The organism is Pseudomonas sp. KBN10P06128 (genome assembly GCF_037574945.1).
In the GTDB taxonomy this organism is placed as follows: domain Bacteria; phylum Pseudomonadota; class Gammaproteobacteria; order Pseudomonadales; family Pseudomonadaceae; genus Pseudomonas; species Pseudomonas aeruginosa.
This window is the reverse complement of the sequence record NZ_JBBELR010000001.1, coordinates 3892823-3947973: the sequence shown is the minus strand read 5'-3', so window position 1 is coordinate 3947973 and position 55151 is coordinate 3892823. Positions and strand designations below refer to the sequence as shown.

Sequence of the window (55151 nt, the reverse complement as noted above, 5' to 3'; positions counted from 1 at the left end):
CCGCTGGTGATCCACTACAACGCTGACAACGGCGCTGCGGTGCGCCTCGGCGACGTGGCCAAGGTCAGCGACTCGGTGGAGGACGTGCGCAACGCCGGCTTTTCCGACGACCTGCCGGCGGTGCTGCTGATCGTCACCCGCCAGCCCGGCGCCAACATCATCGAGGCCACCGACGCCATCCACGCGCAACTGCCGGTGTTGCAGGAACTGCTCGGGCCGCAGGTCAAGCTGAACGTGATGGATGATCGCAGCCCGTCGATCCGCGCGTCGCTGGAAGAGGCCGAGCTGACCCTGCTGATCTCGGTGGCGCTGGTGATCCTGGTGGTCTTCCTGTTCCTGCGCAACGGCCGCGCCACGCTGATCCCCAGCCTGGCGGTGCCGGTCTCGCTGATCGGCACCTTCGCGGTCATGTACCTGTGCGACTTCAGCCTGAACAACCTGTCGCTGATGGCGCTGATCATCGCCACCGGCTTCGTGGTGGACGACGCCATCGTGGTGGTGGAGAACATCGCCCGACGCATCGAGGAGGGCGATCCGCCGATCCAGGCGGCGATCACCGGCGCCCGCCAGGTCGGTTTCACCGTGCTGTCGATGACGCTCTCGCTGGTCGCGGTGTTCATCCCGCTGCTGCTCATGGGCGGGCTCACCGGGCGGCTGTTCCGCGAGTTCGCGGTGACTCTCTCGGCGGCGATCCTGGTGTCCCTGGTGGTATCCCTGACCCTCACGCCGATGCTCTGCGCGCGTCTGCTGCGTCCGCTGAAACGGCCCGAAGGCGCTTCCCTGGCGCGGCGCAGCGATCGCTTCTTCGCCGCCTTCATGCTGCGCTACCGCGCCAGCCTGGGCTGGGCGCTGGAGCACTCGCGGCTGATGGTGGTGATCATGCTGGCCTGCATCGCCATGAACCTCTGGTTGTTCGTGGTGGTGCCCAAGGGCTTTCTCCCGCAGCAGGACTCCGGGCGCCTGCGCGGCTACGCGGTGGCCGACCAGAGCATCTCGTTCCAGTCCCTGAGCGCGAAGATGGGCGAGTACCGCAAGATCCTCTCTTCCGATCCGGCGGTGGAAAACGTGGTCGGCTTCATCGGCGGCGGCCGCTGGCAGTCGAGCAACACCGGTTCGTTCTTCGTCACCCTCAAGCCGATCGGCGAACGCGACCCGGTGGAGAAGGTCCTCACCCGGCTGCGCGAGCGGATCGCCAAGGTGCCCGGCGCGGCGCTCTATCTCAACGCTGGCCAGGACGTGCGCCTGGGCGGCCGCGACAGCAACGCGCAGTACGAATTCACCCTGCGCAGCGACGACCTGACCCTGCTCCGCGAATGGGCGCCGAAGGTCGAGGCGGCGATGCGCAAGCTGCCGCAGCTGGTGGACGTCAACAGCGACTCCCAGGACAAGGGCGTGCAGACCCGCCTGGTGATCGACCGCGACCGTGCGGCGACCCTGGGGATCAACGTGGAAATGGTCGACGCGGTGCTCAACGATTCCTTCGGCCAGCGCCAGGTGTCGACCATCTTCAACCCGCTGAACCAGTACCGGGTGGTGATGGAGGTCGACCAGCAGTACCAGCAGAGCCCGGAGATCCTCCGCCAGGTCCAGGTGATCGGCAACGACGGCCAGCGCGTGCCGCTGTCCGCGTTCAGCCACTACGAACCGAGCCGGGCACCGCTGGAGGTCAACCACCAGGGCCAGTTCGCCGCCACCACGCTGTCCTTCAACCTGGCGCCGGGCGCGCAGATCGGCCCGACCCGCGAGGCCATCATGCAGGCCCTGGAGCCGCTGCACATCCCGGTGGACGTGCAGACCAGCTTCGAGGGCAACGCCGGCGCGGTGCAGGACACGCAGAACCAGATGCCCTGGCTGATCCTCCTGGCGCTGCTGGCGGTGTACATCGTCCTCGGCATCCTCTACGAGAGCTACGTGCACCCGCTGACCATCCTCTCGACCCTGCCTTCGGCCGGGGTCGGCGCGCTGCTCGCGCTGATCCTCTGCCGCAGCGAGCTGAGCCTGATCGCGCTGATCGGCATCATCCTGCTGATCGGCATCGTCAAGAAGAACGCGATCATGATGATCGACTTCGCCCTGGAGGCCGAGCGCAACCACGGCCTGAGCCCGCGCGAGGCGATCCTCGAGGCCTGCATGATGCGCTTCCGGCCGATCATGATGACCACCCTGGCCGCCTTGCTCGGCGCCTTGCCGCTGATCTTCGGCATCGGCGGCGACGCCGCGCTGCGCCGGCCGCTGGGCATCACCATCGTCGGCGGGCTGATCGGCAGCCAGTTGCTGACCCTGTACACCACCCCGGTGGTCTACCTCTATCTCGACCGCCTGCGCCACTGGGTCAACCAGAAACGCGGCGTACGCACGGACGGTGCGCTGGAGACACCCCTATGAAACACACCCCCTCGTTGCTCGCCCTGGCCCTGGTCGCCGCCCTCGGCGGCTGCGCCATCGGCCCCGACTACCAGCGACCGGACCTGGCGGTGCCCGCCGAATTCAAGGAAGCCGAAGGCTGGCGCCGCGCCGAGCCGCGCGACGTGTTCCAGCGCGGCGCCTGGTGGGAGCTGTACGGCGACCAGACCCTGAACGACCTGCAGATGCACCTGGAACGTTCCAACCAGACCCTGGCCCAGTCGGTGGCGCAGTTCCGCCAGGCCGAGGCGCTGGTGCGCGGCGCGCGAGCCGCGTTCTTCCCGTCGATCACCGGCAACGTGGGCAAGACCCGTAGCGGCCAGGGCGGCGGCGATAGCACCGTGTTGCTGCCGGGAGGCTCGACGGTGAGCAGCGGCGGCTCTGGCGCGATCAGTACCAGCTACTCGACCAACCTCAGTGTCAGCTGGGAGGTCGACCTCTGGGGCAAGCTGCGCCGGCAACTGGAGGCCAACCAGGCGAGCCTGCATGCCAGCGCCGCCGACCTCGCCGCGGTGCGCCTCAGCCAGCAGTCGCAACTGGCGCAGAACTACCTGCAACTGCGGGTGATGGACGAACAGATCCGCCTGCTCAACGACACGGTGACGGCCTACGAGCGTTCGCTGAAGGTGGCCGAGAACAAATACCGCGCCGGCATCGTCACCAGGGCCGACGTGGCCCAGGCCCGCACCCAGCTGAAAAGCACCCAGGCCCAGGCCATCGACCTGAAGTACCAGCGTGCCCAGCTGGAGCACGCCATCGCCGTGCTGGTCGGCCTGCCGCCGGCGCAATTCAACCTGCCGCCGGTGGCGAGCGTGCCGAAGCTGCCGGACCTGCCGGCAGTGGTGCCGTCGCAATTGCTCGAACGACGGCCGGACATCGCCTCGGCGGAACGCAAGGTGATTTCCGCCAATGCCCAGATCGGCGTGGCCAAGGCCGCCTATTTTCCCGACCTCACCCTGAGCGCCGCCGGCGGCTACCGCAGCGGCAGCCTGAGCAACTGGATCAGCACGCCGAACCGCTTCTGGTCGATCGGCCCGCAGTTCGCCATGACCCTGTTCGACGGCGGCCTGATCGGCTCCCAGGTGGACCAGGCCGAGGCGACCTACGACCAGACCGTGGCGACCTACCGGCAGACCGTGCTCGACGGTTTCCGCGAGGTGGAGGACTACCTGGTGCAATTGAGCGTCCTCGACGAGGAGAGCGGGGTGCAGCGCGAAGCCCTGGAGTCGGCCCGCGAGGCACTGCGCCTGGCCGAGAACCAGTACAAGGCCGGCACCGTCGACTACACCGACGTGGTCACCAACCAGGCCACCGCGCTGAGCAACGAACGCACCGTGCTGACCCTGCTCGGCAGCCGCCTGACCGCCAGCGTCCAGTTGATCGCGGCAATGGGCGGCGGCTGGGACAGCGCCGACATCGAGCGGACCGACGAGCGGCTCGGCCGGGTCGAAGAGGGCCTGCCGCCTTCGCCCTGAGTTCTTCTCGCTGCCTGTTCCTGACGAATGCCTTTCCCCGCTATTGCGCTTGCATGACACACCGCCGTCCGCGTCTCGGCTAGAGTACGGCGGCGGATGTGGAGGTGAATACGTGTCGGGGAAGTTTCCGGAAATGCCCTCGCGCCGAGGCTACTGGCTCGGCTGGTTGTGCCGCCTGGCCATGCTTGGCGGCGTCGCCGCGATGTTCTGGGCGCTGCTGCAATGCTTCGTCCTGCTGCACGGCGATCCGCCGCTCCAGCGCGCCCCGCTGCGGACGCCCTGGACCCTGCTGGCGCTCGGCCTGGCGCTGTTCCTCGCCGGTTTCTGCGGCGAGTACCGGCTGTGGCGGCGCCGCGCCGGTTGCTGAAACCGGCGTCAGGCAGCGCCCGTCGAAGGGAACAGCAGGCGCAGGTGGGTCTTCTGCTGCGGTACGCTTTCCGCTTCGGCGCGGCCGCCGTGGTAGGCCATGATCGATTGCACGATGGCCAGTCCCAGGCCGGTGCCGGCCTGGGCTCCAGTCTGGCGTCCGGCGCGGCGGTAGAAGCGCTCGAACAGGTGCGGCAGGTACTCCGGCGGGATGCCCGGGCCGTCGTTGCTGACCCTCACCTCGGTGTGCCCCGCGCGCTCCCCGATCCGCACGTCGATGCGCCCGCCTTGCGGGGTGTGGCGCACGGCGTTGGACACCAGGTTGGAAATGGCGCGCTGGATCATCAGGTTGTCGCCGTGGGCGAAGCCGCTGCCGGACAGGCGCAGTTCGACGCCCTTGTCCTCGGCGACCATCTCGTACAGGTCGATGACCTTGGCCGCCTGCTCGTGCAGGGCGACGCAGCCGAACTGGGCCTGGATCGCCGGGTTGTCCACCTGCACCAGGAACAGCATGTCGGTGACGATCCGCGACAGCCGCTCCAGTTCCTCGGCATTGGACTCCAGGGCTTCGCGGTATGCCGCGCTGTCGCGATGCTGGCTGAGCAGCACCTGGTTGCGCACCAGCAGGTTGCAGATCGGCGCGCGCAGTTCGTGGGCCAGGTCGTCGGAGAACTGCGAGAGCTGGCGTACGCCATCCTCGAGGCGGCCGAGCATGTGGTTGAAGCTGCGGGCCAGGCTGTCCAGCTCGCGCGGCAGGTTCTGCTCGGGGATGCGGTAGGAGAGATCCTGCGGGCTGACCTGGGCGGCCACCCGGCGGAAGCGGTTCAACGGTTCGAGGCCGGCACGCACCACCCACCAGGCGGCCAGGGCGATCAATGGCAGGAGGAAGGGCAGGGCCAGCAGGGTGGCGCGGAGGAAACCGTCGAGCAGGCGCTCGTCGGCGTTGCGCTCGCTGCTCAGCAACACCTGTACCGGGGTGCCGTTCTTCATGCGCATGGAAGCGCCGATGCTCAGCAGGCGCTGGTCGTTGCCGGTGCTCCAGCTCTGGAACACCGGCTGGCGGGCGTCCGCCTGCAAGCGGGCGAGAAGCGCGCGGTTGGCCGCGACGCTGGCCGCGGCCTGGTCGCCGAAGCTCATCAGCGGCTGGCCGCTGCGGCTGTCGAGAATGCTCAGGTGCAGGCCGCTGTGGGCCACCAGTTGGTCCTGCAGGGCATGCGCCTGTACGGCCGGGTCGCTGCGCAGGTCGAGATCGTCTTCCAGGCTGTGGCGGATCTGCTCCAGCTTCAATTGCAGGTTTTCCCGCTCGCGGGCTTCCAGCTCGCGGCCGAGGTTCCAGTGCGCCATCGCGCCGAGCGCCAGGGCCAGCAGCGCGCCGAGGGCGCCGACCAGCAGGGCCAGGCGCAGCGACAGTCGGCCTGGTGGCGTCATCGGCGCGCTTCCAGGACGTAGCCGACGCCGCGAATGGTATGGATCAGCTTGAGGTCGAAGCCGTCGTCGATCTTCGCCCGCAGGCGGCAGATGGCGACTTCCACCACGTTGGAGTCGTTGTCGAAGTTCATGTCCCAGATCAGCGAGATGATCTGCGTCCGGGTGATGACGTCGCCGTTGCGCCGCATCAGCAGGTGCAGCAGGGCGAACTCCTTGGTCGTCAGGTTGATCCGCACCCGGCCGCGGAAGGCCCGGTGGCGGCTGGCGTCCAGCTCCAGGTCGGCGACCCGCAGGACGTCCTGCATCGGTGCCTGGTCGTGGCGGCGCAGCAGCGAGCGGACCCGCGCCAGCAGTTCGGGGAACTGGAACGGCTTGACCATGAAGTCGTCGGCGCCGAGATCGAGGCCGCGCACCTTGTCGGTCAGCCTGCCATGCCCGGTGAGCATCATCACCCGCGCGCTGCTGCGTTCGCGCAGGCGGCGGAGCAGGTCCCAGCCGTCGATGCCGGGCAGGTTGACGTCGAGGATCACCAGTTCGTAAGGGTGTTGCAAGGCCATGTGCAGGCCGTCGATACCATCGTTGGCGCGGTCGACGATGTAGCCGCTTTCGGTCAGGCCCTGGTGCAGGTAGTCGGCAGTCTTGACTTCATCTTCGATAATAAGGATGCGCATGTTCGCCCCTATATAAAGTATGGATTCATTTGCAAGTAAATGTTTAAGTGCATTGCTATAAAGTTACATTGCGGGCGTTGCCTGGATAGAGTCCTGGAAATGTAATTTCATATCGTTGCGCTGCTTCGATGATAATTATCGAATGACCGGGTAGTTCTCCCGGGAGTCCGCCTGAAAACTTTGGAAATGTCCGCGGCGCAAGCACCGCTGGGCGTGAGGGGCAATGCCTTTTGTAAGCGCATGTTGCTTTTGTCCCTATGTTTCATCCAACTATTGCCAGTCTCTTCGAAGGTTGCCGAAGTGTAACCGCTAATTGTCCGTGGAGAATATTCATTACCGACTTGTAATTCTTCCGTCACCTTGCCGATAAGCCCCGCTACCTAACATCTGCCGCATCCCGGAAGTGCAACTTCGAATATCGCCGGCGAGATATCGCCGATGAACGGTTGCGTGGTTCCGGGCCGGTAATGGATCGCCGTCGCCGACGACGATCAGCAGACGAGGAGCGGAACATGCCGATACTTCGGCCACTGGCCAGCGCGGGGAAACGCGCCTGCTGGCTACTGATGGGACTCTGCCTGGGCCTGCCGGCCCTGGCGAACGAGGCGCCGGTGAGTTTCAACGGCACTTCGATCAGCCTCGAGCAGGCGTTGGAGCGGGCCCTGCGGAGCAACCCCGAGCTGGCGGCGGTGGGGCGCGAGACCGAGATCGCCAGCGGCGCGCGGCAGCAGGCCGGGCTGATCCCCAACCCGGATCTGTCCTGGAGCGTCGAGGACACCCGCCAGGGCAATCGCCAGACCAGCGTCAGCATCGCCCAGCCGCTGGAGCTGGGCGGCAAGCGCGGCGCGCGGGTGGAGGTGGCGAAACGCGGCAGCGAGATCGCCTGGACCCAACTGGAAGTCCGTCGCGCCGAACTGCGCGCCCAGGTCCGTGGCGCCTACTACGCGGCGCTGACCGCGCAGGAGCGGGTGCGCCTGGCGAAGACCTCCCTGGACCTGGCCAGGCGCGCGCTGCAGGCCGCCGACCGACGGGTCAAGGCCGGCAGCATCTCTTCGGTGGAACGGGTCCGCGCCCAGGTCCTGGCGGACAACGCCCAGCTCGACCTGAGCCAGGCGGAGCTGGAGCAGCAGCGCACCTATGTGCAGCTGTCGAGCACCTGGGACGAGCCGCAGCCAGGCTTCGCCAGGGTCGGCGGTGCGCTCGACGCGGTGCCGGCGAGCATCACCCGTGGCGCCTTGCTGCGCCATCTCGACGAGTCGCCGACCTTGCGCCTGGCGGCCCAGGAGGTAGCGCGCGGCGAGGCCCAGGTCGACCTGGAGAAGCGCCAGCGCATCCCCAACCTGACGGTCAGCATCGGCAGCAAGTACGACCAGACCGCCCGCGACGGACGTGGCGAACGGGTCAACCTGATCGGCCTGTCGATGCCGCTGCCGCTGTTCGACCGCAACCAGGGCAACATCTACGCCGCCCAGAGCCGCGTCGACCAGGCCCGCGACCTGCAGCGCGCGACCCTGCTGCGCCTGCGCAGCGAAGCGGTACAGGCCTACGACCAGTTGCGCACCTCGGAACAGGAGCTGGCGCTGGTCCGTCGCGACCTGCTGCCCGGCGCACAGAGCGCGCTGGACTCGATGACCCGCGGCTTCGAGATGGGCAAGTTCAACTTCCTCGACGTGCTCGATGCCCAGCGCACCCTGGTCGGCGTCCGTGCCCAGTACGTGCGCGCGCTGGACGCCGCGGCACAGGCGCGGGTGAGCATGGAGCGCCTGCTCGGCGAAGACATCGGCCACCTCGGCCAGTGAGATTTCCGGGGCGGGCCGCCGGCGCGCCCCCCGAACGGTTCGGGAGAACAGAATGGGCAAGAAGACGATTATCGCGGTGACCGCACTGGCACTGCTCGGCCTGGGCGGCGGCGCCTACCTGGAGCTGGGCGGCAAGGCGCCGGCCGGCGCCGGCGAAGCGGCCGCCGAGGGCGAGGGCAGCGGACCGCGCGGCGGCATGTTGTTGCGCCAGGGCGACCTGACCCTGGAACTGCTGGTGCCGGAGGACGGCAGCCCGCTCAAGGCCTGGGTCGAGCGCGGCGGCAAGGCGCTGGCGCCGCAGGAGGTGGTCCTCGGCGCCGACGTCGAGCGTGCCACCGGCGAGGTCGAGGACCTGCTGTTCAAGGCCAGCGGCGATGGCCTGGTGGCCAATGCCGGGATCGCCGAGCCGCATGCCTTCACCGCGCGCCTCAAGCTGATGGCCGGCAAACAGGGCTACGACTTCGCCTTCACCCGCGAGGAGGGCAAGCTGGAGCTGGATGCCGAGCAGATCGAGGCCGCCGGCATCACCCTCGATACGGCGCGGACGATCAGCCTGGCCCAGGTGGTCTCGCTGCCCGGCGAGATCCGCTTCAACGAGGACCGCACCGCGCATATCGTCCCGCGCCTGCCGGGGATCGTCGACAGCGTGCCGGCCAATCTTGGCCAGGCGGTGAAGCAGGGCGAGCTGCTGGCGGTGATCAGCAGCCCGCAGTTGTCCGACCAGCGCAGCGAATTCGCCGCCGCCCAGCGCCGCCTGAGCCTGGCGCAGAGCACCTACAAGCGCGAGCAGCAGCTGTGGAAGGAGGGCATTTCCGCCGAGCAGGAATTCCTGCTCGCCCGCCAGGGTTTGCAGGAAGCCGAGATCGCGCTGAACAACGCGCGGGCGAAGATCGCCGCGCTCGGCGGCAATCCCAGCCTGCAGGGCGGCAACCGCTACGAGCTGCGCGCGCCGTTCGCCGGGGTGCTGGTGGAAAAGCACCTGACCCAGGGCGAGCCGGTGGACGGCACCGCCAACGTCTTCACCCTGTCCGACCTGTCCTCGGTCTGGGCCACCTTCAACGTGCCCGCGCAACTGCTCGGCCAGGTCCGCGTCGGCAGTAAGGTCAAGGTGCTCGCCCAGGCGCTGGATAGCGAGGTGGAGGGCACCGTGTCCTACATCGGCGACCTGCTCGGCGAGCAGACCCGCGCGGCCACCGCCCGGGTCACCCTGAGCAACCCCGAGAGCACCTGGCGCCCGGGCCTGTTCGTTTCCGTGCAGGTGGCCGAGGCGACCCGCAAGGAAGTCCTGACGGTCGCCGACGGCGCGGTGCAGAACGTCGACGGCGAGGACGTGGTGTTCGTCCGCGTGGCCGACGGCTTCGTGGTCCAGCCGGTCAAGCTGGGCATCAGCGACGGCCAGCGCGTCGAGGTCCTCGAGGGCCTGCGCGCCGGCAGCCAGGTCGCCGCCAGCGGCAGCTTCATCCTCAAATCCGAACTGGGCAAGGGCTCGGCGGAACACGGTCACTGAGTCCCGCTCCAGGAGTCTTCGCATGTTCGAACGCATCATCCAATTCGCCATCGAGCAACGCTGGCTGGTCCTGCTGGCGGTGCTGGGGATGGCCGGGGTCGGCATCGGCAGCTACCAGAGGCTGTCCATCGACGCGGTCCCGGACATCACCAACGTCCAGGTGCAGATCAATACCGCCGCCCCCGGCTACTCGCCGCTGGAAGTGGAGCAGCGGATCACCTACCCGGTGGAGACCGTCATGGCCGGCCTGCCGGGTTTGCAGGAAACCCGTTCGCTGTCGCGGCCGGGGATTTCCCAGGTGACGGTGATCTTCGAGGAAGGCACCGACATCTACTTCGCCCGCCAGCAGGTCAACGAACGCCTGAGCACGGCGCGCGAGCAACTGCCGGAAGACATCTCGCCGACCCTCGGGCCGATCTCCACCGGTCTCGGCGAGATCTACCTGTGGACGGTAGAGGCCGAGGAGGGCGCGACCAAGGAGGACGGCAGCGCCTACACGCCCACCGACCTGCGCACCATCCAGGACTGGATCATCCGTCCGCAGTTGCGCAACGTGAAGGGCGTGGCCGAGATCAACACCATCGGCGGCTACGCCAAGCAATTCCTCATCGCCCCGGATCCGAAGAAGCTCGCGGCCTACAAGCTGACCCTCGGCGACCTGCAGAACGCCGTGCTGCGCAACAACGAGAACGTCGGCGCCGGCTACATCGAGCGGCGCGGCGAGCAGTTGCTGATCCGCGCGCCGGGCCAGGTCAAGGACATGGACGATATCCGCGGAATCATCGTTTCCAACGTCGACGGCGTGCCGATCCGTATCCGCGACGTCGCCGAGGTCGGCCTGGGCAAGGAGCTGCGCACCGGCGCGGCCACCGAGAACGGCCGCGAAGTGGTGCTCGGCACGGTGTTCATGCTGATCGGCGAGAACAGCCGGGAAGTGGCCCAGGCGGTCGGCCAGCGCCTGGAGGAGATCAACCGGACCCTGCCCAAGGGGGTCAAGGCGATCACCGTCTACGACCGCACCACCCTGGTGGACAAGGCCGTGGCCACGGTGAAGAAGAACCTGGTGGAAGGCGCGGCGCTGGTGATCGCGGTGCTCTTCCTGTTCCTCGGCAATATCCGCGCGGCGCTGATCACCGCCACCATCATCCCGCTGTCGATGCTGTTCACCTTCACCGGGATGGTCGGCAACAGGGTCAGTGCCAACCTGATGAGCCTCGGCGCGCTGGACTTCGGCATCATCGTCGACGGCGCCGTGGTGATCGTCGAGAACGCCATCCGCCGCCTGGCCCACGCCCAGGCCCACCACGGCCGCCAGCTGACCCGCGCGGAACGTTTCCACGAGGTCTTCGCCGCGTCCAGGGAGGCGCGCCGGGCGCTGATCTTCGGCCAGATCATCATCATGGTGGTGTACCTGCCGATCTTCGCCCTCACCGGGGTCGAGGGGAAGATGTTCCACCCGATGGCGTTCACCGTGGTCACCGCGCTGCTTGGCGCGATGATCCTCTCGGTGACCTTCGTCCCGGCGGCGATCGCGCTGTTCATCACCGGCAAGGTCAAGGAGGAGGAGAACTTCGTCATGCGCCGCGCGCGTCTGGCCTACGAACCGGCGCTGCGCTGGGTGCTCGGACACCGCGCGCTGGTGGTCGGCGGCGCCCTCGGCGCGATCCTGCTCACCGCGCTGGTGGCCTCGCGGATGGGCAGCGAGTTCATTCCCAGCCTCAGCGAGGGCGACTTCGCCATGCAGGGCCTGCGGGTGCCGGGCACCAGCCTGACCCAGTCGGTCGAGATGCAGCAGACCCTGGAGAAGAAGCTGATGGGCAAGTTCCCGGAGATCGAGCGGGTCTTCGCCCGCACCGGGACCGCCGAGATCGCCTCCGACCTGATGCCGCCGAACGCCTCCGACAGCTACGTGATGCTCAAGCCGCAGAGCCAGTGGCCGGACCCGAAGAAGTCGCGGGAGGCGCTGCTGGAAGAATTGCAGGCCGCGGCCCTTGAGGTGCCGGGCAGCGTCTACGAGTTCTCCCAGCCGATCCAGTTGCGCTTCAACGAACTGATCTCCGGGGTGCGCAGCGACGTCGCGGTGAAGGTCTTCGGCGACGACATGCAGGTGCTCAACGACACCGCGGAGAAGATCTCCAAGGTGCTGCAAAGCATCGACGGCGCCTCCGAGGTGAAGGTCGAGCAGACCACCGGCCTGCCGGTGCTGACGGTGGACATCGACCGCGACAAGGCGGCACGCTTCGGCCTCAATGTCGGCGACATCCAGGACACCGTGGCCATCGCTCTCGGCGGACGCAATGCCGGTACCCTGTTCGAGGGCGACCGCCGCTTCGACATCGTCATCCGCCTGCCGGAACCCCTGCGCGCCGACCTGCCGGCACTGTCCAACCTGCTGATCCCGCTGCCGCCGAACAACCTGGCGCGGATCGACTTCATCCCGCTGTCGGACGTGGCGCGCCTCGACCTCTCGCCGGGACCGAACCAGATCAGCCGGGAGAACGGCAAGCGGCGCATCGTGGTCAGCGCCAACGTGCGCGGTCGCGACATCGGCTCGTTCGTGCTGGAAGCGCAACAGAAGCTGCAGGACGGGGTGAAGATCCCGGCCGGCTACTGGACCACCTGGGGCGGCCAGTTCGAACAGTTGCAGTCCGCCGCCAAGCGCTTGCAGGTAGTGGTGCCGGTGGCGCTGCTGCTGGTGTTCACCTTGCTCTTCGCCATGTTCAACAACGTCAAGGACGGCCTGCTGGTGTTCACCGGCATCCCCTTCGCCCTCACCGGCGGGGTGCTGGCCCTGTGGCTGCGCGGGATACCGCTGTCGATCTCGGCGGCGGTGGGTTTCATCGCCCTGTCCGGGGTGGCGGTGCTCAACGGCCTGGTGATGATCTCCTTCATCCGCAACCTGTTGCAGGAAGGACGCAGCCTCGACCAGGCGGTGTGGGAGGGCGCCATCACTCGCCTGCGTCCGGTGCTGATGACCGCCCTGGTGGCGTCCCTCGGTTTCGTGCCGATGGCCCTGGCCACCGGCACCGGCGCCGAGGTGCAGCGGCCGCTGGCGACGGTGGTGATCGGCGGCATCCTGTCCTCGACCATGCTGACCCTGCTGGTGCTGCCGGTGCTCTATCGCTGGACCCACGGGCGCGACGCCGGACCGCGCGAGGAGACGCCGGCGGCCGGCTGAAGCGGGCGCGCAAGCGGGCCGGCAGGGGAAACCCTGGCGGCCCTTTTTCGTTGGCCGTTGGACGGATTCCGTTCGATTACCGCACGCGATTGCCGGCCCGGATTGTCGCCGGCGGAGGGCTTGCGTAGTGTGGGTGGACGTTCCGCGCCCGGCGCTTGGCGCCGCGCGACGATAACAACAACGATAGCAGCCTGAGTGTCCTGCCCATGAATGCCTCCTTGCTCAGCGAGCGCAGCCGGGTGTTCGAACGTGCCGACCCCTATGCGGTGTCCGGCTACGTCAACCGGCACGTCGGTACGCACTGCATACGCCTGCCGGCCGCCGGCAGGCCGCAAGCCAGCCTCGACCACCGCACCTTCGCCAGCCTCGACCTGTGCCGGATCAGCTACGGCGCGGCGGTACGGGTCACCTCGCCGGCGCTGGAAAGCATCTTCCACCTGCAGATCCTCCTGCGCGGCCACTGCCTGTGGCGCGGCGGCGGGCAGGAACACGCCCTGGCGCCGGGCGAGCTGTTGCTGATCAACCCGGACGATCCGGTCGACCTGACCTATTCGGCGGACTGCGAGAAATTCATCGTCAAGCTGCCCTGCGCGCTGCTCGAAGCGATCTGCGCCGAGCAGCGCTGGAGCCATCCGGCGCGCGGCGTGCGCTTCCTCGAACATCGCTATCGCCTGGACCAGTTGGAAGGCTTCGTCGGCCTGCTCGCCCTGGTCTGCCGCGAGGCGGAGTCCGGCGAGCGGCTGGCGCGGGTCGACAGCCACTTCGAGCAGATCCTCGGCAGCAAGCTGCTGACCCTGCTGAAGACCAACGTCAGCCGCGAGGACCCCGGCGATGCGCAGGTCGTCTTCGCCCGCCTCGATGCCTACATCCGCCGCCATCTGCAGAGCGAGATCGAGGTCGCGGCGCTGGCCGAGCAGGCGCACATGAGCACTCGCTCGCTGTACGCGCTGTTCGAGCGCCAGCTTGGCGAGAGCCCTCGGCAATACATTCGCCGGCTGCGCCTGGAGCGCATCCGCGCCTGCCTGGAAGACCCCGGCTGCCGGGTACGCAACCTCACCGAACTGGCCCTGGACTTCGGTTTCGCCCACCTCGGCCGCTTCGCCGAGCAATATCGCCGGCAGTTCGGCGAGCTGCCTTCGGAAACCCTGCGCCGGCGCGCCTAGCGCCGACCGCCACGGCGTGCAGGAATCGGCCAGCGATCCGCAGGCAACGGATATCCCCAGCAGCACGCGCTACCTAACCTGACCGGGCCTGAACAATAACAACGGAGGCCCCGGCCATGTCCCTGGGTAGCGATTACTTGCGTTCTCTGCTCGAGGAAGACCCCGAGCGCGGCGTCTACCGCTGCAAGCGGGAGATATTCACCGACCCACGCCTGTTCGAGCTGGAGATGAAGCACATCTTCGAGGGCAACTGGGTCTATCTCGCCCACGAAAGCCAGGTTGCCGGAATCAACGACTACCTGACCACCCAGATCGGCCGCCAGTCGATCGTCATCGCGCGCAACCGCGACGGCCAGCTCAACGCCTTCATCAACGCCTGCAGCCACCGTGGCGCGATGCTCTGCCGGCACAAGAGCGGCAATCGCAGCAGCTATACCTGTCCGTTCCACGGCTGGACCTTCAACAACTCCGGCAAGCTGCTCAAGGTCAAGGACCCGGCCGAGGCCGGCTACCCGCAGGGCTTCAACTGCGAGGGCTCGCACGACCTGACCCGGGTGGCGCGCTTCGAGTCCTACCGTGGCTTCCTGTTCGGCAGCCTCAACCCCGATGTCAGGCCGCTGGCCGAGCACCTGGGCGAGTCGGCGAAGATCATCGACATGATCGTCGACCAGTCGCCGGAAGGCCTCGAAGTGCTGCGCGGCTCTTCCAGCTATGTCTACGAAGGCAACTGGAAGCTTACCGCCGAGAACGGCGCCGACGGCTACCACGTCAGTTCGGTGCACTGGAACTACGCGGCGACCCAGAGCCAGCGCCAGCAGCGCGACGCTGCGGACCAGCCGCGGACCATGAGCGCCGCCGGCTGGGCCCGGCAGGGCGGCGGCTTCTACTCGTTCGAGCATGGCCACATGCTGCTCTGGAGTCGCTGGGCCAACCCCGAGGACCGGCCGGCCTTCGAGCGCCGCGCCGAGCTTGCCCGCGACTTCGGCGAGGCCCGCGCCGACTGGATGATCGAGAACTCGCGCAACCTCTGCCTGTACCCCAACGTCTACCTGATGGACCAGTTCAGCTCGCAGATCCGCATCGCCCGGCCGCTGTCGGTGGACCGCACGGAAATCACCATCTACTGCATCGCGCCGAAAGGCGAGAGCGCCGAGGCGCGCGCCCGGCGCATCCGCCAGTACGAGGACTTCTTCAACGTCAGCGGCATGGCCACCCCGGACGACCTGGAGGAGTTCCGTTCCTGCCAGCAGGGCTACCAGGGCAGCGTGGTCGGCTGGAACGACCTGTCGCGCGGCGCCGAACACTGGATAGAGGGCGCCGACGCGGCGGCCGCGGCCATCGACCTGCGGCCGCGCCTGAGCGGCGTGCGCACCGAGGACGAAGGGCTGTTCGTATTGCAGCATCGCTACTGGCAGGAGGCGCTGCTCGCCGCCCTGGAGCGCGAACGGACGCAGCGCGTGGCGCTGCGGGAGGTGGCGTCATGAGCCTGGGCTACGACGCCCTGCGCGATTTCCTCTACCGCGAGGCGCGCTATCTCGACGACAAGGATTGGGACGCCTGGCTGGCGTTGTACGCCGCGGACGCCAGTTTCTGGATGCCGTCCTGGGACGACCGCGACCACCTCACCGAGGACCCGCAGCGGGAAATCTCGCTGATCTGGTACGGCAACCGCGGCGGCCTGGAGGACCGGGTATTCCGCATCCGCACCGAGCGCTCCAGCGCGACCCTGCCGGACACCCGCACCTCGCACAACCTGAGCAACATCGAACTGCTCGGTGAGGACGACGGCATCTGCCGCGCGCGCTGCAACTGGCACACCCTGAGCTATCGCTACAAGACCGTGGATAGCTACTTCGGCACCACCTTCTACGACCTCGACGTACGCGGCGAGAGTCCGCTGATCAAGGCCAAGAAAGTGATCCTGAAGAACGACTACGTTCGCCAGCTGATCGACATCTACCACGTCTGACGCCCGCGCCGGCGGGCTGTCGAGGGACATGCCATGAACCATCGGATCGCACTCAACTTCGAAGACGGGGTGACCCGCTTCATCCATGCCGCGCCCGGCGAGACCGTGGCCGACGCGGCCTACCGCCAGGGCATCAACATCCCCCTGGACTGCCGCGACGGCGCCTGCGGCACCTGCAAGTGCCTGGCCGAGGCCGGGCGCTATGCGCTGGGCCAGGACTACATCGACGATGCCCTCAGCGCCGAGGAAGCCGCCCGCGGCTACGTGCTGACCTGCCAGATGCGCGCCGAAAGCGACTGCGTGCTGCGCGTGCCGGCGTCCTCGACCCTGTGCAGGACCGGCCAGGCGCGCTACGAGGCGCGCATCAGCGAAGTCCGGCAACTGTCGCCGAGCACCATCGGCCTGTCGCTGCGCGGCGAGGCGCTGGCCAGCCTGGCGTTCCTGCCCGGGCAGTACGTCAACCTCCAGGTGCCCGGCAGCGAGCAGCGCCGCGCCTACTCCTTCAGCTCGCTGGCGAAGGACGGCGAGGTCAGCTTCCTGATCCGCAACGTCCCCGGTGGGCTGATGAGCGGCTTCCTCAGTGGCACGGCCAGGGCCGGCGACAGCCTGGCGATGGACGGCCCGCTGGGCAGTTTCTACCTGCGCGAGATTCACCGGCCACTGCTGATGCTGGCCGGCGGCACCGGCCTGGCGCCGTTCACCGCGATGCTCGAACGGATCGCCGAGCAGGGCAGCGCGCACCCGCTGCACCTGGTCTACGGGGTGACCCACGACGTCGACCTGGTCGGGCTCGAGCGCCTGGAGGCGTTCGCCGAACGGATTCCCGGCTTCACCTGGAGCGCCTGCGTGGCCAGCGCCGACAGCGACTATCCGCGCAAGGGCTACGTGACCGAGCACATCGCCGCGCAGCACCTGTACGAGGGCGACGTCGACATCTACCTGTGCGGGCCGCCGCCGATGGTCGAGGCGGTCGAGCGCTACCTGCGCGAGCAGGGCGTGCGCCCGGCGAATTTCTACTACGAAAAGTTCGCCGCCAGCGCGGCCTGAACCCGAGCGAGCCAAGGAGATTCCCATGAACGACAGATTCCGCGACAAGGTCGCCCTGGTCAGCGGCGCCGCCCAGGGCATCGGCCTGGGCGTGGCCCGGCGCCTGCTGGAGGAAGGCGCGCGGGTGGTGGCGGTGGACCGCTCCGAGCTGGTCCACGAATTGGCCGGCGACGCCTGCCTGTGCCTGACCGCCGACCTGGAGCGCTACGCCGAATGCCAGCGGGCACTGGAGCGGACCCTGGAGCGTTTCGGCCGGCTGGACATCCTGGTCAACAACGTCGGCGGCACCCTCTGGGCGAAGCCCTACCAGCACTACGCCGAGGACGAGATCGAGGCCGAGCTGCGGCGTTCGCTGCTGCCCACCTTGTGGTGTTGCCGCGCGGCGCTGCCGGCGATGCTGGGGCAGGGTAGCGGGGCGATCGTCAACGTCTCGTCGGTTGCCACCCGCGGGGTCAACCGGGTGCCCTATGGCGCCGCCAAGGGCGGGGTGAACGCGCTGACCGCCTGCCTGGCGTTCGAGACCGCCGACCAGGGCATCCGCGTCAACGCGGTGGCGCCGGGCGGCACCGACGCGCCGCCGCGAAGGATTCCGCGCAACGCCGCGGCGCAGAGCGAGGAGGAGCGGCGCTGGTATCGACAGATCGTCGAGCAGACCCTCGACAGCAGCCTGATGAAGCGCTACGGCAGCATCGACGAGCAGGTCGCGGCGATCCTTTTCCTCGCCTCCGACGAGGCGTCCTACATCACCGGCGTGACCCTGCCGGTAGCTGGCGGCGACCTCGGCTGAGCGCATCAGTCGCCGCTTTCGGTGAACTTCTCCAGGTACAGCCGCAGATGCTCCAGGGAGCGCCCGCGCAGCCACTGGCGGACCGCCTCGACCATCGGCGGCGGCCCGCACAGGTAGAGGTCGAAAGCTTCGTCGCGCAGGCGGGCGGCGTCGAAATGCTCGTGCAGGTAGCCGCGCCGGCCGTCCCAGTCGGCGTCCGCCTCGCTGAGCACCGGGACGAAGCGGAAGCCGGGAAGCCGCTCGGCGTAGCCGGCGATCCGCTGCAATTCGCAGAGATCGGCGGCGCGGCGTACCCCGTAGTAGAGATGCACCGGCCGCTCGCAGCCGCGCTCGGCCAGTTCGTCGAGCATGCCGAGGAACGCCGACAGGCCGGTGCCGCCGGCCACCAGCAGCAACGGGCGCTCGACCTGGCGCAGGTAGAAGGTGCCCAGCGGCGCCTCGAAGCGGATCTCGTCGCCGACCCGGCACCCTTGGCGCAGGTAGTCGCTCATGGCGCCGCCCGGGAGCAGGCGGATGAGGAACTGCAGGTGGTTCTGCGGATTCGGCCGGTTGGCGAAGGAGTAGGCGCGCCGGCAGTCGCTGCCGGGTACTTGCAGCCGCGCGTACTGGCCGGGCAGGAAGTCCAACTGGCGGCCCGCGGCGCCGGCGTCGAGGCGGAGCAGCGCGGTGTCCTCGGAGAGCAGGCGCAGTTCGCGCACCACGCCGCTGTGCGCCTGGGCCGCGGCGGCGTGGCAGAGGGTCGAGGCGAAGTCGAAGTAGAAGGCCGCGTCGGAGCGCACCCGGGTCTGGCAGGCGAGCACCTTGCGCTGCTCCAGGTCGGCGGCGGAGAGGGTGTCCTCGTCGGCGTAGTCCAGGCTGTAGCTGCCCGCCTCGCAGCGGCCCATGCAGGTGCCGCAGACCCCTTCGCGGCAGTCCAGCGGCAGGTTGATGCCGTGGCGCAGGGCGGCGTCGAGGAGCAGGTCGTCGTGGCCGACGGGCAGGAACAGGGTCTTGCCGTCGGCGAAGCTGAGGGCGACTTTGTGATTCATCGTGACGGGCCCCGCCGTTCAGAGGTGGTAGAAGTCGAGGACCGAGTCGATCCGGTCGTTGAGCAGGACGATGTGCTTGCGCGCGATCAGCCAGGCCTCGCCATGGGGTTTCAGGCGGTAGGTGGCATGGCCGAAGAAGCTGCCGGTCTGGTCCAGGCGCTGGAACAGGGTCTGCCAGTTGACCCGCACTCGCAGCAGGCCTTCGCCTTCCTCGGCGATGCGCACATTGCCGATCTGGTGCAGGGTGCGCGGCATCGGCACGGTGGACGCGGCCTTGCCGGTGCGGATACGGAACACCCGGTCTTCCAGGCCGGCACGGCTGGGGTAGTAGATCAGCGACATCTCGCGCTTCGGATCGCGGGTGTAGCGCTGCTCGGACTCCCACTGCGGCAGGTGGAACTCGCACTGTTCGTCGAACTGCGCGAGGTAGCCGTCCCAGTCCTGGGCATCGCAGAGTTCGGCGTGGCGGTAGAGGAACTGTTCGACGCGGCACTGCAGTCCGGCGTTCATGGGGTCACCTCCTTCGCGCGCAGGGCCAGGCGCTCCAGGCCGTCGAGGAGGAAGCGCCGCCAATGCGCGTGCTGGTTGACGTAGAGGCCTTCATGGGTGATCTCGGTGCCGGTCAGCAGCGGCGCGATACCCAGCGCCTGGCTGTTCGGCGTCGCGCCTTCGAGCCACTTGCCGTGGCCGCGGGAGATGTCGCTCCAGCGCTCCAGGCGGGCCTGGAAGCCACGCTGGGCTTCGCGGAACTCCACCAGGTCGTCGGGCGTGCCCATCCCGGAGACGTTGAAGAAGTCCTCGAACTGGCGGATCCGGTTCTCCCGGTCGGCGTCCGACTCGCCCTTGACGCCGATGCACTGGCTGACGATCTCGGTACGGTTCCAGGCCAGCGGGCGGACGATGCGCAGCTGCGAGCTGATCTGGTCGATGACGAACAGGCTGGGGTAGAGATTGAGGTTGCGCAGGCGATGCATCATCCACTCGGCGCGGGCCTGGCCGTATTCCGCCACCAGCCGCGGCATCACGCTGGCGTAGCCGGGGCGTACGGCGGGGTTGGGCATCTCGCTGAAGAGCACGCTGTGGCCGTTGGCGAAGGAGAACCAGCCGTCGTCGGTGGCCGCGTCGCCGGCGCCGAGCTTGCTGTAGTCGAGGGTGGCGGCCGCGCCGCCGCGCTCGGCCTCGACCTGCTGGCGGTGCTGCACGGTGGCTACGTAGTTGTAGTGCACGGTACTGACGTGATAGCCGTCCAGGCCATTCTCGTTCTGCAGCTTCCAGTTGCCTTCGTAGGTGTAGGTGGAGGTGCCGGGCAGCACTTCCAGCTCGCCGCTGGGAGACTGCGCCACCAGCATGTCGAGGAACACCCGGGCGTCGCCGAGGAAGTCCACCAGGTCGTCCTCGCCGGCGACGTCCAGGCTGACGAAGACGAAGCCCCTGTAGCTCTGGATGCGCGCTTTCTTCAGGCCACGGGTGGCCTTGTCGAAGCCTTCCGGGTATTCGCCCGGCGCCTTGACCTTCACCAGCCGGCCGTCGTTCTTGTAGCACCAGGCATGGAACGGACAGGTGAAGGTCGACTGGTTGCCCTTGCCGACCCGCACCAGGGTCGCGCCGCGATGCTGGCAGGCGTTGACCAGCGCGTGCAACTGGCCGTTGCCGTCGCGGGTGACGATCAGCGGCTGGCGTCCGGCGCGCAGGGTGACGAAGTCGTGGGGCCTGGCCAGTTCGCTTTCGTGGCAGGCGTAGATCCAGTTCTTTTCGAAGATCAGCTCCATCTCCAGGTCGAACAGCTCCGGTTCGGTGAACATGTCCCGGGCGATGCGGAAGATGCCTTCCTCGGGACGGAAGTCGAGGCAGCCGCCGACATAGTCGCGCCACTGTTCGAGGCTTCTGCGGTTAGCGTTCATGCGTTCTCACCCTTGTGCGTTGTCGTTATGGGTGACCCATTCAACGGCCGCGAGCGGGGGCGGGCTATCCGCTTAGTCGACGATGCGCATCCCGAAAATGTGCGGCCGCCGAGGAGCGGCCGAGGGCCTCGCGGAGGGCTCGTTCCGGGTTCGAGCGGCGCTTGCGGCGGACGCTTTGTCCGGAAAGTCGGCGAACGCTATCCGGATAGTGGAGGATGCGGGGAGTCGGCCTTGCGCCGGCACATGCCTTGCATTTTGCTGAAAACAGAGCGCCAGCAGAGCGCACCCCCAGCCTTGCCGTGTCGAGTGCCGAACCATGATGAGGAGCCATCCCGTCGCCGATCGTGGCGATCTCCATGCCGACCACCTGGACCTGGCCGCCGCCCGTTCCTGGATGTCGAAGGTCTGCGGGCCGCACCGGCTCGAAGCGGCGAGCCCGGGACTGGTGCAGTTCCAGCACCACGGCAACGTGCTGAAGTCGATGTGCACCACCCTCGGCTACATCGGCTACGGCACCGACGTCACCATCACCGTCGAGGATGCCGCGGCGTTCAACGCCTACAGCCTGAGCCTGCCGCTCAGCGGCGAGCAGGAGCTGTGCCGGGGCGGGCTGCGCCTGCTCTCCGACGTCCGCCGCGGGGTGATCATCGCGCCCAACGAGCGCCAGGAGCTGAGCATCGCCGGGGACTGCCGCAAGTTGCAGGTGGTGATCGGCCGCACGGCGATGCGCAAGGTCCTGGAGGAGATGTTGCAGCGGCCGATCGATACGCCCTTGCGCTTCGATCCGGAAATGGATGCCCTGGACGGCGCCTCCGCGTCCTGGTGGCGCACCGTGCGGCACATCAGCGAGGAGATGGCGCGCAGCGAACTCTACGCCCAGGCGTTTTTCAGCAGCGACCTGGAGCGCGCGCTGATCAAGGGACTGATCCTGGCCCAGCCGAACAACTACAGCGAGGCCCTGCAGCAGGGCCTTGGCGGGCGCCCGCCGCACTACCTGCTGCGTGCCCGCGAGTTTCTCCAGGCCAACGCCCGCGAGACCCTGAGCCTGGAGGACGTGGAACGCGCCGCCGGAGTCTCGCGGTTCAAGCTGTTCGAGGGCTTCCGTCGCTACTTCGGGGTGTCGCCGATGAGCTACCTGAAGCACTACCGACTCGCCGCGGTGCGCGAGGAGATCCTCGCCAGCGGCGGCGCCCGCAGCATCTCGACGATCGCCCTGGGCTGGGGCTTCAGCCACCTCGGACGCTTCTCCGTGGACTACCGCAAGCGCTTCGAGGAAACCCCGAGCATGACCCAGCGCCGCGCCGCGCGGCGCTCCTGAGAGGGCACTCAGGCGTCCTCGCGGCCGATCAGCGCCAGGCAGCGCCGCAGGTGCGGAGAGCCGTCGCCCTGGCGCCGGCTGACGATGATCGGCGAGGTCAGGGAGGCGTCGGCCAGGGCCTGGTAGGCGACGTCGTCGCGGTGCTGCAACTGCACCGAGGCCGGCACCAGGGTCGCGCCGAGTCCGGCGGCGACCAGGCCGATGGCGGTCTGCATTTCGTTGGCCCATTGCGTCACGCGCAGGCTCAGGCCGTGAGTGGCGAACAGCGCCAGCACATGGTCGGCGTAGCTCGGTCGCGGCTGGCCGGGGTAGAGCACGAACGGTTCGCGCGACAGGCGCTCCAGGCTCAGCGGCTGGCCGAGCAACGGGTGCCCGGCGGGCAGGGCGGCGACCAGCGGCTCTTCGCTGAGCACGCTCTGGCGGATCGCCGGGTCGTCGATGCGGATGCGTCCGAAACCGATGTCGATGCGCCCGCTCTTCAGCGCCTCGACCTGTTGCAGGGTGGTCATCTCCAGCAGGCCCAGCTCCAGCTCCGGGTCGCCGCGCAGGTGGCGGATCAGCTCCGGCAGCACGCCATACAGCGCCGAGGGCACGAAGCCGATGCCGAACCACTGGCGCTGGCCCTGGCCGATCCGCCGGGTGCTGTCGCAGATGCTCTCCAGTTGGTCCAGGAGCGTCGCGCTCTGTTCGTGGAAGAAGCGCCCGGCTTCGGTCAGGCGCAGCGGCCGGCCGCGCTCCAGCAGGGCCACCCCGAGCATTTCCTCGAGTTGCTGGATCTGCCGGCTCAGCGGTGGCTGGGCGATGTGCAGTTGCTCGGCGGCGCGGGTGAAGTTGAGGGTCCGGGCCAGCGCCTGGAAGTAGCGCAGGTGACGAAGCTCCATGATACCTCCAGGGTATGGTTCGAGAGGAAGATGATATTGGACCCCAGTGAAGAAGGCGATGGATGCTTGGCCGAAACGACGGCGAAACCCGCTCGGTATCGAGCGAGCCTTGAGCGGCGAACCGTCGAAAACCCGACCGCAACCCTGGTGGACCCCCGAGAATGAGCCAAGCCGTGATCCAAAGCCTCGAGTCGATCATCGTCGACCTGCCGACCATCCGCCCGCACAAGCTGGCCATGCACACCATGAACCGGCAGACCCTGGTGATCCTCCGCCTGCGTTGCAGCGACGGCATCGAGGGCCTCGGCGAAGCCACCACCATCGGTGGCCTGGCCTACGGCAGCGAGAGCCCGGAGAGCATCAAGAGCAATCTCGACGCGCATTTCGCCCCGTTGCTGCTGGGCCAGCCGGCGGACAACGTGAATGCCGCGATGCAGCGCCTGGACCGGCATATCAGGGGCAACACCTTCGCCCGCTCGGCGGTCGAGACCGCCTTGCTCGACGCCCATGGCAAGCGCCTCGGCCTGGCCGTCAGCGAACTGCTCGGCGGCCGCCTGCACGACAGCCTGGAGGTGGCCTGGACCCTGGCCAGCGGCGACACCGGCCGCGACATCGAGGAAGCCGAGCGGATGCTCGACCTGCGCCGCCACCGGCACTTCAAGCTGAAGATCGGCGCCGGTGAGGTGGATGCCGACGTGGCCCACGCGATCGCCATCAAGCGCGCCCTCGGCGAGCGCGCCAGCGTGCGGGTGGACGTCAACCAGGCCTGGGACGAAGGCGTTGCCCAGCGTGCCTGCACGACGCTCGGCGACAACGGCATCGCCCTGATCGAACAGCCCATCGCCCGCCACAACCGCGTCGGCCTGGCGCGCCTGAGCAGCCGCGGCGGCGCGCCGATCATGGCCGACGAGGCCATCGAGAGCGTCGAGGATGCCTTCCACCTGGCTCGCGAGGGCGCCGCCCCGGTGTTCGCCCTGAAGATCGCCAAGAACGGCGGACCGCGCGCGGTGCTGCGTAGCGCGGCGATCGCCGAAGCGGCCGGGATCGGCCTGTACGGCGGGACCATGCTCGAGGGCGGCATCGGCACCCTGGCCGCCGCCCACGCCTTCGTCACCCTCGACCGCCTGGCCTGGCACAGCGAACTGTTCGGCCCGTTGCTGCTGACCGAGGACATCCTCCTCGAGTCGCCGCGCTACCAGGATTTCCACTTGCACGTGCCGCGTGCGCCGGGTCTCGGCCTGGCGCTCGACGAAGAGCGCCTGGCGCGCTTCCGCCGGCGCTGAAGCCATTCCGCAGACAGAGGAGAAACGACCGATGCTGTTCCACGTGAAGATGACCGTGAAGTTGCCCGTCGACATGGACCCGCAACAGGCCGAGCGGCTCAAGGCCGAGGAGAAGGAAATGGCCCAGCGCCTCCAGCGCGAGGGCAGCTGGCGGCACCTCTGGCGGATCGCCGGGCACTACGCCAACTACAGCCTGTTCGACCTGCCCAGCGTCGAGGCGCTGCACGACACCCTGACCCGGCTGCCGCTGTTTCCCTACATGGACATCGAGATCGACGGGCTTTGCCGGCATCCCTCGTCGATCCATGCCGACGACCGCTGAGATTCCCTTCCCACGCCCGACAACAACAAGCAGAGGCAAACGCCATGACCGTGAAGATTTCCCAGACTGCCGACGTCCAGCGCTTCTTCGAAGAGGCCAGCGGCCAGCTCAACGAACGCGGCGATCCGCGCACCAAGGCCCTGGTGCGGCGCATCCTCGACGACACGGCGAAGTTGATCGAAGAGATGCAGGTCACGCCCGACGAATTCTGGAAAGCGGTGGACTACCTGAACCGCCTGGGCAGCCGCCAGGAGGCCGGCCTGCTGGCCGCCGGGCTGGGCCTGGAGCATTACCTGGACCTGCTGCTCGACGCCCAGGACGCCGAGGCCGGCCTCACCGGCGGCACGCCGCGCACCATCGAAGGGCCGCTGTACGTCGCCGGCGCGCCGCTGAGCGACGGCGAGGCACGGATGGACGACGGCCGCGACGCCGGCACCGTGATGTTCCTCCAGGGCCGCGTCAGCGGTCCCGACGGCCAGCCGCTGGCCGGAGCCATCGTCGACGTCTGGCACGCCAATACCCAAGGCACCTATTCCTACTTCGACAGCAGCCAGTCCGAATACAACCTGCGCCGGCGCATCCGCACCGACGCCGACGGCCGCTACCGTGCGCGCAGCATCGTGCCCTCCGGCTACGGTTGCCCGAGCGACGGCCCGACCCAGGAACTGCTCGACCGCCTCGGCCGCCACGGCCAGCGGCCGGCGCACATCCACTTCTTCGTCTCGGCGCCCGGCCATCGCCACCTGACCACCCAGATCAACCTGGCGGGCGACCGCTACCTGTGGGACGACTTCGCCTACGCCACCCGCGATGGGCTGATCGGCGACCTGCGCTTCAACGACGATCCCGCCGCGGCCCGCGACCGCGGCGTGGAGGGCGGACGCTTCGCTGAACTGGATTTCGACTTCCAGCTCCAGGCCAGCCCGGCGCCCGCCGCCGAGCGCCGCAGCCAGCGGCCGCGGGCATTGCAGGAGTAAGGCGGGAAACGGGGAGGGCGGCTGGTCGCTGGCGACCATGCCGCCTTCTTCCGCCAGGCGCGACGGCGGATAAAAAAAGGCGCCATGACTGGCGCCTCAGGACTTGTCCAAAGGAGCAACCCAAAAAGGACAAGTGTATTGCTCGGTGAATGGCTGCTCAGCCGTTGCCGTTCTTGCGCTCGGCGCATTTGCTGCGGTCGGTCTTCTGCGCTTGCGCTTCCAGTTGTTGCTTCTGCAGGCGCTTTTCGCGCAGTTCTTTCTGCGCGGCGCGGAATTCGGCGTTGTACTGCCAGGAGCGTTCGCTGCCGTCCTGGGCCTGGGCAGTGGCCGCGCCGGTCGCCAGCAGGGCGGCCAGCAGCATCGGGATGATCTTCATGGCAAACCTCTCGGGTTGGCTTGTCGCCGGGGCGAGGTATTCGTCCCGTTTGAGCAAAGAGTAAGAGCGGACGGATTACCCGAGGGTGAGTGGAAAATTACGTTTCCGATAACTTCGGCGATGCTCCGTTGCATGGCGGAGGAGTCTGCGCGAAGCGCATTAAGTGCGAGTTAAGATTGCGGAAAAGTAATCCCCGCCTCATGTCTGCGTCATTTCCCCGGTTCCAGAATCAGCCCCACGGTCAATGCCGGTTGCGGCAGGACTGCGCGGGGGCGCGATCGACCAGAAGTTCACGCACAGCCAGCGCCGCAAGGCATGGCCGCAGAAGAAAAACAGACATGAACCGATCTGGAGCAATCGCCATGCAAGGGGATGGAAAGAAACGACTGTGGACGCTTCCACTGCTGCTGGGCGCCGGACTGATGGCCTCGGCCGTCGCCGAGGAGAACGCCGAGCGGAGCAAGGAAGGTTTCATCGAGGGCAGCGAGGTCAACCTGCTGCTGCGCAACTTCTACTTCAACCGCGACTTCCGCAAGGGCCAATCGAGCCCGGCGGGCGGCGGCTATACCGAGGAATGGGTGCAGGGCTTCATGGCCAACTTCTCCTCGGGCTTCACCCAGGGCACGCTGGGCGTCGGCATCGACGCCTTCGCCCAGCTCGGCGTGCGCCTGGACAGCGGCGGCGGGCGTTCCGGCGCCGGCGGTAGCGTCGACCTGCTGCCCTATGACGACCAGGGGCGGCCGCAGGACGACTATTCGCGAGCCGGCGGCGCGGTCAAGCTGCGCTGGTACGGCACCGTGCTGCGGGTCGGCGACGTGTTCCCGGAAACCCCGGTGATCCAGTACGGCAACAGCCGGCTGTTCCCCTCCAGCTTCCGCGGCTTCACCCTGGTCAACGACAGCCTGGCGAAGGGCCTGACCCTGCAGGCAGGCAAGCTGAACTCGATGACCCAGCCGAACAGCACCAGCGGCAGCGACGACTTCTACAGCTTCTACACCGGCCGGCGCATCGACTCGCCGTGGGTCGCCTACGCCGGCGGCGACTACCAGGCCACCGAGCACTGGAGCGTCAGCCTCTACGGCAGCCGCCAGAAGGACGCCTGGGACCAGTACTACGCCGGCACCAGCTTCAACTATCCGCTGGACGACAAGCTGTCCCTGCTCGGCGGCGCCAACTACTACAAGGTCAAGGACCAGGGCAGGCAGGTGATGGGCGAACTCGACAACGACATCTGGAGCGTGCGCGGCGGCTTCGCCTACGGCCCGCACCAGGTGCTGCTGTCGTACCAGCGCAACAACGGCGACGACGACTTCGACTACCTGCGCCAGACCGACTCCATCTACCTGGACAACTCGATCCAGTACAGCGACTTCAACTCGCCCAAGGAACGCTCGCTGATGCTCCGCTACGACCTCGACATGGCCGCCTTCGGCGTGCCGGGGCTGAGCTTCATGACCCGCTATGGCAAGGGCTGGGACGCCGATTATTCGAATGCCAACAGCGTCTACATGCGCACCGACGCCAACGGCAACCCGCTGACCAACCAGGGCCGCTGGGAACGCGACGTGGAGGTCAAGTACGTGGTGCAGGGCGGCGCGGCCAAGGACCTGGCGTTCCGCGTGCGCCAGGCCACGGTGCGCTCCGACAGCTTCGAGTCGGACCTCGACGAAGTCCGCCTGATCGTCGAATACCCGCTGCAAATCCTCTGAAGGCGCGCCGCCGCCCCATCCGGGGCGGCGCTCTGCGACAGCCCGTTGCTGGCGGCTGCGCGGCGGCGCTGCTACTTTCCTCTGGGTAGGCGGGCCGAAGGGCGGTTCCTGGCCGGGCATGGCTTCGACCTGCCGGTGGGCGCCGCGACCCGAACCTCGGCCACGCCATTCCACCCATGCCGCCCGGGCACCGGCGTGCCCGTGGCAGCCCAGGCTACGGGCGCCGCGTAGCCAGCCAAGCGGGAGTCGACATGGCCTCGTGGACCTTGGTGGACGCCAGCGCGATCGCTGTCCGCCATCCCTACACCTTCTACAAACCGGACGCGGAGACCATCGACCGGGTCGCCGCCGGGGAAAGCGTCAAGCTGATCTTCGCCTTCGATACCGACAACCCCGATGCGCCGCGCGCCGAGCGGCTCTGGGTGACGGTCGAGGGCATCGAGGCGGATGGCGCCTTCAGCGGCCGCCTGGACAACTATCCGCAATACATCCGCGACCTGTCGCTGGGCGAGCGCATCGTCTTCGAGGCGCGACACATCATCAACACCGAGCACGACCCGCGGGAAACGCCGATCTCGCGCTATGCCCGGCGCTGCTTCGTGACGCGCCGGGTGATAGACGAGGGGAAGGCGGTCGGCTACCTCTACCGCGAGGCGCCGGAAGAGGAAAACGACAGCGGCTGGCGGCTGATGGCCGGCGACGAGTCGGACGACTACATGAATACCGCCGGGACCACCGCCTACGTCAGCCTGGGCTCGGTGCTGAACGCCGACGACAGCATCCTGCCGCTGCTCGACGCGCCGCCGGGACGGGCGTTCGAGCGGCTGGCCGACGGTTCCTTCATCGAGGTGCAGGGACCGGAGGGTTGAGCCTCAGCCTGGCAGCTCGGCGAGGAAGCGCTCCAGGCGCTCGGCCAGGGCCAGGTAGTCGTCGGGACTGCGGTTGCTGCCCATCTTTCCCGACCTGACCCGCCTGGCCTCGCTGCGCTCGCGCTCGGCGCGGCTGGCGAGGGCCAGGCGCAGGGCGCTGGCCCGCGACGGCGACTCCTCCAGCAGCGGTCGCGCCATGATCCGCGCGGCGTCGGCGTCGCCGTATTGCAGGGCGAGGAGCACCGTATTCGGGTCGGAGATCGCGCCGAGCCGCAACAGGCGTTCGGCCAGGAGCGCATCGAGGTGCGCGGCGCCAATCTGCAGGCTGTCCTGGTGCACCGCGACGCCCTGGTCGAGCAGCCATCTGGCGGCCTCCAGGCGCCCGCGGGCGAGGCAGGCCTCCAGCACGCCGCCGCGTCCGCGCAAGGTTTCGGCGAAGTCGCAGCCGGCATCGCGCAGGCGTTGCAGCAGGTCGATATCGCCGTCTTGCGCAGCTTCGGCCAGGGCCAGTTGACGCAGCCTTGGCTCGGCGGCCAGGCTGCCGTCGGCGAGGGCCGGCCGCCAGTCGAGGATGCGCTGGCGCAGCAGGACTTCCAGGCGGCCCTTCAGCGCCTTGCCGGGCTCCCCGGCGGCCTCCAGGGCGTCCAGCGCTTCCAGCAGCTCGTCGGCCACGCCGCAGGCGTTCTCGGCGTCGAACGGGTCCTGTTCGAAGGACAGCAGGCGGAACAGCCCGCCGACGTCGTCGGCCAGGCGCGTCACCGAATCCTGGTGCAGGCGTCCGGCCCAGGCCGGCGGCAGGCCGTGGCTCCAGGCGATTACCGTGCCATACTCGGGGCCGGGTTCGACGCAGACGTAGAGCCGCTCCAGGTACTCGAAGCCACCGAACGGCAGGTAGGCCAGCTTGCCGTTCCAGTCGCGGCCTTCTTCTGCCGCGGCTTCCGCCGCCAGCTCGCGCTCGTGTTCGATCCAGCCCCAGAGGTCGTGGTAGCCGTCGCTGTCCGGATAGAACAGTTCGCTGAAAGAGAACGGGTGGCGGTGGCCGTCGTAGTCGACTTCCAGGTCATAGCCGAGGCGCCCGCCGAAACAGGTGCGCCAGAGGCGCAGCAGGTCTTCTGGAATCGGTCCGGCCAGGCCTTCGGCAAGACGCTGGACGTGTTCGGCGGACACCGGCGGTTGGGCGTCGTATACCACGCAGCCGTCGAACACGGCCAGGCGATGGGCCAGCAGGAGTTGGCGTTCGGCGGGGGAGAGTTCCATTCTCTGTGGTCCTGTCGATTCGGGGCGGCCACTCTAGCACGGCGAGGGTGCGCGTTCCGCAACGCCTTGGCTATCATGCGCGGCTTTCCATCCGCCCTGGCCGGAGTCCGTCGAACCATGCACACCTTGCAGCAACTGCGCAGCGGCGAACTGGCCGGCGCCACGCGCCTGGACCTGTCCTGCGGCCTGCGCGAGTTCCCCCGGGAAATCTTCGAACTGGCCGACTCACTGGAGGTGCTCAACCTCAGCGGCAACGCCCTGGACAGCCTGCCGGACGACCTCGGCCGGCTGCATCGTCTCAAGGTGCTGTTCTGTTCCGCCAACGACTTCGCCGAATTGCCGGCGGCGGTGGGCGACTGTCCGGCGCTGAGCATGGTCGGCTTCAAGTCCAACCGCATCGAGCGGGTGCCGGCCGCGGCCCTGCCGCCGGCGTTGCGCTGGCTGATCCTCACCGACAACCGCATCGCCACGCTGCCCGAGGAACTGGGCCGCCGGCCGTTGCAGAAGCTGATGTTGGCCGGCAACCGCCTGGAGGCCTTGCCCGAGAGCATGGCCGCTTGCGAAGGCCTGGAACTGCTGCGGATCGCCGCCAACCGTTTCCAGCGCCTGCCGGCCTGGCTGGCGACGCTGCCGCGCCTGGCCTGGCTGGCTTACGCCGGCAACCCGTTGTGCCGCCTGCCGGCGCTGGCCGACAGCGGCATCGCCGCGCTGGACTGGAGCGAGCTGAGCCTGGAAGGGCTGATCGGCGAAGGAGCCTCCGGGGTCATCCATCGCGCCGGCTGGCACCAGCCGGACGGCTCGACGCGCACGGTGGCACTGAAGCTGTTCAAGGGCGAAGTGACCAGCGATGGCACCCCCGCCAGCGAGATGGCCGCCTGCCTGGCGGCGGGGCGCCATGCGCAATTGATCGAGGTGCTCGGCCGGCTCGCCGGGCATCCGCAAGGGCGCGACGGGCTGGTGCTGGAGCTGCTCGACGACGCCTATCGCAACCTGGCGGGGCCGCCGAGCCTGGAGTCCTGTACCCGCGACGTCTATCCGCCGGGACTGCGCTTCGAGCTGGCCACGGCGCTGCGCCTGGCGGCCTCGCTCGCCGGGTTGATGGCCCATCTGCATGGACGCGGCATCAGCCATGGCGACTTCTATGCGCATAACATCCTCTGGCGCGAGGAGGGTGCCTGCCTGCTGGGCGATTTCGGCGCCGCGTCCTTCCTCCCGGACGACGCCGTGCTCGCCGGCGCCCTGCGGCGCCTGGAAGTGCGTGCCTTCGCCTGCCTGCTGGAAGAGTTGCTCGAGCGCAGCGAGGCGCTGCCGGGGCAGGCCTCGCTACGTGCGGCGCTGGTCGAGTTGCAGCGACGTTGCGCGCTGCCACGGGTGAGCGAGCGGCCGGACTTCGGCGAGATCCAGGCGATCTTGCGCGACCTTGCCGCTCGCAGCCAGGCGTTTCCTCAAGTTCGATGAATTTGCCCGAGATTGACCGCAGGCTGATAAATATCAACGCAGTTCTAGCGGGCTTGGAGCTAGACTGACAAGTATGTCAGGAACGCGGCCAACGAGGGTAAACATGGATTCCTACGGCGTCACTTTCGCAATCATCGTGCTGGGCATGCTCTTCATCGGCACGGGTTTCACCAAGCGCGACACGCCGTTCGGCCTGTTCCTCATGTGGGTCGGGGTGATCTGCATGCTGGCCATCATCAGCTACCGCATCTATATCGCCACCCATTACTGAAGCGCCACCCGCGCCTGCAATGGCGGGCGCGGAGGTCCGCCGCTCAGTCGCGCGTCTCGCCCATGGCCCGGGCATAGCCGGACGGGGCGAAGCGCAGGGTCACCAGCAACATCGCCACCACGCTCGCCGCGAGCAGCAGCCAGGAGGCCTGGAAGCTGCCGGTGGCGTCGCGCAGCCAGCCGGTCAGGTAGGGCACGATGCCGGTGATGATGAAGCCGATGCCTTGCACGAAGGCCGCCAGGCTTCCCGCCGCACGCGGCTCGTGGAGGTGGTCGAGGGTCAGGGTCAGGCTGAGGGCGAAGCAGGCGCCCAGGCCGTAGCCGATCAGCGCCACCCACAGTGCCGCGTGCTGCAGCGGCATCAGCAGCAGGCCGCAGAAGCCGCCGAGCTGGACCAGCAGCGCGGCCAGCAGCCAGGGCCGGCGGTCGAGGCTGCGGCGAATCAGCAGCGGCACGCTGAGCGCGGCGAGCACCTGGAAGATGGTCATGATCCCGACCAGCCCGCCGCTGTCCTGGGCGCTCCAGCCGAGCTGGCGGTAGTACACCGGCAACCAGGCCACCATGCTGGTGTAGCCGCCGTTGATCAACCCGAAATACACCGCCAGCAGCCAGCCACGGCGATTGCCGAAGAAGTGCCGGACCGGCCCCTCGCCAGCGCTCGGCAGCACCTCCCTTGGCCGCGCGAACATCCACAGCAGCAGCGCCAGCAGGGCCGGTACGGCCCAGGCGCCGAGGCCGGCCTGCCAGTTGGAGAAGTGTTCGGCGATCCGCGGGCTGAGCACCGCCGCGGTTCCGCCGCCGGCCATCAGCGAGGCCGAGTAGAGGCCCATCGCCGCCGGGACCCGCCTCGGGAACCAGCGCTTGACCACGCCCGGTACCAGCGCCTGGATGATCGCCACGCCGCTGCCGGCCAGCGCGGCGCTGGCGATCAGCGCCAGCCCGCTATCCAGTTCCAGGCGCCAGAGGCAGGCCGCGGCGATGGCCAGCAGTCCGCAGACGATGCCGCGGTGCTCGGCCAGCCAGCGCCCGAGCCAGGGCAGGAACAGCGCCACCAGGCCCATGCAGAGCACCGGCAACACCGTCAGCAGCGACGCGCCCTGGAAGCCGAGACCGGTGCCGGCGGTGATTTCCTCGAGCAGCGGGCCGATGCCGGTGAGGATCGGTCGCAGGTTGATGCCGAGGCAGAAGATCACCAGCAGGCCGACCCAACTGACCTCCGCCGCGCCGACGCCGGTGGCGGCCTGGCCGCCGGAAGGGATTCGCGCGCTCATGCCTGGCGTTGCCGCCATTGCCGGTACAGACCCTCTTCGCCGGCAGGACGCAGGGCGCGTAGCGGCAGGCTCTGCCGCTGTGGCGGGCGCGCCATCTCGGCGTAGAGCGTGGCCGTGGACAGGCCGAACGGTTCGCCGTCCTCGTTGGAATAGGCGAACCAGGCCGCCTGGATGCCGCAGAGATGCATGGCGGCCAGACACATCGGGCAGGGATGGCCGCTGGCGTAGATCACACAACCGTCCAGACGCGGGCTGCCGAGCGCCTGACTGGCCTGGCGGATCGCCTGCAGTTCGGCGTGGGCGCTGGGATCGTGGGTCTCGTGGATCTGGTTGACGCCGCGGGCCAGGACCCGCCCGTCGCGCACCAGCACGGCGCCGAACGGGCGGCCGCCGGCCTCGACGTTGGCGCGGGCGAGGGCGATGGCCTCGCGCATGAAGGTTTCATCGGACATGTCTTTCTCCTTCGCTTTCATTGGGCGCCGGCGGCCAGCAGCAGCCGCTCGATCCCGCCCTGGCCGCGCTGGCGGGCGTGGGCCAGCGGGCTGACGCCGTCGGCATCGGCCAGGTTGACGTCGGCGCCGGCGTCGATCAGCAGGCGCACGATCTCCTGGTGGCGCGGACCGCCGTCACTCAGCAGGATCGCCTCGAGCAGCCCGGTCCAGCCGAGCTTGTTGACATGGTTGGGATCGGCCCCGGCTTGCAGCAGCGTCTTCACCACTTCCACATGGCCGCGTTCGCAGGCCGGGATCAGCGCGGTGCCGCCATAGCGGTTGGTACTCTTCAGGTCGGCGCCGTGGAGCAGGGTCAGGCGCAGGATTTCCAGGCGGCCCTCGGCGCCGGCCAGCAGATACGGGCTGTCGAGCCGGCTGTTCTGCCGGTTGACGTCGGCGCCGGCCTCGATCAACTGGCGCGCCACCGCCAGGTGGTCGTTGGCGGTGGCCAGCAGCAGCGGGGTGCTACCGTCGGCGCTGGGCGCGTCGACCTCGACCTTGCGTTCGAGCAGGCTGGCGACCTGCGCGGTATCGCCGCGACGCGCGGCTTCGAGCAATGCTCCGGCGTCGCTCGCGCCGGCGCCTCCGCTGAATGCTGCGCAGACCAGCATGGCTCCGCTCCTGCATAGATTGGCCAGGGACATGTCGATGGGCTCCGATAGGCGTTGGCGAAAAGTATGGCGTCGATGTCATGTATGCTGAAATTAAATGATGTAATGCCTTTCAGTGGGAGTGTGCATGCTCGATCTGGTCCTGCTCCGTACCTTCGTCAGCGTTGTCGACACCGGCAACTTCACCCGCGCCGGCGAACACCTGCACCTGACCCAGTCCACCGTCAGCCAGCAGGTCATCCGCCTCGAACAGAACCTCGGTTGCCGCCTGCTCGACCGCAGCCAGCGGCAGGTCTTGCCGACCGAGGAAGGCGAGCGCCTGCTTGGCTACGCGCGGCGCCTGCTGCGGCTCTCGGACGAGGCCAGCGAGGCCCTCAGCCCGGCCCATGGCGACGGTGTGCTGCGCCTTGGCGTGCCGGAAGACCTCGCCGGCGAAGTGCTGATGCCGGTGCTGACGCGCTTCACCGAAGAGCGTCCGCGACTGCGCCTGGAGGTCGAGAGCGGTCTCAGCCATCACCTGCTGCGCCTCTATCGCAGCGGCGAGCTGGACCTGCTGCTGGTCAAGCAGTGGGGGGCCGACAGCGACTGCCATGCACGCTGGGCCGAGCCGCTGGGCTGGTTCGGCAGCGCCGCGCGGCCGTTCGGCGAGGGTTCGCCGGAGGAGCCGGTGCCGCTGGTGGTGTTCCCGGTCGGCGCGCTGTATCGCCAGGAGATGATCCATGCCCTGGAGAGCATCGGGCGTCGCTGGCGCATCGGCTATTCCAGCGCCAGCCTGGCCAGCCTGGTGGCCGCGGTCGGCGCCGGACTGGGGGTCAGCCTGCTGCCGCTGGGCTGCGTCGGGCCCGAGCATCGCCTGCTTGGCGCGCAGGCCGGCTTCCCGCCCATCGCTGGCCTGGAGCTGGCGCTCTACGCGCGGCCCGAGCTGGACAGCGCCGGGCGCACCCTCCGCGACCGCCTGCGCGACCTCTGCGATGCACGCCTGGAAGGGTTGCAGGGCGAGCGCTGAGCACTGTCTCCGGGCTATGATCCGGCTCCCTCAGCGAATGGACACGGAAGCCCGCCACATGTCCCGACCCACCCTGCAAGTCGACCTGCTGGTCGAGTCCTTCAACTACAAGGCCTGGTCCGACCGCCGCACCCTCGATGCCATCGCCCGGATCGACGCCGAGGCGTTCCCGGCCTCGCTGGCCTTCGCCTTGCAACAGCTCAATCACATGGCGATCGTCGAGGAACTGTTCAGGGCGCGCCTGCTGGGCGAGCCGGCGCCCCACCAACAGACCAACAGCGAGGTGGTGCCTGGCTACGACGTCCTGCGTCGCCGGCTGGAGGATTCGGCCGCCTGGTTCGCCGGCTATGTCGCCGAGCTGCCGCTGGAGCGTCGCGGCGAATGGCTGCGCTTCCGCTTCGCCGATGGCCGCGACGGCGGCATGACGCGCCAGGAGATCCTCTTCCATATCGTCAACCATGGCACCTACCATCGCGGCGCCATCGGTCATGCCCTCGACCTGGCGGGCGCGCCCCGGCCGGCGGATACCTACACCCTGTATATCCACTCCGCGCAGCCGGAGCGGCGGGAATAGCCCGCGGCAATGGCCGCCGAGCCTCTACGCCATCGCCGAGAAACGACGTGGGGCTCGACCGAGCGTCCGCCCCGCGCTGCGCATAAAAAAGCCCCGCGACCAGGAGCTGCAATCGCGGGGCTGGAGTGGCCGATTTCCATCGGCCGGGGATAGCCGGTTCAGGCGCTGGGTTGCCAGCCACCGCCGAGGGAGCGGTAGATCGCCACGATGCCGCGGTACAGCTCGACCTCGGCCTGGGCCTGGGCATCTTCGGCGGAGAGTTGCTCGCGTTCGGCGTCCAGCAGCACCAGGAAATCGGTGGTGCCTTCGCGGTAGCGGATCGCCGCCTGTTGCGCGGCGGCGCGGCTGGCTTCCGACTGGCGGACCAGCGAGACCAGGCGCTCCTGGCGCTTGCCATAGTCGCTGAAGGCATTCGCCGATTCTTCCAGGGCCAGCAGCACCTGCTGTTCGTAGCTGGCCAGCGCGGCGTCGGCGTCGGCCTTGGCGCCGCGCAGGCGGGCACGCACGCTGCCGAGGTCGAAGGCGGCCCAGCTGATGCTCGGGCCGACGCTCCAGGCGCGGGCGGCGCTTGAGCCGATCTGCGAGCCCCGCCCGGCGGTGAAGCCGAGGAAGCCGCTGAGGCTGACCCGCGGGAACAGGTCGGCGGTGGCCACGCCGACGTCGGCGGTGCTGGCGGCCAGGCGCCGTTCGGCGGCGCGGATGTCCGGTCGGCGGCGCAGCAGCTCGCCGGGATCGCCGATCGGCAGGGCCTTGGTGATCGCCGGCAGGTCGCGCGGCGAAAGGTCCACTGTCAACTCTTCCGGCCGTTGGCCGAGGAGGGTGGCGATACGGTGCCTGGCGCGCTCGGCTTCCGCCTGCAGTTGCGGCACGCTGGCGGCGGTGGCCGCCAGGCGCGCATCGGCGCGCAGTACGTCGAGTTCGGCACCGACCCCGGCGTCGCGCAGTTGCTCGGTGAGCTGGCGCGACTCCTTCTGGTTCTCCAGGTTGCTCAGGGCAATCTTCTCGCGCAGTTGCGCGCCGCGCAGCTGGCCGTAGGCGTCCACCAGCTCGGCGATCAGGCTGACCTGCAGTTGCTGCAGGTCGGCCTCGGCCGCTTCGCTGAGGGCGTCGCTGGACTCCAGCTGACGGCGGATGCGCCCGAACAGATCAAGCTCCCAGGCGCTATCCAGGCCAAGGTCGTAGCGCTCGCTGTTGACCCGGTCCTCGGTCACTCCCGGTTGCTGGCCCTTGCCGATGTCGGCGCTGGCGCGGCTGGTGACCACCGGGAAGCGATCGTTGGCCACGTCGTCGCGCAGGGCGCGGGCGGCGCGCAGGCGGGCGAAGGCCACGCGCAGGTCGCGGTTGCCGCTCAGCGACTGCTCGACCAGTTGGTTCAGAGTCGGATCGTCGAACTGTTTCCACCACAGGCTTTCGAAGCGGCTGCGGTCGTAGGGCTTGCTCGCCGTGGCGTCGATCTTCGCCGCCGCGGTGTCGGGGGTCCGGTAGTCCGGACCCACCGTGCAGGCGCTGAGCGCCAGCAGACTGAACAGACCCAGGGCGGGCGCGAGCCCGCTCCGGATCGACTGCGCGTGAATCATGCATGCACCTCTGGCAGGCCTTTGTCGTTGGCGGCGCGGCGCGCTTCGCGGTTCTCCACGAAGCGGCGGATGAGGACGTAGAACACCGGCGTCAGCAGCAGGCCGAAGAAGGTCACCCCGATCATCCCGGAGAACACCGCCACGCCCATCGCATGGCGCATCTCGGCGCCGGCGCCGGTGGAGATCACCAGCGGCACCACGCCCATGATGAAGGCGATGGACGTCATCAGGATCGGCCGCAGGCGCAGGCGGCAGGCTTCCAGCACCGCGGCGACGCGGTCCATGCCTTCCTCCTGCTTGTCCTTGGCGAACTCGACGATCAGGATCGCGTTCTTGCACGCCAGCCCCACCAGAACGATCAGGCCGATCTGGGTAAAGATGTTGTTGTCGCTGCCGGCCAGGATCACCCCGGTGATCGCCGACAGCAGGGTCATCGGCACGATCAGGATCACCGCCAGCGGCAGGCTCCAGCTCTCGTACTGGGCGGCCAGCACGAGGAAGGCCAGCAGCACGCAGAGCGGGAAGACGAACAGCGCGGTATTGCCGGCGAGAATCTGCTGGTAGGTCAGCTCGGTCCACTCGTAGGTCATGCCGTTGGGCAGTTCCTCCTTCAGCAGCTTCTCGATCGCCGCCTGCGCCTGGCCGGAGCTGTAGCCCGCGGCCGGGGCGCCGTTGAGTTCGGCGGTGATGAAGCCGTTGTAGTGCATCACACGGTCCGGACCGGAGGTGTCGCTGACCTTGATGAAGGACGCCAGCGGGACCATCTCGCCGAGGTTGTTGCGCACCTTCAGCTGGCCGATCTGCTCGGGTTCGAGGCGGAACTGCTGCTCGGCCTGGACGTTGACCTGATAGGTACGGCCGAAGCGGTTGAAGTCGTTCGCGTACAGCGAGCCGAGGTAGACCTGCAGGGTGTCGAAGATGTCGCTGATCGCCACGCCGTGGGTCTTGGCCTTCTCGCGGTCGATGTCGGCGTCGATCTGCGGCACGTTGACCTGGTAGCTGGAGAACACCGAGCTGGGTTCCAGCTCAGGCAGCGCACGGGCCTTGGTGATGATGTTCTGGGTCTGCTTGAACAGCTCCTCGTAGCCCTGGTTGCCACGGTCCTCGATCTGCAGGCGGAAGCCGCCGATGGTCCCCAGCCCCTGTACCGGCGGCGGCGGGAAGATCGCGATGTAGGCGTCCTGGATGTCGGCGTACTTGGCGTTCAGCGCGGCGGCGATGGCACCGGCCGACTGGCTCGGGTCCTTGCGCTCGTCGAACGGCTTCAGCGGGGTGAACACGATGCCGCTGTTCGGGCTGTTGGTGAAGCCGTTGATCGACAGGCCGGGGAAGGCCACCGAGTCCGCCACGCCGGGCTGCGCCAGGGCGATCTCGGACATCTGCTTGATCACCGCCTCGGTACGGTCCAGGCTGGCCGCGTCGGGCAACTGGGCGAAGGCCACCAGGTACTGCTTGTCCTGCTGCGGGACGAAACCGGTCGGGGTGCTGGAGAAGCCGAAGTAGGTCAGCACCATCAGCCCGCCGTAGACCAGCAGGGCGATCGAGCTGCCGCGCAGGACCCGGTTCACCGTGCCGACGTAGCCATGGCTGGCGCGGTCGAAGAAACGGTTGAACGGACGGAACAGCCAACTGCCGAGGAGCTTGTCGAGGAACACCGAGAAGCGGTCCTTCGGCTCGTGGTGGCCCTTGAGCAGGACCGCCGCCAGCGCTGGCGACAGGGTCAGCGAGTTGAACGCCGAGATCACCGTGGAGATCGCGATGGTCAGGGCGAACTGGCGGTAGAACTGCCCGGTAAGGCCGGAGATGAACGCGGTCGGGATGAACACCGCGCAGAGCACCAGCGCCGTGGCAATGATCGGCCCGGTCACCTCGCGCATGGCACGCTTGGTGGCTTCCACCGGCTTGAGGCCGAGGCCGATGTTGCGCTCGACGTTCTCCACCACCACGATGGCGTCGTCCACCACGATGCCGATGGCCAGCACCAGGCCGAACAGCGACAGCGCGTTGAGCGAGAAGCCGAGCATGTGCATCACCGCGAAGGTGCCGATCAGCGACACCGGCACCGCGGCCAGCGGGATGATCGAGGCGCGCCAGGTCTGCAGGAACAGGATCACCACCAGCACCACCAGCACCAGGGCTTCGAACAGGGTGTGCACCACCGCCTCGATGGAGCCGCGGACGAAGATGGTCGGGTCGTAGACGATGGAGTAGTCCATGCCTTGCGGGAAGCTGTGCTTCAGCTCGGCCATCTTCTCCCGCACCAGGTTGGAGATCTCGATGGCGTTCGAGCCGGGACGCTGGAAGATCGGGATCGCCACCGCCGGCTTGTTGTTCAGCAGCGAGCGCAGGGCGTACTGGTTGGAGCCCAGCTCGACCCGGGCGATGTCGCGCAGACGGGTGATCTCGCCGTTGGCGCCGGCGCGGATGATGATGTTCTCGAACTCTTCCTCGGTGACCAGGCGACCCTGGGTGTTGATCGACAACTGGAAGCTGGTATCGCTCGGCGCCGGCGGCGCGCCCAGGGTGCCGGCGGCGACCTGGCGGTTCTGCTCGCGGATGGCGTTGACCACGTCGGTGGCGGTGAGGTTGCGCGAGGCGACCTTGTTCGGGTCCAGCCAGACGCGCAGCGAATAGTCGCCGAGGCCGAACAACTGGACGTCGCCGACGCCGTCGAGGCGGGCCAGTTCGTCCTTCACGTTGAGCACCGCGTAGTTCGACAGGTAGAGCATGTCGTAGCGGTTATCCGGCGAGGTCAGGTGCACGACCATGGTCAGGTCGGGCGAGGCCTTGTCGACGGTGATGCCGAGCCGGGTCACTTCTTCCGGGAGCTTCGGCTCGGTCCGGGTGACGCGGTTCTGCACCTGCACCTGGGCGTTGTCCAGGTCGGTGCCGAGGGCGAAGGTGATGGTCAGGGTCAGCTTGCCGTCGGAGGTCGACTGGGAGGACATGTAGAGCATGTTCTCCACCCCGGTGATCGCCTGTTCCAGGGGAGAGGCGACGGTCTCGCCGATGACTTTCGGGTTGGCGCCGGGGAAGTTGGCGCGGACCACGACGGTCGGCGGCACCACTTCCGGGTATTCGCTGATGGGTAGCTGGAACAGGGAGATGGCGCCGCCAATCAGGATCAGCAGCGACAGCACCGCGGCGAAGATCGGCCGCTGGATGAAGAATTGGGAGAAATTCATCGGTTCTTCCTATCGCCGCGCTCAGCCGCGCGGCTCGTTGCGAGTGGCGTTGTCCTTGGACGCCGCCACCTTCGGTGGTTCGCTGTCGCCGACCGACTGCCGCAGGCGCGCGAGGGTGGCCAGGGTGTCGGCGCTGGCCATCTCGACCTTCTGCGGATCCACCCGCATGCCCGGGCGGACCCGCTGCAGGCCATTCACGACGATCCGGTCGCCCTTGCTCAGGCCGCTGCGGACGATGCGCAGGCCCTCCAGCTTCGGTCCCATCTCGACGGTGCGGTAGACGGTCTTGTTGTCGCCATCCAGGACCAGCACGAACTTCTTGCCCAGGTCGGTGCCGACCGCTTCGTCCTTGATCAGGGTGGCGGCGTAGGTCTTGCTGCCGACCAGCTTCAGGCGCACGTAGAGGCCCGGGGTGAACTCGCCCTTGGCGTTGTCGAACACGGCGCGGCCGCGGATGGTGCCGGTACGCGGGTTGACCTGGTTGTCGAGGAAGTCCAGCCGGCCCAGGTGCGGGTTGCCGTCCTCGCTGCTCAGGCCGAGGTACACCGGGCTCTCGCTGCGCGTGTCGCGACCGGCCTGGCGGGCCAGCTCGACGTACTTGAGGAACACGCGCTCGTCGGCGTCGAAGTAGGCGTAGACCTTGTCGGTGCTGACCAGGGTGGTGAGCAGGGTCTCCCCGGAGTTGACCAGGTTGCCGGCGGTGACCTCGGCGCGGCTGACGCGACCGTCGATCGGCGCGGTGATCCGGGTGAAGCTCAGGTTCAGGCGTGCCGCGTCCAGTTGCGCCTGGGTCGCGGCGACCGCCGCCTTGGCTTCCTGGGCGGCGGTGGTGCGGGCGTCGGCGAGTTCCGCGGAGATCGCGTTGCTGGCGCGCAGGCGTTCGCCGCGCTGGGCTTCGTTGACGCTCCGCGCCTGGGCCGCGCGGGCCTGTTGCAGCTGGGCTTCGAGGCGCTTGACCTCGGCCTCGAACGGGCGCGGGTCGATCTGGAACAGCAGGTCGCCTTTCTTCACCAGGGCGCCTTCATGGAAGGCCACGCGGTCGATGTAGCCCGATACCCGCGGGCGCAGCTCCACCGATTCCGGGGCTTCCAGGCGGCCGGTGAATTCGTCCCACTCGTTCAGCGGTTGTTCGATGACTTCGGCGACGCTGACCTTGGGCGCCGCCATGCCTTGGGTGGTTTCTGGGGCCTTGCCGCAGGCGCTCAGGACCAGTACGGCCGCGAGTGCGAGGGGGTAGCGCCAGAAGAAGTGGGATGACTGTACCATGCTTGACTCCGCCAGTCGGTTTTTCGGGATTGGCGAAGTCTGCGGGCTGCTCCGGCAGGGAACTAATCGAACGATGAGATTTTGATTATCACGAACAGTGATACATGGTTTTTCGTTTTCTGTAACAGTCCATGGTTATGGACAGTGCTTTCGATGGAATAAGCCACAGGCTCGCGGTGCGCGATCGATTTCCCCGTTGCGACGCCTCGTGCGGGTAGTTGCCGGAGGGCTCAGAGACTGTCCGGATCGCCGATGAACATGCTGATCCGCGAGCGCAGCCAGCGTTCCGCCGGGTCGTTGTCCTGGGCGCCGCGCCAGGCCATCGACAGTTCGAAGGCGCGGGTCTCGAACGGCGGGTCCTCGGCGCGTAGGCCGCCGGCGGCGATCAGCGCCTGGGCGGCGTAGTCGGGCACGGTGGCGATGATGTCGGTGCCGGCGAGGAGGGTGCCGAGGCCGTTGAACTGCGGCACCGCCAGGACCACCTTGCGCTTGCGGCCGAATTTCTCCAGTTCCTCGTCGACGAAGCCGCTGAGGTCGCCGGCGAAGGACACCAGCGCGTGCGGTCGCGCGCAGTAGTCGTCGAGGGTCAGCTGGCCGGGCGCGGAGTCGGCGCGGAGGATCTTCGGCTTGCTGCGGCGCACGGTCTTGCGCTTGGCGTTGGCCGGCAGTTCGTCGGTGTAGCTGACGCCCACCGAGATCTCCCCCGAGGCCAGCAGGTTCGGCATCAATAGATAGTTGGCGCGGCGCACGACGAGGACGATCCCCGGCGCCTCCGCGCGCAGGCGGCGGAGCAGGGGCGGCAACAGGCCGAACTCGACGTCGTCGGAAAGGCCGATGCGGAACACCGCGGTGCTGGTCGCCGGATCGAACTCGCTGGCGCGGCTCATGGCGGTGGAGATGGAGTCCAGCGCCGGCGACAGGTGGGCGAAGATTTCCTGGGCTCGCGCGGTGGGCTCCATGCTGCGTCCGGTACGGACGAACAGCGGGTCGTCGAACAGCGTGCGCAGGCGCGACAGCGCGGCGCTGATGGCCGGCTGGCCGAGGAACAGTTTCTCTGCGGCGCGGGTCACGCTGCGTTCGTGCATCAGAGTCTCGAACACGATCAGCAGGTTCAGATCGACGCGGCGCAGGTCGTTTCGGTTCATGGCGTTCCTCGTTTCCAGGGGCTAGAGGCTGCAACCGCGGGGGCTCGCCGTCAAGCCTTGCGTGCGAGACGGGGCGGGGCCTGGCGAGGTGCCGGAGGGGCATAGGATCACTGACAGGCATAGCCATTATCAATAACGACGGGTGGTTTTGTCAGGCATGGGCGGATACAGTCACAACCCATGAGGTTATTCACCCCGTGATGCACTGCAGAGGTTTGCGATGTCCCGAGTGATCCGTTTTCATCAGTTTGGCCCGCCAGAGGTCCTCAAATGCGAAGAGCTGCCGACCCCGGCGCCGGCCGCAGGGGAAGTCCTGGTGCGTGTCCAGGCGATCGGCGTGAGCTGGAAGGATGTGCTCTGGCGTCAGAACCTGGCCCCGGAGCAGGCTGCGCTGCCGTCCGGTCTCGGCTTCGAACTGGCCGGCGAGGTGCTGGCGGTCGGCGCCGGCGTCGGCGACCTGCCGCTGGGTTCCCGCGTGGCCAGTTTCCCCGCCCATACCCCCGATCATTATCCGGCCTATGGCGACGTGGTGCTGATGCCACGCGCGGCCCTGGCGGTCTACCCCGAGGTACTCACCCCGGTGGAGGCCAGCGTCTACTACACCGGCCTGCTGGTGGCCTATTTCGGCCTGGTCGACCTGGCCGGGTTGAAGGCCGGGCAGACCGTGCTGATCACCGAGGCGGCGCGCATGTACGGACCGGTCTCGATCCAGTTGGCCAAGGCTCTCGGCGCGCGGGTGATCGCTTCCACCAAGTCCGCCGAGGAGCGCGAGTTCCTCCGCGAGCAGGGCGCCGACAAGGTGGTGGTGACCGACGAGCAGGACCTGGTCCTGGAAGTCGAGCGCTTCACCGAGGGCAAGGGCGTCAATGTCATCCTCGACGAATTGGGCGGCCCGCAGATGACCCTGCTCGGCGATGTCTCCGCCACCCGCGGCAAGCTGGTGCTGTATGGCTGCAACGGCGGCAACGAGTCGGCGTTCCCGGCCTGCGCCGCGTTCAAGAAGCACCTGCAGTTCTACCGCCACTGCCTGATGGATTTCACCGGTCATCCGGAGATGGGCCTGGAACGCAACGACGAGTCGGTGAGCAAGGCCCTCGCGCACATCGAGCAACTGACCCGCGATCGCCTGCTCAAGCCGGTGGTCGACCGGGTATTCGAGTTCGACCAGGTGGTCGAGGCGCACCGCTACATGGAAACCTGTCCGAAGCGCGGCCGGGTGGTGATCCACGTCGCCGATTGAGGACGACCCGCAGCGAAAGAGCCCGGCCATCGAGCCGGGCTTTTTCGTGGGCGCGGTTTCAGATCCACAGATCGTTGACGGCCGTCCGCTCGCCGCCCTGGTCGCCGGTGTTGCGCACGCCGCAGGGCTCCACCAGGAGCATGCGCACCTCGCCCTCGGCGAACGGCTTGTGCTCCACGCCGCGCGGCACCACATACATCTCGCCGGGGCCCAGGTGCACCGCGCCGTCGCGGAAATCGATGCGCAGGCGACCGGCGAGGACGATGAAGGTCTCGTCGGTGTCGGCGTGGCTGTGCCAGACGAAGTCGCCTTCGATCTTCACCAGCTTGAACTGGTAGTCGTTCATCTGGGCGATCACCCTGGGTTGCCAGCGGTCGTCGAACAGGGCGAGCTTGGCGGCGAAGTTGATCGCTTGGGTTGTGCTGGTGGACATCGGTGCGCTCCGGTGGTTGGTCTCTGGCGCCAGGGTAGGCGGCTACGGAGCGGGCGGTCTTGGATGATCGTGCAACCTGGCTAGGCGCGGCCGAGCATACGCAGCCAGCGTGCCGGCGGCAGGCCGTAGCTCTGGCCGAAATGGCGGGTCATGTGGCTCTGGTCTGTGAAACCGGCGGCAAGCGCGGCTTCGGCCAGCGTCTGGCCGCCGAGCATCAGCCGGCGGGCGATGTCCAGCCGGCGCTGGATCAGGTAGCGGTAGGGGCTGGTGCCGAACAGCGCGCGGAAATCGCGCGACAGGCTCCAGCGTTCGCGCTGGGCGACCTGCGCCAGTTCGTCGAGGCTCAGCGGGCGCTCCAGGTGCGCGTGGATGTACTGCCGGGCGCGCTCGGCGGCGACGAAGTCGAAGTGGCGCCTGCCGCGCGCCCGGTTGCCGGCCACGGCGTCGAGGGCGTGGGCCAGTTCGAACAGGGCGTCCTGTTCTTCCAGCGGCTCCAGCGGGGTATCCATGGCCTGTAGCAGGGCCCGGCTGGCGGCGATCAGGCGCGGGTCGTCGGACAAGCCCCCGCGCACGAACGGCAGCGGCCGGCCGCCGAGGGCCTGCTGGATCAGCGCCGGCTCGACGTAGAGCATCCGGTAGCGGAACCCTTCCTGGCTGCCGGCCTCGCCGTCGTGCAGCTCGTCGGGATGCAGCACCAGGCAGCCGCCCGGCAGGCTGTGGCGCTGGCTGCGGCGATAGCGGAAGCTCTGCACCCCGGCCAGGGTCTGGCCGATGGCATAGGTGTCGTGGCGATGCGGATCGTAGCCGTGGCCGGCGAAGTAAGCCTCGATGCGTTCCACCGCACCGTGTTGCGGGGCGCGTCGAACCCAGTCGCGGGGCGTATTGGCGTGGCTCATGGGGAAAGGCTCGTGGCGCGGAAGGTTCAGGCTAGCGCTTCGTTGGCGCGACTGGAATAGCCGGACGGCGTCTCGCCGAATACTGCGCGGAAGGCACTGGCGAAGCTGCTCGGGCTTTCGTAGCCGAGCGACCAGGCGATCTCGCCGACCGCCTGGCCCGCTGCCAGCCGTTCGACGGCCGCGTGCAGTCGCGCCAGTTGCCGCCATTGCGCGAAGCTCATGCCGGTCTCGGCGCCGAACAGCCGGCTCAGGCTACGGCTGCTGAGGCCCGCCCAGCGTGCCCATTCGGCCGCCGGCCGCGGATCGCCGGGGTTGGCCAGCAATGCCTCGGCGATCCTGCGCAGGCGCGAATCCCCCGGATAGGGCAGGCGGGTCCGCTGGGGCACGGCGTGGCGCAGTTCGTCCAGCAGCACGCGCAGCAGGTTCTCGCGTTCGGTGTTCCAGGCGGAGCCGGTCGGCCAGCGGGTGGCGCGTTCGACGATCAGCGCCACGAAAGCCGAGCAGGCGAGCACGCCGGGGTGCCGGGGCAGGTCGCGGCAGTGTTCGGCGGCGAGGTAGGCGCTCCAGCCCGCCAGGCTGCCGTGGGAGTGCGCCGAGTGTGGGTGACCCGGTGGGATCCAGGCGATCTGGCGCGGAGGCAGGGCCTGGCGGCCATGCTCGTCCTCGACCACCAGAAGGCCGCGCTCCAGGCAGTAGAGCTGGCCGCAGGCATGGCGGTGGGAGGCCGTGCGGCTGGCTGCGCGGTCGATGCGCAGGGCGAAGAGCGGGACGGGCAGGGGTTCCGGAAGCATTTGGCGGAAAAGCGACGATGATTGGCTCGGGATGGATAATAGGCCATTCGACTGCGGATGTAGCCTGGCGGCTCATCATTCTTGCCTGGAGCACGCTATGAAAGCCGAAGACATCCTTCCCGACCGACAGGACCGCATCCGCCTGGGCGGCGTGGAGATACGCAAGGGCAGCGTCGGCGCGTTCATCGCCAACGCCCGGCTGCTGCTTGAGGAGGAACTGCCCGCGGCGCAACGGCGGCAGGCTGAAGAAGACCTGCGCGCCCTGCTGCCGGCGATCCGGGCACTGGGGCTGCTGGAACTCTTCGAACTGCGCGACGCGCGACTGCGGACGCTGGTGGCGGATTGGGAAAACGCCGCTGGCCGCTCCTGAGAGCGGCACACGGGCACTGGAGGTATCAGTCGTCGATGCAGCTTTCGATCAGGCGTTGCAGGGCTTCGCGCTCACTGACCGGCGTGCGCATCGGCATGTGCGCGAGGCTGCCGTCGCGGCGCTCGATGATGTACTCGGTCTCGAAGTGCAGGGTGCAATCCTCGAGGCTCACATAGGTGACGCCATAGGTCGGGGCCTTGCGGGAGCGGGCTGAGAGCATGGATGCCTCCTTGGGCTCATTTCTTCTCGCTGGTCGGCGCGGGCGCGCTGGCCTGAACCGGGCGAGTAGGGGTCACTGCATTGCTGTAGAACGCGGAAGCGGCGAAGTAGCTGGCGAGGGCGCTGAAGCTGGACATGATCGGTTCTCCTGGGGAAGGGTGGGCGTCTGCCCTTGGAGAGCATGTTTGCCCAGCGGGAGAACCGGCAGAAGTAAAAAGCCTGCATGGTGTATATCGAGCGCGGTGATGGATCAAGCGACCCCCTCCAGCCTTGCGACTGTTCGCCGGTGTTACCATATGACGTGTTTTTTTCTCAGGAATTCCCATGGCCAAGCGTGGACGCCCCTGCGGCTTCGATCGTGAACAGGCATTGCGCCGGGCGCTCGACGTGTTCTGGGAGGCCGGCTACGAAGGCGCGACCATGGCCGCGCTGAAGGAGGCCATGGGTGGCATCTGCGCGCCGAGCATGTATGCCGCCTATGGTTCCAAGGAGGCGCTGTTCCGTTCGGCGGTGGAACTCTACCTGAGCCAGGAGTGCCAGCTTTCCAAGGGCGCCTTCGCCCTGCCGACGGCGCGCGAGTCGATCGCCGCGCTGCTGGAAAGCGCCGCCGTCAGCTACACCACCGAAGGCAAGCCGCGCGGTTGCCTGGTCGACCTCAGCACGACCAATTTCTCGCCGGCCAACAAAGGCGTCGAAGACTACCTGCGCGATCACCGGCGGCGCGCCGCGCGCCTGCTGCGCGAGCGTTTCGCACGAGGCGTGGCCGACGGCGACGTGCCGGCCGGAGCCGATCTCGACGCGCTCACCAGTTTCTACAGCAGCGTGCTCCAGGGCCTGTCGATCCAGGCCCGCGACGGCGCCAGCCGCCAGCAGTTGCTGGCCATCGGCCGCTGCGCGATGGCGGCCTGGGATTCCCTGCTGGCGGTCGAGGCCGCCTGACGCCACAGCGCGCCTTGACTGGAAAAAGCCCATGGATTCTCCGTGGGCAAAAACTATAACGCGTGATATAGAATTGATCCAAACCCCGGGCGAGGTCCTTCCGCGCGTGTCTCGCGCCCTGGCCATCGCCCGCTGCCGATTGGAGCCTTCATGACAACGCTTGCTGATATTCCCCTGTCCATGCTCGACCTGGTGCCGGTGCGCACCGGCGGCAGCGTGGCCGAAGCCCTGCACAACTCCCTGGACCTGGCGCGCCATGTGGAGCGCCTGGGCTTCAACCGTTTCTGGCTGGCCGAGCACCACAACATGGATGGCATCGCCAGCTCCGCCACCGCGCTGCTGATCGGCCATATCGCCGGCGGCACCTCGCGGATCCGCGTCGGCTCGGGTGGGGTGATGCTGCCGAACCATGCGCCGCTGGTGGTGGCGGAAAACTTCGGCACCCTGGAGACGCTCTACCCGGGCCGCATCGACCTCGGCCTTGGCCGCGCCCCCGGCGCCGACCAGGCGACCATGCGCGCCTTGCGTCGCGACCGCCTGGGCAACGGCGACGACTTCCCCGAGCAGGTCGCCGAGCTGGAAATGCTGCTCGGCCCGCGCCGTTCCCAGCAGAGCCTGCTGGCGGTGCCGGGCGAGGGTACCCAGGTGCCGATCTGGCTACTCGGTTCGAGCCTGTTCAGCGCCCACCTGGCGGCGCAGAAAGGCTTGCCCTATGCCTTCGCTTCGCATTTCGCACCGCGTTACCTGCACGAGGCGCTGCGCATCTACCGCAGCAACTTCCAGCCCTCGGCGGTACTCGACAAACCCTACGCGATGATCGGCGTGCCGCTGATCGCCGCACCTACCGACGAAGAGGCCGAGTTCCTCGCCACTACCGCCTTCCAGCGCGTGCTGGCGCTGATCCGCGGCGAGAGCCTGAAACAGAAGCCGCCGGTGGAAAGTATGGCGCCGTTGTGGCTGCCCCACGAGCAGGATGCGGTCGGCAGCTTCTTCGGCCTGGCGGTGATCGGCGGTCCGGAGAAGGTTCGCGCGCGCCTGGAGATCCTCCTGGAGCAGACCGGCGCCGACGAGCTTATCTTCACCAGCGACTTCTACGAGCACGCCCATCGGCTGCGCTCTTGCGAAATCGTCGCGGGGCTGAAAGGGGCGTGATCCGGGGCCTGTAGGGAAAATGATGTAGACCTGCGTGCGGTAGGGTCTTTCGGCGATAGGTTTTTTGGTTCTAAACTTAGAACTAAAAACAATAAGCCAGAGAGGAACCCTGCCATGCCGGTTGCACACCGACTGCTGTTTTCATTGACCGCCTTGCTGGCGGCGACGGCCCAGGCCGCCGTCGACGGCCAGAAACTCTATACCCAGGGCGGCGCCAACCCGGCCGCCGCGGCCTGCGTCACCTGCCACGGCGCCGATGGCATGGGCCTGGCCGCCGCCGGCTTTCCGCGCCTGGCGGGCCTTCCCGCCGCCTACCTGAGCAAGCAGCTGCACGACCTCAAGCAGGGCGGCAGTCGCGAGCACCCGGTGATGAAGGGCATAGCCGATGCTCTCGGCGACGACGAGATCCAGGCGCTCGCCACTACCCTCGCGGCAATGCCGGCGCCCAAGCCGGTGGAGCTGTCGCGCGTGGCCACCCCGCGCAGCCCCGGCGAGACCCTGGCGGTGCGTGGCGCCTGGGAGCGCAACATTCCCGAGTGCGTGACCTGTCACGGTCCGGCCGGCAGCGGCGTGGGGGAGGCCTTCCCGCCGTTGCAGGGGCAGGGCGAGATGTACCTGAGCAACCAGTTGCGCGCCTGGCAGCTTGGCACTCGCCGCAACGACCCGAACGATCTGATGGGACATATCGCCAAATCCCTCAGCGAAGAGGAGATCCGCAGCGTCAGCCAGTTCTTCGCCACCCTCGGTCAGGCAGGAGGCCAGCCATGAACATGCCGTCGATCCTTTCCCTGGTCGTCGCCGGCCTGCTGGTCGCTCCCGTCCACGCGGCAACGGCGCCCTCGGAGCCGTTCCAGCCGCCGGCGGAAAGCAGCCTCCCGGACAACGCCTTCGGCGAAATGGTCCGCCAGGGCCAGGCGTTGTTCGTGGAAACCCGGAAGAACGCGCCGCATCTGGTCGGCAACCAGCTCAACTGCGTCAACTGCCATCTCGACCAGGGCCGCCGGGCCAACTCCGCGCCGCAGTGGGCGGCCTACCCGGTCTATCCGGCGTTCCGCGCCAAGAACAACAAGGTCAATACGTTCGCCGAGCGCCTGCAGGGCTGCTTCCAGTTCAGCATGAACGGCAAGGTGCCGGCGGCCGACAGCCCGGAGATCAAGGCCCTGACCGTCTACGCCTATTGGCTGGCGAGCCAGGCGCCGACCGGGGTCAGCCTGCCCGGACGCGGCTATCCGGACGTGGCCCCGCCGGAAGGCGGCTACAGCATCGAGCGCGGCGCCAAGGTCTATGCCGCGCAGTGCGCGATCTGCCACGGCGCCGACGGCCAGGGCCAGATGGCTCTGGGGCAGACGGTGTTCCCACCGCTGTGGGGCGCGCAGTCGTTCAACTGGGGCGCGGGCATGCACCGCATCAACACCGCGGCTTCCTTCATCAAGTACAACATGCCGTTGGGCAAGCCCGGTACCCTCAGCGACCGCGACGCCTGGGACGTCGCCGCCTTCATGAACAGCCACGAGCGCCCGCAGGACCCGCGCCTGGTGGACGGTTCCGTGGAGAAGACGCGGCAGAAGTTCCATGCCAACGACGGCGTCAACCTGTACGGACAGAAGGTCAACGGCGTGCTGCTGGGACAGGGAATCTGACCCTCGTGGCCTGGCGTCCGCAGGACGGAGACCCGGTCCGGCGGAAACAGGTCGGCGCGGGGGTAGGGCGAATAACGCCAACGGCGTTATCCGCCGATGCCTGGGCCTCGGTCCGGCGGATAGCCGCGGGGCGGCTATTCGCCCTACGGAGTCGGTTGGCGAGTGGGTGGGGCGCGTGGTGCCCGCGCATCACTCGCGCAGCGGCATTTCCAGCGTCACCCGCAGGCCGTCCGCGCGGCTGTCGAAGTCCAGCCGGCATTGGCAGCGTTGCACGATGGCCTGGACGATGGCCAGGCCGAGCCCGCTGCCGCCGCTCTTGCCGTGGCGCCAGAAGCGCCGGGTGAGGTGCGGCAGGTCGGCTTCGGCGATGCCCGGGCCATGGTCGCGGACGTGGAAGCGCGCGCAGCCTTGCGCGGTTTCCACCGCCAGCTCCACCCGGGTGCCGGCGGCGGTGTGGCGCAGGGCGTTGTCCAGCAGGTTGCGCAGCGCGGCGATGGCCAGCACCGAGGGGACTTCCAGCGGCGCCTCGGACAAGCCGTCGGCCAGCTTCAGTTCGAACATCCGCACGTCGCCGTGGCCGGCGTCGTGCATGGCCACCCGGGCGGCGTCCTCGGCGCTGCACTGCACGCCGTCGTCGAACGACAGGCTGCCTTCCACCCGCGCCAGCAGCAACAGCTGGTCCAGTGTCCGGTGCAGACGGTCGGCGCCTTCCTCGGCGTGGGCCAGGGCCTGCTCGGCGGCGGCGCCCTCGGTCATGCGCGCGACCTGCAGGTGGGTCTTGATCGCGGTCAGCGGGCTGCGCAGCTCGTGGGCGGCATCGCCGGTCAGGCGTCGCTCGCGTTCGATGGCCTGGGCGATGCGCTGGAACAACTGGTTCTGGGTTTCCACCAGCGGCTTCAGTTCGCTCGGCAGGGCCGCCAGCTCCAGTGGCTCCAGCGAGTCGGCGCCACGTCGGGTGAGGGCGTCGCGAATCCGCTTGAGCGGCGCCAGGCCCTGGCCGGCGCCGAGCCAGAGCAGGGCCAGGCTGCCGAGCAGGGCGACCGTCACCGGCACCGCGGCGGCCACCACCACCGAGCGTTGCAGCACGTCGCGCTCTTCCAGGCGGTCGGCGGTGCTGACCCGCAGGTCGCCGGCCTGCACGGTGAAGCTGCGCCACAGCACGCCGTTGATTTCCTGGTCGCGGAAGCCGCTGGCGGTGCTGTCCAGCGCCCGCTCCGGGGTGGCATGGCTCTGCGCCAGGACTTCGCCGCGCAATGAGCTGACCTGGCAGGCCATGCCGTTGGGAATCCCCAGTTGCTCCGCGCTCAGGCGCGTGGTCTGGCCGTCCGCCGGCTGCGGCTGCGGCAACTGCTGGAGCAGGCCGGCGACCATCCGCGCCGAGGCCGCCAGGCGTTGGTCGAAGGAGCGCATCATCTGCCCGCGCAGGTCGCAGAGCATCCAGGCCGCGGCCAGCGACCAGAGCAGGATGAAGGCCGAGCCGAGGATCAGGGTCAGGCGCAGGCGCAGGCTCATGCGTCGTCTCCGTCGCCGCGCGCCGGCCCGAGGCGGTAGCCGAGGCCGCGCACGGTCTGCACGATGGCGTTGCCGAGCTTGCGCCGCAGGTGATGGATGTGGACGTTGAGGGCGTTGCTCTCGACCTCGTCGCCGAAGCCATAGACGCTGTCCTTGAGCTGCTCGCCGCTGAGGATCCGCCCGCGGTTGTTGAGCAATGCCTGCAACAGCGCCTGTTCGCGTCGCGACAGCTCCACGGGGCGACCGTCGAGCCAGGTTTCGCGGGTGCTCGGATCGTAGCTGAGGCGACCGTGTTCGATGACGTTGACGCAGCGCCCGGCGGAGCGCCGTTGCAAGGTATGCAGGCGGGCGCCGAGTTCGCGCAGGTCGAAGGGCTTGAGCAGGTAGTCGTCGGCGCCGGTCTGCAACCCGGCGACCCGGTCGGTCACCGCGTCGCGCGCGGTCAGCACCAGCACCGGCAGGTCGACGCCCTGCTGGCGCAGGCGTTGCAGCAGGCGCAGGCCGTCCTCGTCGGGCAGGCCGAGATCGAGGACCAGCACGTCGAAGCGCGCCACCTGGAGCAGCGCCTGGGTATCGGCGGCGCTGGCCACCCGGTCCACGGTCAGGCCCTGGGCGTTGAGGCCGGCGACGATGCCGCTGGCGATCAGGTCGTCGTCTTCGGTGAGCAGTACATGCATGGCGGTATCGCTGGTTAAAGGGATAGGAGTCTGAAGCGGGCGAATTAAGCCAGGATTATGCCCCGCCCGGCGCGTCGCCGGGGTTTTCCCGTGGCCGCGTTAACGGCCTGTTAATCGTCGCTGGCCATGCTGCCGCCGAGTTCATCGTAGAAGGCGTTATCCATGCGTGTGTTGATCCTGCTCCTGATGCTCCTGCTGCCGGGCCTGTCCCAGGCGCAACCGGGCGACGACCTGTTCGCGCCGCGCGGCGCGACGCAGACGGATTTCCTGCCGGTGGAGAAAGCCTTCCGCTTCACCTGGGAGCGCCTCGACGACGGCCAGGTGCAACTGCGCTGGCAGATCGCGCCGGGCTACTACCTGTACCAGAAGCGCCTGCGCTTCGACGGACTCGACCCGGCCTTGCAGCCGCAGCTGCCGCCGGGCGAAAGCCACAGCGACGAGTTCTTCGGCGAGTCGCAGGTCTATCGCCAGAGCCTGGAACTGACCCTGCCGGCGGCCGCCGCCGGACAACTGCGCCTGGGCTGGCAGGGCTGCGCTGATGCCGGCCTGTGCTATCCGCCGCAGAGCCAGGCGCTCGACCTGGGCGGTACCGGCCCTGCCGCCGCCGTCGCCGGGACGAGCGGCGAAGTCGCCGAGGACCAGGGCCTGGCCGGCAGCCTGCAGGCCGGCAACCTGGCCTGGAGCCTGTTGCTGTTCTTCGGCCTCGGCCTGCTGCTGGCGTTCGCTCCCTGTTCGCTGCCGATGCTGCCGATCCTCGCCGGGCTGGTGGTCGGCAGCGGCGCCGGCCCTCGTCGCGGCCTGCTGCTGGCCGGTAGCTACGTGCTGAGCATGGCGCTGGTCTACGCCGGACTCGGGGTGGTCGCGGCGCTGCTTGGCGGCAACCTGCAGGCCTGGCTGCAACAGCCGTGGCTGCTGGGCAGCTTCGCCGCGCTGTTCGTGTTCCTCGCGCTGCCGATGTTCGGCTTCTTCGAACTGCAACTGCCGGCGGCCCTGCGCGACCGCCTCGACGGTCTCAGTCGCGGCCGCAAGGGCGGCAGCCTGGCCGGCGCGGCCGCGCTCGGCGCATTGTCCGGGCTGCTGGTGGGGCCGTGCATGACCGCGCCGCTGGCCGGCGCCTTGCTCTATATCGCGCAGACCGGCAATGCCCTGCATGGCGGCCTGGTGCTGTTCAGCCTGGGCCTCGGCATCGGCATGCCGCTGTTGCTGCTGGTGACGGTCGGCAGCCGCTTCCTGCCCAAGCCCGGTCCCTGGATGAACCTGGTCAAGGGCGTGTTCGGCTTCCTTTTCCTCGGCACCGCCTGGATACTCCTGCGTCCGCTGCTCGGCGAGGCGCTGTGGATCGGCCTTGGCGGCGCGTTGCTGCTGGTCCTGGCCTACGCCGCGCTGCACACGGCGCGAGGCCTGGCACGGCACGCGGTGCTGTTCGGCGCGGCGGGCTGCATCTTCGGTCTCTGGGGCGCGGCGATGCTGCTGGGCGCTGCGGCCGGGGCAGACGACCCCTGGCGTCCGCTACAGGTGTATGCGGCGGCGAACCGGGGCGCTACGCCGACGGCCAGCGCGCATGAGGCGTTCCTCACGGTCAGCCAGCCGGCCGAGCTCGACCGTCAGTTGGCTGCGGCCAAGGCCGAGGGACAATGGGTGCTGCTCGACTACTACGCTGACTGGTGCGTGTCCTGCCGGATCATGGAGAAACAGGTGTTCGCCAAACCCGATGTGCTCGCCGCCCTGCAGGGCGTGCGCCTGCTGCGGCTCGACGTGACCGCGGACAACGCCGCCAGCCGCGAGCTGCTGCGCCGCTACCAGGTACCCGGCCCGCCGAGCCTGATCTGGATCGGTCCGGAAGGCGAGGAGCGCCGCGCGCGCCGGTTGACCGGCGAAGTCGACGCCGGCGGCTTCCTCGCCCATTGGCAGGCGACCCGGGAGCGCGGCTGATGCTGAGTTTTTCCCTGGGGCCGCTGGTGGTCTCGCTGCAACACCTGCTGCTGTTCCTCGCCCTCGGCGCCGCGCTGCTCGGTGGTTGGCTGGCGGCGCGCGGCGGCGGGCGCAACGCCGAGCCGGTGCTGTTCAACCTGTTGTTGCTCGGCCTGCTGGTGGCGCGCCTGGCCTTCGTGGTGCGCTACTGGCCGCAGTACCGTGGCGACTTCGCACAGATGCTGGATATCCGCGATGGCGGTTTCCTCGCCTGGCCAGGCCTGCTCGCCGCCGTGCTCGGCGCGCTGTTCTGGGCCTGGCGGCGACCGGCGCTACGTCGCTCGCTGGGTGTCGGCGCCAGCCTCGGGCTGGCGTTCTGGCTGCTTGGCAGCCTGGGCCTGGGCATCTACGAGCGCGGTACGCGCCTGCCCGAACTGAGCCTGCGCAACGCCGCCGGCGAGTCGGTGCAACTGGCCGATTTCCGGGGCCGCCCGCTGGTGATCAACCTCTGGGCCAGTTGGTGCCCGCCGTGTCGGCGTGAGATGCCGGTGCTGCAACAGGCGCAGGCGGAGAATCCCGACGTGGTGTTCCTCTTCGCCAACCAGGGCGAGAGCGCCGAGACCGTGCGCCATTTCCTCCAGGGCGAGAACCTGCGCCTGGACAACCTGCTGTTCGACAACGGCGGGCAGCTTGGCCAGCAGGTCGGCTCGGTCGCCTTGCCCACCACCGTTTTCTACACCGCCGAGGGCCGCCTGCTGGGCAGCCATCTCGGCGAACTGTCCCGCGGCAGCCTGGCGCGCTAC

General features: G+C 68.4%; 51 protein-coding genes (2 of these 51 running past the window's edge). 29 read left to right on the top strand and 22 right to left on the bottom strand.

All coding sequences use genetic code 11. The features are described 5' to 3' along the window. From muxC to VQ065_RS18325, 3 genes are all read left to right on the top strand, one after another. Window positions 1–2385, top strand: partial view of a multidrug efflux RND transporter permease subunit MuxC gene (muxC, locus tag VQ065_RS18335; protein ID WP_003089914.1) — the 3' portion only. 726 nt of this gene lie to the left of the window's left edge; the window shows 2385 of its 3111 coding nt (coding positions 727–3111); the start codon falls outside the window, past its left edge; it ends in the stop codon at window positions 2383–2385. Next, window positions 2382–3878: a multidrug efflux RND transporter outer membrane subunit OpmB gene (gene opmB / locus VQ065_RS18330; RefSeq protein WP_003089909.1), complete on the top strand. Its 1497-nt coding sequence runs from the start codon at window positions 2382–2384 to the stop codon at window positions 3876–3878. The genes muxC and opmB overlap by 4 nt, the downstream gene beginning before the upstream one ends. A 133-nt stretch (window positions 3879–4011) precedes the next feature. Beyond that, window positions 4012–4245, top strand: a complete 234-nt coding sequence (locus VQ065_RS18325; protein WP_016561952.1) for a hypothetical protein — start codon at window positions 4012–4014, stop codon at window positions 4243–4245. 8 nt (window positions 4246–4253) lie between these two features. On the opposite strand, the gene VQ065_RS18320 is transcribed toward VQ065_RS18325, so the two are convergent. Further along, on the bottom strand, window positions 4254–5672 hold the full coding sequence (locus VQ065_RS18320; protein WP_003089902.1) for a sensor histidine kinase: 1419 nt from the start codon (window positions 5670–5672) through the stop codon (window positions 4254–4256). Continuing rightward, the gene (locus VQ065_RS18315; protein WP_003089900.1) at window positions 5669–6343 is read right to left on the bottom strand and encodes a heavy metal response regulator transcription factor; all 675 of its coding nucleotides are present in this window, start codon (window positions 6341–6343) and stop codon (window positions 5669–5671) included. The genes VQ065_RS18320 and VQ065_RS18315 overlap by 4 nt, the downstream gene beginning before the upstream one ends. Before the next feature lie 512 nt (window positions 6344–6855). On the opposite strand from VQ065_RS18315, the gene VQ065_RS18310 reads away from it, so the two are divergent. The 8 genes from VQ065_RS18310 to VQ065_RS18275 all read left to right on the top strand — a co-directional run bounded on the left by VQ065_RS18310 (window position 6856) and on the right by VQ065_RS18275 (window position 17793). Then, window positions 6856–8142 (top strand): TolC family protein, encoded by a 1287-nt coding sequence (locus VQ065_RS18310; RefSeq protein WP_003089893.1) that lies wholly within the window; start codon window positions 6856–6858, stop codon window positions 8140–8142. 52 nt (window positions 8143–8194) lie between these two features. Further along, a complete protein-coding gene (locus VQ065_RS18305) occupies window positions 8195–9649 on the top strand; it encodes an efflux RND transporter periplasmic adaptor subunit (protein ID WP_003109532.1) in 1455 nt (484 codons plus the stop codon). Between the two features lie 22 nt (window positions 9650–9671). Continuing rightward, window positions 9672–12827, top strand: a complete 3156-nt coding sequence (locus VQ065_RS18300; RefSeq protein WP_003089889.1) for an efflux RND transporter permease subunit — start codon at window positions 9672–9674, stop codon at window positions 12825–12827. A gap of 206 nt (window positions 12828–13033) precedes the next feature. Next, window positions 13034–13990, top strand: coding sequence for an AraC family transcriptional regulator (locus tag VQ065_RS18295; protein ID WP_003109534.1), 957 nt, complete (start codon window positions 13034–13036; stop codon window positions 13988–13990). Between the two features lie 116 nt (window positions 13991–14106). Next, window positions 14107–15474, top strand: a complete 1368-nt coding sequence (benA, locus tag VQ065_RS18290) for a benzoate 1,2-dioxygenase large subunit (protein ID WP_003089885.1) — start codon at window positions 14107–14109, stop codon at window positions 15472–15474. Continuing rightward, complete coding sequence (gene benB / locus VQ065_RS18285) at window positions 15471–15959, top strand: benzoate 1,2-dioxygenase small subunit (RefSeq protein WP_003089883.1); 489 nt, start codon at window positions 15471–15473, stop codon at window positions 15957–15959. Before benA ends, benB begins: the two co-directional genes overlap by 4 nt. A 33-nt stretch (window positions 15960–15992) precedes the next feature. After that, entirely contained in the window at window positions 15993–17006 is a 1014-nt protein-coding gene (gene benC, locus VQ065_RS18280; RefSeq protein WP_003089881.1) for a benzoate 1,2-dioxygenase electron transfer component BenC, read from the top strand. Window positions 17007–17031: 25 nt separating this feature from the next. Next, a complete protein-coding gene (locus VQ065_RS18275; protein ID WP_003089880.1) occupies window positions 17032–17793 on the top strand; it encodes a 1,6-dihydroxycyclohexa-2,4-diene-1-carboxylate dehydrogenase in 762 nt (253 codons plus the stop codon). A gap of 5 nt (window positions 17794–17798) precedes the next feature. Here the strand turns inward: VQ065_RS18275 and antC are convergent, their stop codons facing one another. Genes antC through antA form a run of 3 tightly spaced genes read right to left on the bottom strand, consistent with a single transcriptional unit; the run spans window position 17799 to window position 20722 of the window. Further along, window positions 17799–18821, bottom strand: coding sequence for an anthranilate 1,2-dioxygenase electron transfer component AntC (gene antC, locus VQ065_RS18270; RefSeq protein ID WP_003089878.1), 1023 nt, complete (start codon window positions 18819–18821; stop codon window positions 17799–17801). Window positions 18822–18839: 18 nt separating this feature from the next. After that, window positions 18840–19331: an anthranilate 1,2-dioxygenase small subunit gene (gene antB / locus VQ065_RS18265; protein WP_003089877.1), complete on the bottom strand. Its 492-nt coding sequence runs from the start codon at window positions 19329–19331 to the stop codon at window positions 18840–18842. Continuing rightward, entirely contained in the window at window positions 19328–20722 is a 1395-nt protein-coding gene (gene antA / locus VQ065_RS18260) for an anthranilate 1,2-dioxygenase large subunit (RefSeq protein ID WP_003089876.1), read from the bottom strand. Before antA ends, antB begins: the two co-directional genes overlap by 4 nt. 316 nt (window positions 20723–21038) lie before the next feature. Between antA and VQ065_RS18255 the strand changes: the two genes are divergently transcribed. Then, entirely contained in the window at window positions 21039–22040 is a 1002-nt protein-coding gene (locus tag VQ065_RS18255) for an AraC family transcriptional regulator (RefSeq protein WP_003089872.1), read from the top strand. Window positions 22041–22048: 8 nt separating this feature from the next. Here VQ065_RS18255 and VQ065_RS18250 read toward each other — a convergent pair whose 3' ends face one another. Beyond that, window positions 22049–22921 (bottom strand): LysR family transcriptional regulator, encoded by an 873-nt coding sequence (locus VQ065_RS18250; RefSeq protein ID WP_003089870.1) that lies wholly within the window; start codon window positions 22919–22921, stop codon window positions 22049–22051. Window positions 22922–23082: 161 nt separating this feature from the next. Here VQ065_RS18250 and VQ065_RS18245 point away from each other — a divergent pair, with 161 nt between their 5' ends. The 3 genes from VQ065_RS18245 to catA are packed head-to-tail and all read left to right on the top strand — an operon-like array spanning window position 23083 to window position 25503. After that, window positions 23083–24204 carry a muconate cycloisomerase family protein gene (locus VQ065_RS18245; RefSeq protein ID WP_003109542.1) on the top strand — a complete coding sequence of 374 codons (1122 nt, stop codon included), beginning with the start codon at window positions 23083–23085 and terminating at the stop codon, window positions 24202–24204. Window positions 24205–24235: 31 nt separating this feature from the next. Further along, window positions 24236–24526, top strand: coding sequence for a muconolactone Delta-isomerase (catC, locus tag VQ065_RS18240; RefSeq protein WP_003089864.1), 291 nt, complete (start codon window positions 24236–24238; stop codon window positions 24524–24526). A gap of 44 nt (window positions 24527–24570) precedes the next feature. Next, complete coding sequence (gene catA / locus VQ065_RS18235; protein WP_003089863.1) at window positions 24571–25503, top strand: catechol 1,2-dioxygenase; 933 nt, start codon at window positions 24571–24573, stop codon at window positions 25501–25503. A 157-nt stretch (window positions 25504–25660) separates the two neighbouring features. Here the strand turns inward: catA and VQ065_RS18230 are convergent, their stop codons facing one another. After that, complete coding sequence (locus VQ065_RS18230) at window positions 25661–25879, bottom strand: hypothetical protein (RefSeq protein WP_003089862.1); 219 nt, start codon at window positions 25877–25879, stop codon at window positions 25661–25663. Window positions 25880–26241: 362 nt separating this feature from the next. Here VQ065_RS18230 and VQ065_RS18225 point away from each other — a divergent pair, with 362 nt between their 5' ends. Both VQ065_RS18225 and VQ065_RS18220 read left to right on the top strand, forming a co-directional pair. Continuing rightward, the gene (locus VQ065_RS18225) at window positions 26242–27588 is read left to right on the top strand and encodes an OprD family porin (protein ID WP_003089861.1); all 1347 of its coding nucleotides are present in this window, start codon (window positions 26242–26244) and stop codon (window positions 27586–27588) included. Window positions 27589–27839: 251 nt separating this feature from the next. Beyond that, window positions 27840–28457: an immunity protein Imm33 domain-containing protein gene (locus VQ065_RS18220; protein ID WP_003089860.1), complete on the top strand. Its 618-nt coding sequence runs from the start codon at window positions 27840–27842 to the stop codon at window positions 28455–28457. Window positions 28458–28460: 3 nt separating this feature from the next. Here the strand turns inward: VQ065_RS18220 and VQ065_RS18215 are convergent, their stop codons facing one another. Then, the gene (locus VQ065_RS18215) at window positions 28461–29714 is read right to left on the bottom strand and encodes an SMI1/KNR4 family protein (protein ID WP_003089853.1); all 1254 of its coding nucleotides are present in this window, start codon (window positions 29712–29714) and stop codon (window positions 28461–28463) included. A 117-nt stretch (window positions 29715–29831) separates the two neighbouring features. On the opposite strand from VQ065_RS18215, the gene VQ065_RS18210 reads away from it, so the two are divergent. After that, a complete protein-coding gene (locus VQ065_RS18210; protein ID WP_003089851.1) occupies window positions 29832–31172 on the top strand; it encodes a leucine-rich repeat-containing protein kinase family protein in 1341 nt (446 codons plus the stop codon). A gap of 103 nt (window positions 31173–31275) precedes the next feature. Then, window positions 31276–31443 (top strand): hypothetical protein, encoded by a 168-nt coding sequence (locus VQ065_RS18205; protein WP_003089849.1) that lies wholly within the window; start codon window positions 31276–31278, stop codon window positions 31441–31443. Window positions 31444–31486: 43 nt separating this feature from the next. Here VQ065_RS18205 and VQ065_RS18200 read toward each other — a convergent pair whose 3' ends face one another. Genes VQ065_RS18200 through VQ065_RS18190 form a run of 3 tightly spaced genes read right to left on the bottom strand, consistent with a single transcriptional unit; the run spans window position 31487 to window position 33815 of the window. Then, the gene (locus VQ065_RS18200) at window positions 31487–32713 is read right to left on the bottom strand and encodes a CynX/NimT family MFS transporter (RefSeq protein ID WP_003089846.1); all 1227 of its coding nucleotides are present in this window, start codon (window positions 32711–32713) and stop codon (window positions 31487–31489) included. Continuing rightward, complete coding sequence (locus VQ065_RS18195; protein WP_003089844.1) at window positions 32710–33165, bottom strand: nucleoside deaminase; 456 nt, start codon at window positions 33163–33165, stop codon at window positions 32710–32712. The genes VQ065_RS18200 and VQ065_RS18195 overlap by 4 nt, the downstream gene beginning before the upstream one ends. Window positions 33166–33182: 17 nt before the next feature. Then, entirely contained in the window at window positions 33183–33815 is a 633-nt protein-coding gene (locus VQ065_RS18190) for an ankyrin repeat domain-containing protein (RefSeq protein ID WP_003089842.1), read from the bottom strand. A gap of 127 nt (window positions 33816–33942) precedes the next feature. Here VQ065_RS18190 and VQ065_RS18185 point away from each other — a divergent pair, with 127 nt between their 5' ends. Both VQ065_RS18185 and VQ065_RS18180 read left to right on the top strand, forming a co-directional pair. Next, window positions 33943–34821, top strand: coding sequence for a LysR substrate-binding domain-containing protein (locus VQ065_RS18185; protein ID WP_003089840.1), 879 nt, complete (start codon window positions 33943–33945; stop codon window positions 34819–34821). Window positions 34822–34879: 58 nt separating this feature from the next. Further along, complete coding sequence (locus tag VQ065_RS18180) at window positions 34880–35395, top strand: DinB family protein (RefSeq protein ID WP_003089838.1); 516 nt, start codon at window positions 34880–34882, stop codon at window positions 35393–35395. A 158-nt stretch (window positions 35396–35553) separates the two neighbouring features. Here the strand turns inward: VQ065_RS18180 and oprN are convergent, their stop codons facing one another. The 4 genes from oprN to mexT all read right to left on the bottom strand — a co-directional run bounded on the left by oprN (window position 35554) and on the right by mexT (window position 42568). Beyond that, the gene (gene oprN, locus VQ065_RS18175; RefSeq protein WP_003089836.1) at window positions 35554–36972 is read right to left on the bottom strand and encodes a multidrug efflux RND transporter outer membrane subunit OprN; all 1419 of its coding nucleotides are present in this window, start codon (window positions 36970–36972) and stop codon (window positions 35554–35556) included. Next, window positions 36969–40157 carry a multidrug efflux RND transporter permease subunit MexF gene (gene mexF / locus VQ065_RS18170; protein ID WP_003089834.1) on the bottom strand — a complete coding sequence of 1063 codons (3189 nt, stop codon included), beginning with the start codon at window positions 40155–40157 and terminating at the stop codon, window positions 36969–36971. The genes oprN and mexF overlap by 4 nt, the downstream gene beginning before the upstream one ends. Before the next feature lie 21 nt (window positions 40158–40178). After that, the gene (mexE, locus tag VQ065_RS18165; RefSeq protein ID WP_003089831.1) at window positions 40179–41423 is read right to left on the bottom strand and encodes a multidrug efflux RND transporter periplasmic adaptor subunit MexE; all 1245 of its coding nucleotides are present in this window, start codon (window positions 41421–41423) and stop codon (window positions 40179–40181) included. A gap of 230 nt (window positions 41424–41653) precedes the next feature. Then, entirely contained in the window at window positions 41654–42568 is a 915-nt protein-coding gene (mexT, locus tag VQ065_RS18160) for a multidrug efflux system transcriptional regulator MexT (RefSeq protein WP_003089829.1), read from the bottom strand. Between the two features lie 220 nt (window positions 42569–42788). Between mexT and mexS the strand changes: the two genes are divergently transcribed. Beyond that, a complete protein-coding gene (mexS, locus tag VQ065_RS18155) occupies window positions 42789–43808 on the top strand; it encodes an oxidoreductase MexS (RefSeq protein WP_003103552.1) in 1020 nt (339 codons plus the stop codon). Window positions 43809–43866: 58 nt separating this feature from the next. On the opposite strand, the gene VQ065_RS18150 is transcribed toward mexS, so the two are convergent. From VQ065_RS18150 to VQ065_RS18140, 3 genes are all read right to left on the bottom strand, one after another. Further along, window positions 43867–44241, bottom strand: coding sequence for a cupin domain-containing protein (locus VQ065_RS18150; protein WP_003089825.1), 375 nt, complete (start codon window positions 44239–44241; stop codon window positions 43867–43869). An 80-nt stretch (window positions 44242–44321) separates the two neighbouring features. Continuing rightward, complete coding sequence (locus tag VQ065_RS18145) at window positions 44322–45137, bottom strand: AraC family transcriptional regulator (protein ID WP_003089822.1); 816 nt, start codon at window positions 45135–45137, stop codon at window positions 44322–44324. A 26-nt stretch (window positions 45138–45163) separates the two neighbouring features. Then, window positions 45164–45928: an AraC family transcriptional regulator gene (locus tag VQ065_RS18140; RefSeq protein WP_003089818.1), complete on the bottom strand. Its 765-nt coding sequence runs from the start codon at window positions 45926–45928 to the stop codon at window positions 45164–45166. A gap of 97 nt (window positions 45929–46025) precedes the next feature. On the opposite strand from VQ065_RS18140, the gene VQ065_RS18135 reads away from it, so the two are divergent. Further along, a complete protein-coding gene (locus VQ065_RS18135; RefSeq protein ID WP_003089816.1) occupies window positions 46026–46298 on the top strand; it encodes a hypothetical protein in 273 nt (90 codons plus the stop codon). A gap of 25 nt (window positions 46299–46323) precedes the next feature. Here the strand turns inward: VQ065_RS18135 and ptrC are convergent, their stop codons facing one another. Both ptrC and VQ065_RS18125 read right to left on the bottom strand, forming a co-directional pair. After that, the gene (gene ptrC, locus VQ065_RS18130) at window positions 46324–46518 is read right to left on the bottom strand and encodes a type III secretion system co-regulatory protein PtrC (protein WP_003089814.1); all 195 of its coding nucleotides are present in this window, start codon (window positions 46516–46518) and stop codon (window positions 46324–46326) included. Window positions 46519–46534: 16 nt separating this feature from the next. Then, complete coding sequence (locus VQ065_RS18125; RefSeq protein ID WP_003089810.1) at window positions 46535–46654, bottom strand: PA2485 family small membrane protein; 120 nt, start codon at window positions 46652–46654, stop codon at window positions 46535–46537. A 187-nt stretch (window positions 46655–46841) separates the two neighbouring features. Between VQ065_RS18125 and VQ065_RS18120 the strand changes: the two genes are divergently transcribed. The 4 genes from VQ065_RS18120 to VQ065_RS18105 all read left to right on the top strand — a co-directional run bounded on the left by VQ065_RS18120 (window position 46842) and on the right by VQ065_RS18105 (window position 50248). Continuing rightward, on the top strand, window positions 46842–47456 hold the full coding sequence (locus tag VQ065_RS18120) for a TetR/AcrR family transcriptional regulator (RefSeq protein WP_003089808.1): 615 nt from the start codon (window positions 46842–46844) through the stop codon (window positions 47454–47456). Between the two features lie 150 nt (window positions 47457–47606). Continuing rightward, on the top strand, window positions 47607–48608 hold the full coding sequence (locus VQ065_RS18115) for an LLM class flavin-dependent oxidoreductase (protein ID WP_003089806.1): 1002 nt from the start codon (window positions 47607–47609) through the stop codon (window positions 48606–48608). Between the two features lie 114 nt (window positions 48609–48722). Beyond that, window positions 48723–49376 (top strand): c-type cytochrome, encoded by a 654-nt coding sequence (locus VQ065_RS18110; RefSeq protein ID WP_003089803.1) that lies wholly within the window; start codon window positions 48723–48725, stop codon window positions 49374–49376. Continuing rightward, window positions 49373–50248, top strand: coding sequence for a c-type cytochrome (locus VQ065_RS18105; RefSeq protein ID WP_003089801.1), 876 nt, complete (start codon window positions 49373–49375; stop codon window positions 50246–50248). Before VQ065_RS18110 ends, VQ065_RS18105 begins: the two co-directional genes overlap by 4 nt. Window positions 50249–50437: 189 nt before the next feature. Here VQ065_RS18105 and VQ065_RS18100 read toward each other — a convergent pair whose 3' ends face one another. Both VQ065_RS18100 and VQ065_RS18095 read right to left on the bottom strand, forming a co-directional pair. Beyond that, the gene (locus VQ065_RS18100) at window positions 50438–51760 is read right to left on the bottom strand and encodes an ATP-binding protein (RefSeq protein ID WP_003089798.1); all 1323 of its coding nucleotides are present in this window, start codon (window positions 51758–51760) and stop codon (window positions 50438–50440) included. Then, window positions 51757–52437, bottom strand: a complete 681-nt coding sequence (locus VQ065_RS18095) for a response regulator (protein ID WP_003089797.1) — start codon at window positions 52435–52437, stop codon at window positions 51757–51759. Before VQ065_RS18095 ends, VQ065_RS18100 begins: the two co-directional genes overlap by 4 nt. A 162-nt stretch (window positions 52438–52599) precedes the next feature. Between VQ065_RS18095 and dsbD the strand changes: the two genes are divergently transcribed. Both dsbD and VQ065_RS18085 read left to right on the top strand, forming a co-directional pair. Continuing rightward, window positions 52600–54369 (top strand): protein-disulfide reductase DsbD, encoded by a 1770-nt coding sequence (gene dsbD, locus VQ065_RS18090; protein ID WP_003109558.1) that lies wholly within the window; start codon window positions 52600–52602, stop codon window positions 54367–54369. Continuing rightward, window positions 54369–55151 carry the 5' portion of a TlpA family protein disulfide reductase gene (locus VQ065_RS18085; RefSeq protein WP_003089792.1) on the top strand. 54 nt of this gene lie beyond the right edge of the window, so the window shows 783 of its 837 coding nt (coding positions 1–783); the start codon lies at window positions 54369–54371; the stop codon falls past the right edge of the window. The genes dsbD and VQ065_RS18085 overlap by 1 nt, the downstream gene beginning before the upstream one ends.

Excerpts from the sequence above, each read along its gene's own strand:
- opmB (WP_003089909.1), top strand. The coding sequence starts at position 2,382 with ATGAAACACACCCCCTCGTTGCTCGCCCTGGCCCTGGTCGCCGCCCTC.
- VQ065_RS18325 (WP_016561952.1), top strand. The coding sequence starts at position 4,012 with ATGCCCTCGCGCCGAGGCTACTGGCTCGGCTGGTTGTGCCGCCTGGCC.
- VQ065_RS18320 (WP_003089902.1), bottom strand. The coding sequence starts at position 5,672 with ATGACGCCACCAGGCCGACTGTCGCTGCGCCTGGCCCTGCTGGTCGGC.
- VQ065_RS18315 (WP_003089900.1), bottom strand. The coding sequence starts at position 6,343 with ATGCGCATCCTTATTATCGAAGATGAAGTCAAGACTGCCGACTACCTG.
- VQ065_RS18310 (WP_003089893.1), top strand. The coding sequence starts at position 6,856 with ATGCCGATACTTCGGCCACTGGCCAGCGCGGGGAAACGCGCCTGCTGG.
- VQ065_RS18305 (WP_003109532.1), top strand. The coding sequence starts at position 8,195 with ATGGGCAAGAAGACGATTATCGCGGTGACCGCACTGGCACTGCTCGGC.
- VQ065_RS18300 (WP_003089889.1), top strand. The coding sequence starts at position 9,672 with ATGTTCGAACGCATCATCCAATTCGCCATCGAGCAACGCTGGCTGGTC.
- VQ065_RS18295 (WP_003109534.1), top strand. The coding sequence starts at position 13,034 with ATGAATGCCTCCTTGCTCAGCGAGCGCAGCCGGGTGTTCGAACGTGCC.
- benA (WP_003089885.1), top strand. The coding sequence starts at position 14,107 with ATGTCCCTGGGTAGCGATTACTTGCGTTCTCTGCTCGAGGAAGACCCC.
- benB (WP_003089883.1), top strand. The coding sequence starts at position 15,471 with ATGAGCCTGGGCTACGACGCCCTGCGCGATTTCCTCTACCGCGAGGCG.
- benC (WP_003089881.1), top strand. The coding sequence starts at position 15,993 with ATGAACCATCGGATCGCACTCAACTTCGAAGACGGGGTGACCCGCTTC.
- VQ065_RS18275 (WP_003089880.1), top strand. The coding sequence starts at position 17,032 with ATGAACGACAGATTCCGCGACAAGGTCGCCCTGGTCAGCGGCGCCGCC.
- antC (WP_003089878.1), bottom strand. The coding sequence starts at position 18,821 with ATGAATCACAAAGTCGCCCTCAGCTTCGCCGACGGCAAGACCCTGTTC.
- antB (WP_003089877.1), bottom strand. The coding sequence starts at position 19,331 with ATGAACGCCGGACTGCAGTGCCGCGTCGAACAGTTCCTCTACCGCCAC.
- antA (WP_003089876.1), bottom strand. The coding sequence starts at position 20,722 with ATGAACGCTAACCGCAGAAGCCTCGAACAGTGGCGCGACTATGTCGGC.
- VQ065_RS18255 (WP_003089872.1), top strand. The coding sequence starts at position 21,039 with ATGATGAGGAGCCATCCCGTCGCCGATCGTGGCGATCTCCATGCCGAC.
- VQ065_RS18250 (WP_003089870.1), bottom strand. The coding sequence starts at position 22,921 with ATGGAGCTTCGTCACCTGCGCTACTTCCAGGCGCTGGCCCGGACCCTC.
- VQ065_RS18245 (WP_003109542.1), top strand. The coding sequence starts at position 23,083 with ATGAGCCAAGCCGTGATCCAAAGCCTCGAGTCGATCATCGTCGACCTG.
- catC (WP_003089864.1), top strand. The coding sequence starts at position 24,236 with ATGCTGTTCCACGTGAAGATGACCGTGAAGTTGCCCGTCGACATGGAC.
- catA (WP_003089863.1), top strand. The coding sequence starts at position 24,571 with ATGACCGTGAAGATTTCCCAGACTGCCGACGTCCAGCGCTTCTTCGAA.
- VQ065_RS18230 (WP_003089862.1), bottom strand. The coding sequence starts at position 25,879 with ATGAAGATCATCCCGATGCTGCTGGCCGCCCTGCTGGCGACCGGCGCG.
- VQ065_RS18225 (WP_003089861.1), top strand. The coding sequence starts at position 26,242 with ATGCAAGGGGATGGAAAGAAACGACTGTGGACGCTTCCACTGCTGCTG.
- VQ065_RS18220 (WP_003089860.1), top strand. The coding sequence starts at position 27,840 with ATGGCCTCGTGGACCTTGGTGGACGCCAGCGCGATCGCTGTCCGCCAT.
- VQ065_RS18215 (WP_003089853.1), bottom strand. The coding sequence starts at position 29,714 with ATGGAACTCTCCCCCGCCGAACGCCAACTCCTGCTGGCCCATCGCCTG.
- VQ065_RS18210 (WP_003089851.1), top strand. The coding sequence starts at position 29,832 with ATGCACACCTTGCAGCAACTGCGCAGCGGCGAACTGGCCGGCGCCACG.
- VQ065_RS18205 (WP_003089849.1), top strand. The coding sequence starts at position 31,276 with ATGGATTCCTACGGCGTCACTTTCGCAATCATCGTGCTGGGCATGCTC.
- VQ065_RS18200 (WP_003089846.1), bottom strand. The coding sequence starts at position 32,713 with ATGAGCGCGCGAATCCCTTCCGGCGGCCAGGCCGCCACCGGCGTCGGC.
- VQ065_RS18195 (WP_003089844.1), bottom strand. The coding sequence starts at position 33,165 with ATGTCCGATGAAACCTTCATGCGCGAGGCCATCGCCCTCGCCCGCGCC.
- VQ065_RS18190 (WP_003089842.1), bottom strand. The coding sequence starts at position 33,815 with ATGCTGGTCTGCGCAGCATTCAGCGGAGGCGCCGGCGCGAGCGACGCC.
- VQ065_RS18185 (WP_003089840.1), top strand. The coding sequence starts at position 33,943 with ATGCTCGATCTGGTCCTGCTCCGTACCTTCGTCAGCGTTGTCGACACC.
- VQ065_RS18180 (WP_003089838.1), top strand. The coding sequence starts at position 34,880 with ATGTCCCGACCCACCCTGCAAGTCGACCTGCTGGTCGAGTCCTTCAAC.
- oprN (WP_003089836.1), bottom strand. The coding sequence starts at position 36,972 with ATGATTCACGCGCAGTCGATCCGGAGCGGGCTCGCGCCCGCCCTGGGT.
- mexF (WP_003089834.1), bottom strand. The coding sequence starts at position 40,157 with ATGAATTTCTCCCAATTCTTCATCCAGCGGCCGATCTTCGCCGCGGTG.
- mexE (WP_003089831.1), bottom strand. The coding sequence starts at position 41,423 with ATGGTACAGTCATCCCACTTCTTCTGGCGCTACCCCCTCGCACTCGCG.
- mexT (WP_003089829.1), bottom strand. The coding sequence starts at position 42,568 with ATGAACCGAAACGACCTGCGCCGCGTCGATCTGAACCTGCTGATCGTG.
- mexS (WP_003103552.1), top strand. The coding sequence starts at position 42,789 with ATGTCCCGAGTGATCCGTTTTCATCAGTTTGGCCCGCCAGAGGTCCTC.
- VQ065_RS18150 (WP_003089825.1), bottom strand. The coding sequence starts at position 44,241 with ATGTCCACCAGCACAACCCAAGCGATCAACTTCGCCGCCAAGCTCGCC.
- VQ065_RS18145 (WP_003089822.1), bottom strand. The coding sequence starts at position 45,137 with ATGAGCCACGCCAATACGCCCCGCGACTGGGTTCGACGCGCCCCGCAA.
- VQ065_RS18140 (WP_003089818.1), bottom strand. The coding sequence starts at position 45,928 with ATGCTTCCGGAACCCCTGCCCGTCCCGCTCTTCGCCCTGCGCATCGAC.
- VQ065_RS18135 (WP_003089816.1), top strand. The coding sequence starts at position 46,026 with ATGAAAGCCGAAGACATCCTTCCCGACCGACAGGACCGCATCCGCCTG.
- ptrC (WP_003089814.1), bottom strand. The coding sequence starts at position 46,518 with ATGCTCTCAGCCCGCTCCCGCAAGGCCCCGACCTATGGCGTCACCTAT.
- VQ065_RS18125 (WP_003089810.1), bottom strand. The coding sequence starts at position 46,654 with ATGTCCAGCTTCAGCGCCCTCGCCAGCTACTTCGCCGCTTCCGCGTTC.
- VQ065_RS18120 (WP_003089808.1), top strand. The coding sequence starts at position 46,842 with ATGGCCAAGCGTGGACGCCCCTGCGGCTTCGATCGTGAACAGGCATTG.
- VQ065_RS18115 (WP_003089806.1), top strand. The coding sequence starts at position 47,607 with ATGACAACGCTTGCTGATATTCCCCTGTCCATGCTCGACCTGGTGCCG.
- VQ065_RS18110 (WP_003089803.1), top strand. The coding sequence starts at position 48,723 with ATGCCGGTTGCACACCGACTGCTGTTTTCATTGACCGCCTTGCTGGCG.
- VQ065_RS18105 (WP_003089801.1), top strand. The coding sequence starts at position 49,373 with ATGAACATGCCGTCGATCCTTTCCCTGGTCGTCGCCGGCCTGCTGGTC.
- VQ065_RS18100 (WP_003089798.1), bottom strand. The coding sequence starts at position 51,760 with ATGAGCCTGCGCCTGCGCCTGACCCTGATCCTCGGCTCGGCCTTCATC.
- VQ065_RS18095 (WP_003089797.1), bottom strand. The coding sequence starts at position 52,437 with ATGCATGTACTGCTCACCGAAGACGACGACCTGATCGCCAGCGGCATC.
- dsbD (WP_003109558.1), top strand. The coding sequence starts at position 52,600 with ATGCGTGTGTTGATCCTGCTCCTGATGCTCCTGCTGCCGGGCCTGTCC.